Source organism: Streptomyces sp. NPDC020884 (assembly GCF_044333935.1).
In the GTDB taxonomy this organism is placed as follows: domain Bacteria; phylum Actinomycetota; class Actinomycetes; order Streptomycetales; family Streptomycetaceae; genus Streptomyces.
This window is the reverse complement of the sequence record NZ_JBIRRY010000009.1, coordinates 394,504-449,284: the sequence shown is the minus strand read 5'-3', so window position 1 is coordinate 449,284 and position 54,781 is coordinate 394,504. Positions and strand designations below refer to the sequence as shown.

Annotated in this window: 46 protein-coding genes (1 of these 46 cut by a window edge); 17 read left to right on the top strand and 29 right to left on the bottom strand. The window is 71.2% G+C overall.

Features of this window, described 5'->3' with window-relative positions; all coding sequences use genetic code 11:
* Positions 1–471 precede the first annotated feature (471 nt).
* Positions 472–1,479: a stage II sporulation protein M gene (locus ACH4UK_RS27695; protein ID WP_398360607.1), complete on the bottom strand. Its 1,008-nt coding sequence runs from the start codon at positions 1,477–1,479 to the stop codon at positions 472–474.
* A 119-nt stretch (positions 1,480–1,598) separates the two neighbouring features.
* Between ACH4UK_RS27695 and ACH4UK_RS27690 the strand changes: the two genes are divergently transcribed.
* On the top strand, positions 1,599–2,723 hold the full coding sequence (locus ACH4UK_RS27690; RefSeq protein ID WP_398360606.1) for an RDD family protein: 1,125 nt from the start codon (positions 1,599–1,601) through the stop codon (positions 2,721–2,723).
* Here ACH4UK_RS27690 and ACH4UK_RS27685 read toward each other — a convergent pair.
* The 8 genes from ACH4UK_RS27685 to ACH4UK_RS27650 form a co-directional block, all read right to left on the bottom strand.
* Entirely contained in the window at positions 2,720–3,388 is a 669-nt protein-coding gene (locus tag ACH4UK_RS27685; protein ID WP_398360604.1) for a hypothetical protein, read from the bottom strand. The genes ACH4UK_RS27690 and ACH4UK_RS27685 overlap by 4 nt on opposite strands.
* Before the next feature lie 189 nt (positions 3,389–3,577).
* Positions 3,578–5,035, bottom strand: coding sequence for an adenosylhomocysteinase (gene ahcY / locus ACH4UK_RS27680; RefSeq protein ID WP_398360602.1), 1,458 nt, complete (start codon positions 5,033–5,035; stop codon positions 3,578–3,580).
* Positions 5,036–5,316: 281 nt separating this feature from the next.
* The gene (locus tag ACH4UK_RS27675) at positions 5,317–6,303 is read right to left on the bottom strand and encodes a cation diffusion facilitator family transporter (protein WP_398360600.1); all 987 of its coding nucleotides are present in this window, start codon (positions 6,301–6,303) and stop codon (positions 5,317–5,319) included.
* Positions 6,304–6,390: 87 nt separating this feature from the next.
* Complete coding sequence (gene manA, locus ACH4UK_RS27670; protein WP_398360598.1) at positions 6,391–7,566, bottom strand: mannose-6-phosphate isomerase, class I; 1,176 nt, start codon at positions 7,564–7,566, stop codon at positions 6,391–6,393.
* A 240-nt stretch (positions 7,567–7,806) separates the two neighbouring features.
* Positions 7,807–8,943 (bottom strand): SIS domain-containing protein, encoded by a 1,137-nt coding sequence (locus tag ACH4UK_RS27665; RefSeq protein ID WP_398360597.1) that lies wholly within the window; start codon positions 8,941–8,943, stop codon positions 7,807–7,809.
* Positions 8,944–9,136: 193 nt separating this feature from the next.
* Complete coding sequence (locus ACH4UK_RS27660; RefSeq protein WP_398360595.1) at positions 9,137–9,319, bottom strand: Trm112 family protein; 183 nt, start codon at positions 9,317–9,319, stop codon at positions 9,137–9,139.
* 619 nt (positions 9,320–9,938) lie between these two features.
* Positions 9,939–11,309, bottom strand: a complete 1,371-nt coding sequence (locus tag ACH4UK_RS27655; protein WP_398360593.1) for a phosphomannomutase/phosphoglucomutase — start codon at positions 11,307–11,309, stop codon at positions 9,939–9,941.
* 95 nt (positions 11,310–11,404) lie between these two features.
* On the bottom strand, positions 11,405–11,782 hold the full coding sequence (locus ACH4UK_RS27650; RefSeq protein WP_398360592.1) for a DUF3499 domain-containing protein: 378 nt from the start codon (positions 11,780–11,782) through the stop codon (positions 11,405–11,407).
* A gap of 462 nt (positions 11,783–12,244) precedes the next feature.
* Here ACH4UK_RS27650 and ACH4UK_RS27645 point away from each other — a divergent pair, with 462 nt between their 5' ends.
* The gene (locus ACH4UK_RS27645; protein ID WP_398360590.1) at positions 12,245–12,673 is read left to right on the top strand and encodes a metallopeptidase family protein; all 429 of its coding nucleotides are present in this window, start codon (positions 12,245–12,247) and stop codon (positions 12,671–12,673) included.
* Between the two features lie 32 nt (positions 12,674–12,705).
* On the opposite strand, the gene ACH4UK_RS27640 is transcribed toward ACH4UK_RS27645, so the two are convergent.
* The 3 genes from ACH4UK_RS27640 to ACH4UK_RS27630 all read right to left on the bottom strand — a co-directional run bounded on the left by ACH4UK_RS27640 (position 12,706) and on the right by ACH4UK_RS27630 (position 19,314).
* Positions 12,706–14,244 carry a DUF5719 family protein gene (locus ACH4UK_RS27640; RefSeq protein WP_398360589.1) on the bottom strand — a complete coding sequence of 513 codons (1,539 nt, stop codon included), beginning with the start codon at positions 14,242–14,244 and terminating at the stop codon, positions 12,706–12,708.
* A complete protein-coding gene (locus ACH4UK_RS27635) occupies positions 14,241–18,197 on the bottom strand; it encodes a glycosyltransferase (RefSeq protein WP_398360587.1) in 3,957 nt (1,318 codons plus the stop codon). Before ACH4UK_RS27635 ends, ACH4UK_RS27640 begins: the two co-directional genes overlap by 4 nt.
* A gap of 853 nt (positions 18,198–19,050) precedes the next feature.
* On the bottom strand, positions 19,051–19,314 hold the full coding sequence (locus tag ACH4UK_RS27630; RefSeq protein ID WP_003968728.1) for a WhiB family transcriptional regulator: 264 nt from the start codon (positions 19,312–19,314) through the stop codon (positions 19,051–19,053).
* A 715-nt stretch (positions 19,315–20,029) separates the two neighbouring features.
* On the opposite strand from ACH4UK_RS27630, the gene ACH4UK_RS27625 reads away from it, so the two are divergent.
* Genes ACH4UK_RS27625 through ACH4UK_RS27615 form a run of 3 tightly spaced genes read left to right on the top strand, consistent with a single transcriptional unit; the run spans position 20,030 to position 22,849 of the window.
* A complete protein-coding gene (locus ACH4UK_RS27625) occupies positions 20,030–20,530 on the top strand; it encodes a cupin domain-containing protein (protein WP_398360585.1) in 501 nt (166 codons plus the stop codon).
* A gap of 13 nt (positions 20,531–20,543) precedes the next feature.
* Complete coding sequence (gene cofD, locus ACH4UK_RS27620; protein ID WP_398360583.1) at positions 20,544–21,500, top strand: 2-phospho-L-lactate transferase; 957 nt, start codon at positions 20,544–20,546, stop codon at positions 21,498–21,500.
* Complete coding sequence (locus ACH4UK_RS27615) at positions 21,497–22,849, top strand: coenzyme F420-0:L-glutamate ligase (RefSeq protein WP_398360581.1); 1,353 nt, start codon at positions 21,497–21,499, stop codon at positions 22,847–22,849. The genes cofD and ACH4UK_RS27615 overlap by 4 nt, the downstream gene beginning before the upstream one ends.
* Positions 22,850–23,024: 175 nt before the next feature.
* Here the strand turns inward: ACH4UK_RS27615 and ACH4UK_RS27610 are convergent, their stop codons facing one another.
* From ACH4UK_RS27610 to ACH4UK_RS27600, 3 genes are all read right to left on the bottom strand, one after another.
* Complete coding sequence (locus ACH4UK_RS27610) at positions 23,025–24,032, bottom strand: DNA-3-methyladenine glycosylase family protein (RefSeq protein WP_398360579.1); 1,008 nt, start codon at positions 24,030–24,032, stop codon at positions 23,025–23,027.
* A gap of 309 nt (positions 24,033–24,341) precedes the next feature.
* Positions 24,342–25,433, bottom strand: a complete 1,092-nt coding sequence (locus ACH4UK_RS27605) for a sugar phosphate nucleotidyltransferase (protein WP_398360577.1) — start codon at positions 25,431–25,433, stop codon at positions 24,342–24,344.
* A gap of 80 nt (positions 25,434–25,513) precedes the next feature.
* Positions 25,514–27,109 carry an N-acetylmuramoyl-L-alanine amidase gene (locus ACH4UK_RS27600; RefSeq protein WP_398360575.1) on the bottom strand — a complete coding sequence of 532 codons (1,596 nt, stop codon included), beginning with the start codon at positions 27,107–27,109 and terminating at the stop codon, positions 25,514–25,516.
* A 137-nt stretch (positions 27,110–27,246) separates the two neighbouring features.
* On the opposite strand from ACH4UK_RS27600, the gene ACH4UK_RS27595 reads away from it, so the two are divergent.
* From ACH4UK_RS27595 to ACH4UK_RS27580, 4 genes are all read left to right on the top strand, one after another.
* Positions 27,247–27,999: a TIGR03089 family protein gene (locus ACH4UK_RS27595; RefSeq protein WP_398360573.1), complete on the top strand. Its 753-nt coding sequence runs from the start codon at positions 27,247–27,249 to the stop codon at positions 27,997–27,999.
* A gap of 177 nt (positions 28,000–28,176) precedes the next feature.
* Positions 28,177–29,688: an LCP family protein gene (locus tag ACH4UK_RS27590; RefSeq protein ID WP_398360572.1), complete on the top strand. Its 1,512-nt coding sequence runs from the start codon at positions 28,177–28,179 to the stop codon at positions 29,686–29,688.
* 224 nt (positions 29,689–29,912) lie between these two features.
* Positions 29,913–31,685 carry an LCP family protein gene (locus ACH4UK_RS27585; protein ID WP_398360571.1) on the top strand — a complete coding sequence of 591 codons (1,773 nt, stop codon included), beginning with the start codon at positions 29,913–29,915 and terminating at the stop codon, positions 31,683–31,685.
* 37 nt (positions 31,686–31,722) lie between these two features.
* Complete coding sequence (locus ACH4UK_RS27580) at positions 31,723–33,474, top strand: LCP family protein (protein ID WP_398360655.1); 1,752 nt, start codon at positions 31,723–31,725, stop codon at positions 33,472–33,474.
* A 152-nt stretch (positions 33,475–33,626) separates the two neighbouring features.
* Here the strand turns inward: ACH4UK_RS27580 and ACH4UK_RS27575 are convergent, their stop codons facing one another.
* The gene (locus ACH4UK_RS27575; protein ID WP_398360570.1) at positions 33,627–34,655 is read right to left on the bottom strand and encodes a glycosyltransferase family 2 protein; all 1,029 of its coding nucleotides are present in this window, start codon (positions 34,653–34,655) and stop codon (positions 33,627–33,629) included.
* A 327-nt stretch (positions 34,656–34,982) separates the two neighbouring features.
* On the opposite strand from ACH4UK_RS27575, the gene ACH4UK_RS27570 reads away from it, so the two are divergent.
* On the top strand, positions 34,983–36,365 hold the full coding sequence (locus tag ACH4UK_RS27570; RefSeq protein WP_398360653.1) for an LCP family protein: 1,383 nt from the start codon (positions 34,983–34,985) through the stop codon (positions 36,363–36,365).
* A 99-nt stretch (positions 36,366–36,464) separates the two neighbouring features.
* On the opposite strand, the gene ACH4UK_RS27565 is transcribed toward ACH4UK_RS27570, so the two are convergent.
* Positions 36,465–37,013, bottom strand: coding sequence for an acyl-CoA thioesterase (locus tag ACH4UK_RS27565; RefSeq protein WP_398360569.1), 549 nt, complete (start codon positions 37,011–37,013; stop codon positions 36,465–36,467).
* 117 nt (positions 37,014–37,130) lie between these two features.
* Here ACH4UK_RS27565 and ACH4UK_RS27560 point away from each other — a divergent pair, with 117 nt between their 5' ends.
* Positions 37,131–38,435: an LCP family protein gene (locus tag ACH4UK_RS27560; RefSeq protein ID WP_398360568.1), complete on the top strand. Its 1,305-nt coding sequence runs from the start codon at positions 37,131–37,133 to the stop codon at positions 38,433–38,435.
* A gap of 85 nt (positions 38,436–38,520) precedes the next feature.
* Here ACH4UK_RS27560 and ACH4UK_RS27555 read toward each other — a convergent pair whose 3' ends face one another.
* On the bottom strand, positions 38,521–39,567 hold the full coding sequence (locus tag ACH4UK_RS27555) for a DUF5954 family protein (protein ID WP_398360567.1): 1,047 nt from the start codon (positions 39,565–39,567) through the stop codon (positions 38,521–38,523).
* A gap of 497 nt (positions 39,568–40,064) precedes the next feature.
* Between ACH4UK_RS27555 and ACH4UK_RS27550 the strand changes: the two genes are divergently transcribed.
* Together ACH4UK_RS27550 and ACH4UK_RS27545 are read left to right on the top strand one after the other, a co-directional pair.
* On the top strand, positions 40,065–41,144 hold the full coding sequence (locus tag ACH4UK_RS27550; RefSeq protein WP_398360566.1) for a hypothetical protein: 1,080 nt from the start codon (positions 40,065–40,067) through the stop codon (positions 41,142–41,144).
* Between the two features lie 61 nt (positions 41,145–41,205).
* Positions 41,206–41,823, top strand: coding sequence for a DUF1707 domain-containing protein (locus ACH4UK_RS27545; protein ID WP_398360565.1), 618 nt, complete (start codon positions 41,206–41,208; stop codon positions 41,821–41,823).
* Positions 41,824–42,196: 373 nt separating this feature from the next.
* Here the strand turns inward: ACH4UK_RS27545 and ACH4UK_RS27540 are convergent, their stop codons facing one another.
* The 3 genes from ACH4UK_RS27540 to ACH4UK_RS27530 all read right to left on the bottom strand — a co-directional run bounded on the left by ACH4UK_RS27540 (position 42,197) and on the right by ACH4UK_RS27530 (position 44,083).
* The gene (locus ACH4UK_RS27540) at positions 42,197–42,790 is read right to left on the bottom strand and encodes a hypothetical protein (protein ID WP_398360563.1); all 594 of its coding nucleotides are present in this window, start codon (positions 42,788–42,790) and stop codon (positions 42,197–42,199) included.
* Positions 42,791–42,810: 20 nt separating this feature from the next.
* Positions 42,811–43,455, bottom strand: coding sequence for a hypothetical protein (locus ACH4UK_RS27535; RefSeq protein ID WP_398360562.1), 645 nt, complete (start codon positions 43,453–43,455; stop codon positions 42,811–42,813).
* A 157-nt stretch (positions 43,456–43,612) separates the two neighbouring features.
* Positions 43,613–44,083, bottom strand: coding sequence for a hypothetical protein (locus ACH4UK_RS27530; RefSeq protein ID WP_398360560.1), 471 nt, complete (start codon positions 44,081–44,083; stop codon positions 43,613–43,615).
* Positions 44,084–44,242: 159 nt separating this feature from the next.
* On the opposite strand from ACH4UK_RS27530, the gene ACH4UK_RS27525 reads away from it, so the two are divergent.
* On the top strand, positions 44,243–44,815 hold the full coding sequence (locus tag ACH4UK_RS27525) for a dihydrofolate reductase family protein (RefSeq protein WP_398360558.1): 573 nt from the start codon (positions 44,243–44,245) through the stop codon (positions 44,813–44,815).
* Between the two features lie 49 nt (positions 44,816–44,864).
* On the opposite strand, the gene ACH4UK_RS27520 is transcribed toward ACH4UK_RS27525, so the two are convergent.
* The gene (locus ACH4UK_RS27520) at positions 44,865–45,389 is read right to left on the bottom strand and encodes an AAA family ATPase (RefSeq protein ID WP_398360556.1); all 525 of its coding nucleotides are present in this window, start codon (positions 45,387–45,389) and stop codon (positions 44,865–44,867) included.
* A gap of 4 nt (positions 45,390–45,393) precedes the next feature.
* A complete protein-coding gene (locus ACH4UK_RS27515; RefSeq protein WP_398360651.1) occupies positions 45,394–46,008 on the bottom strand; it encodes a class I SAM-dependent methyltransferase in 615 nt (204 codons plus the stop codon).
* 70 nt (positions 46,009–46,078) lie between these two features.
* On the opposite strand from ACH4UK_RS27515, the gene ACH4UK_RS27510 reads away from it, so the two are divergent.
* Positions 46,079–46,660: a 1,4-alpha-glucan branching protein gene (locus ACH4UK_RS27510; protein ID WP_398360554.1), complete on the top strand. Its 582-nt coding sequence runs from the start codon at positions 46,079–46,081 to the stop codon at positions 46,658–46,660.
* A gap of 135 nt (positions 46,661–46,795) precedes the next feature.
* Here ACH4UK_RS27510 and ACH4UK_RS27505 read toward each other — a convergent pair whose 3' ends face one another.
* Together ACH4UK_RS27505 and ACH4UK_RS27500 are read right to left on the bottom strand one after the other, a co-directional pair.
* Complete coding sequence (locus ACH4UK_RS27505) at positions 46,796–47,695, bottom strand: helix-turn-helix domain-containing protein (RefSeq protein WP_398360552.1); 900 nt, start codon at positions 47,693–47,695, stop codon at positions 46,796–46,798.
* Complete coding sequence (locus ACH4UK_RS27500) at positions 47,692–48,510, bottom strand: helix-turn-helix domain-containing protein (protein WP_398360550.1); 819 nt, start codon at positions 48,508–48,510, stop codon at positions 47,692–47,694. Before ACH4UK_RS27500 ends, ACH4UK_RS27505 begins: the two co-directional genes overlap by 4 nt.
* A gap of 291 nt (positions 48,511–48,801) precedes the next feature.
* On the opposite strand from ACH4UK_RS27500, the gene ACH4UK_RS27495 reads away from it, so the two are divergent.
* A complete protein-coding gene (locus ACH4UK_RS27495; protein WP_398360548.1) occupies positions 48,802–49,326 on the top strand; it encodes a peptidoglycan-binding protein in 525 nt (174 codons plus the stop codon).
* Between the two features lie 276 nt (positions 49,327–49,602).
* Here the strand turns inward: ACH4UK_RS27495 and ACH4UK_RS27490 are convergent, their stop codons facing one another.
* Positions 49,603–50,760: an acyl-CoA dehydrogenase gene (locus ACH4UK_RS27490; protein WP_398360650.1), complete on the bottom strand. Its 1,158-nt coding sequence runs from the start codon at positions 50,758–50,760 to the stop codon at positions 49,603–49,605.
* A 207-nt stretch (positions 50,761–50,967) separates the two neighbouring features.
* Between ACH4UK_RS27490 and ACH4UK_RS27485 the strand changes: the two genes are divergently transcribed.
* The gene (locus tag ACH4UK_RS27485; RefSeq protein WP_398360546.1) at positions 50,968–52,311 is read left to right on the top strand and encodes a UDP-glucose dehydrogenase family protein; all 1,344 of its coding nucleotides are present in this window, start codon (positions 50,968–50,970) and stop codon (positions 52,309–52,311) included.
* A 128-nt stretch (positions 52,312–52,439) separates the two neighbouring features.
* On the opposite strand, the gene ACH4UK_RS27480 is transcribed toward ACH4UK_RS27485, so the two are convergent.
* The 3 genes in view from ACH4UK_RS27480 to ACH4UK_RS27470 are tightly spaced (at most 10 nt apart) and all read right to left on the bottom strand, a layout consistent with a single transcriptional unit that may run on beyond the window.
* Positions 52,440–53,639, bottom strand: coding sequence for a dipeptidase (locus ACH4UK_RS27480; RefSeq protein WP_398360544.1), 1,200 nt, complete (start codon positions 53,637–53,639; stop codon positions 52,440–52,442).
* Positions 53,640–53,649: 10 nt separating this feature from the next.
* On the bottom strand, positions 53,650–54,198 hold the full coding sequence (purE, locus tag ACH4UK_RS27475) for a 5-(carboxyamino)imidazole ribonucleotide mutase (RefSeq protein ID WP_398360542.1): 549 nt from the start codon (positions 54,196–54,198) through the stop codon (positions 53,650–53,652).
* Positions 54,195–54,781, bottom strand: the 3' portion of a protein-coding gene (locus ACH4UK_RS27470; RefSeq protein WP_398360540.1) for a 5-(carboxyamino)imidazole ribonucleotide synthase. It continues 565 nt past the right edge of the window; only the last 587 of its 1,152 coding nucleotides appear in the window; its start codon lies off the right edge, out of view; the stop codon is at positions 54,195–54,197. The genes purE and ACH4UK_RS27470 overlap by 4 nt, the downstream gene beginning before the upstream one ends.

Genomic DNA, 54,781 nt, shown 5'->3' with positions numbered 1-54,781 from the left:
CGGGGCCCTCCGGGCGCTTCCCTTCGTTCTTGCGTTTCCGACTCTATCAGACTCTTTCGCGTCCGATTCCCGGCCGAAGCGGGTCAAGCAGTTTTTGCTTTCCAGGTTCTTCGCTTTCGCGTTTTCCCTTTCCGGCGAGTCCGACTTTACCAGACTCATTTACGTTCCGTTTCCGGTCCGTAAGTGAATTCCGGCGGCCTGTCGAATGGCCTTGCCTTTCGGCGGATCCGACTTTATCAGAAAGTCACGGGTCAAAACGAACGACCCAGTGAACTTGAGAAAGGAGAATCATGTGGCCCGGCGGAGCTAACAAGAACTCCTGCACGAGCGGAGTAGACACTACGCGCTCAACTCGAACCTGTCTAGTCCGAGGCAACCGTTTGAATCTACCTCCCCACATCTGCCGTGTCAACGGTTTTTGTGGGCGAGGAGGACACTAGCAGCTCAGCGGGGGTGGAAGCACATCGGCGGTCAGGCTGCGGTGGGAAGTTCGGCGCTGCGTTCGACCGCCGAGAGGTCACCCGTGTCGCCGGCACGCGCCGCGCGGCCGCCCAAGACGTAGACGTACGCGAGAAAGGCCAGCTCAGCGACGATGCCGATGGTGATCCGGGCCCAGGTCGGGAGGCCGGACGGGGTCACGAAGCCTTCGATGAGGCCGGAGACGAACAGGACCAGGGCCAGGCCGATGGCCATGCCCAGTGCGGCCCGGCCCTGCTGGGCGAGAGCGGTCCGGCGTGACAGGGGGCCGGGGTCGACCACGGTCCAACCGAGGCGTAGTCCCGTACCGGCGGCGACGAACACCGCGGTCAGTTCGAGCAGACCGTGGGGAAGCACCAGGCCGAGGAAGACGTCGAGCCGGCCCGCGGAGGACATCAGGCCTATGCCGACGCCGAGGTTGAGCATGTTGAGGAAGAGGATCCAGATCACCGGTATGCAGAGGAACGCCCCCAGGACCAGGCACATGGCCGCGGCCTGAGCGTTGTTCGTCCACACCTGTGCCGCGAACGACGCCGCCGGATGGCTGGAGTAGTAGGTCTCGTACTCCCCGCCCGGCCGGGTCATCGCCCGCAGGTCTTCCGGGGCGGCGATCGCGGCCTGGACTTCGGGGTGAGTGCCGATCCACCAGCCCAGCAGGGCCGCCAGCGCCGTCGAGAGCACCGCCGTGGGAACCCACCAATGGCGCGAGCGGTAGACGGCGGCGGGAAACCCCACGGTGAGGAATCGCGCCGCGTCCCGCCAGGAGGCCTTGCGCGCGCCGGTCACCGTCGACCGGGCGCGGGCCACGAGCTGGGTGAGGCGGCCGGTGAGCAGAGGGTCGGGGCTGCTCGACTGGATCAGCGAGAGGTGGGTCGCCGTGCGCTGGTAGAGGACGACGAGTTCGTCCGCTTCCGCGCCTGTGAGGCGGCGCCCGCGGCGCAGGAGATGTTCGAGGCGGTCCCACTCCGTGCGGTGGGCGGTGACGAAGACGTCGAGGTCCATGGGCGGCTGTTGCTCCAGGCAAGGGGGCGTACGGGTCCGTACTACTGCGGCGCGCTGCCGGTCAGCTTGGCAGACTGGGCCCGTCCGGGGCAGAGAAGGTCGGCGAAGGGTGGGGCCCGATGAGTGAGCTGGTGACCGGGGACGCGGTCGTTCTGGGGTTGAGGCCCGCGCGGCTGCCGAGCCGGGCTCTGGCCTCGGCCATCGATCTGGCGGTGACGTTCGCCGTTTTCATCCTGGTCTCGGTCCTGCTGGGCATCGCTTCCGTTTCCCTGGACGAGGCCGCCGTCGCGGCGATCGGGGTCGCCTCGTTCCTGTTGATCCTGATCGGCGGTCCGGTCGCGGTGGAGACGCTGAGCCATGGCCGCTCCCTGGGGAAACTCGCCTGTGGGCTGCGGGTGGTCCGGGACGACGGTGGGCCGATCCGGTTCCGGCACGCGCTCGTGCGGGGGGCCATGGGTCTCGTCGAGATCCTCATGACGTTCGGCGCCGTGGCCTCCATCGCGTCCCTGGTGTCGGCGCGGGGGCGCCGGCTCGGTGATGTGTTCGCCGGGACGCTGGTGATCCGGGAACGGGTCGCGGCGACGGGCCGGTCCGTCGCCGTGCCGCCTCCTCCGCCCTGGCTGGTCGGCAGGTTCGCACAGCTCGATCTGTCGGCGGTGCCGGACGAACTCTGGCTCGCGATGCGTCAGTACCTGACGCGGATGCAGCAGCTGGATCCCGGCGTGGGTCGTTCGATCGCGGAGCGGCTGGCCGGTGAACTGGTCGCACGGACAGGAGCGGCCGTGCCGCAGGGCGTCCCTGCGGCCGCGTTCCTGGCCGCGGTGGTTCATGAGCGGCAGGCACGGGATGCGCGGCGGGTGTTCGCCGGGCCTCGGGCCGAGGGGCACGTAGCGTCCGGGGCCTGGGCGGCCGGACCTGGCGGGACTGCTGGGACTGCCGGGGCGGGAGTTACGGGAGGGGCTGCCGGACCGGGTGGGGCGGGAGTGGCAGGAGTAGCGGGAGTGGCCACCGCGCCCGTTGTGCCGGTCGTTGCCTCCGGGCCGGGTGTAGCTGGCGGGCCGGGTGCGGCGGGTGCGGCTGCCGGGCACGGTTGGAGTCTTGGAGCTCCGACGCCTGCTGGATCCGAGGGGTACGCCGAGGCCGGTGGGGTCGGCGGAGGCGCCGGGGCGGGGGGCGGTATCGGCGGGGCTCACGAGCAGCGGCGCGGCGATGCTCCCTCGGCCGGGTTCGCTCCGCCCGGCTAGAGGGCGTCCGGCCCCGACGCGGGTGATGCGTCCTCGTCGGCCGCGGTGGTGGAGGCGCGGGGGGACGGAGGTGTTTCCAGGTGTTCGAGTTCGATGCCCGGCGCCGCGAGGACCACGTCACCGGCGATGTGGACGGTGTGCTGTTCGCCGGTGTCCAGGGCGCTGACCTGGTATTCGTCCACGATCAGGGGGCCGTTGTCAGTGGCGTGCGCTTCACTGTTCACCAGAGCCCAGGACTGGTCGGAGGTCCGGGGCGCCAGGACCGGGTCCGTGAAGGTGACCACGCGGACGCGGGTCGTGGGGGAATCGGGGGTGAGGCGCAGGAGACGGGTCAGGGCGACGAGGAACGCGGGGGATGTGCCGGCGAAGGTGTGGGCACGGACGTTGCCTTCGGTGGCGTGGCTGCCGGTCGGGTCGGTCCGGACCCAAGTGACCCCTTCCAGCGCAGCTCCTCGCACCTGCCAGCTCGCGGCGTGGAGTTCGAGGCGGATGGGCCGGCCCAGCTCGTCCAGGGCGAGGTCGACGGAGCCGAGGTGGTCTCCGGACGGGGACGTGGTCTGGGAGACGTAGCGCCAGCCGGAGGGGCCGGGGGCGCAGTGGAAGTGTTCTTCGCCGAGGGGGGTGTGATCGTGAAGGTCGTGGAGCGAATACCTGCCGCGGGGCATGGGGTCCTTCGGGTTCCTCGGGCTGTGCGCGGGCGGTAACGGGAGCAGGCCCCCGACACGGGGGTGCGGGGGCCTGCACTCGGATCTGCTGCTGAGGGTCCTGATCCACACGGGGCGTCCGGGAAGCCGGCTTCCCGGACGCCGGGTGTGGATCAGTGGCCGCAGGTGGATCAGTGGCCGACAGGCGGATCAGTAGCGGTAGTGGTCGGGCTTGTACGGGCCCGCCACCTCTACACCGATGTACGCCGCCTGCTCGGGGCGCAGCGTCGTGAGCTTGACGCCCAGGGCGTCGAGGTGGAGACGGGCGACCTTCTCGTCCAGGTGCTTGGGCAGCACGTACACGTCGGTCGGGTACTCCTCGGGCTTCGTGAACAGCTCGATCTGCGCGAGGGTCTGGTCAGCGAAGCTGTTGGACATCACGAAGGACGGGTGTCCGGTCGCGTTGCCCAGGTTGAGGAGGCGGCCCTCGGACAGGACGATGAGGACCTTGCCGTCGGGGAACTTCCAGGTGTGGACCTGGGGCTTGACCTCGTCCTTGACGATGCCGTCGATCTTCGCGAGGCCGGCCATGTCGATCTCGTTGTCGAAGTGGCCGATGTTACCGACGATCGCCTGGTGCTTCATCCGGGCCATGTCCGTGGCCATGATGATGTCCTTGTTGCCCGTCGTGGTGACGAAGATGTCCGCCTGCTCCACGACGTCGTCCAGCGTGGCCACCTGGTAGCCGTCCATCGCTGCCTGGAGCGCGCAGATCGGGTCGATCTCCGTGATGATCACCCGGGCGCCCTGGCCGCGCAGGGACTCCGCGCAGCCCTTGCCCACGTCGCCGTAGCCGAGGACGACGGCGGTCTTGCCGCCGATCAGGACGTCGGTGGCGCGGTTGATGCCGTCGATGAGGGAGTGGCGGCAGCCGTACTTGTTGTCGAACTTCGACTTGGTCACCGCGTCGTTCACGTTGATCGCGGGGAACAGGAGGGAACCTTCGCGGTGCATCTCGTACAGGCGGTGCACGCCCGTCGTCGTCTCCTCGGTGACACCGCGGATCTCGGACGCGAGCTGGGTCCACTTCTGCGGGGCCTCGCCGAGGGTGCGGTTCAGCAGGGTGAGGATGTAGGCGTACTCCTCGCTGTCCGCGGTCGACGGGTCCGGGGCGGCGCCGGCCTTCTCGAACTCGACGCCCTTGTGGACGAGGAGGGTGGCGTCGCCACCGTCGTCAAGGATCATGTTCGGGCCGCCGGTGGGGGTGTTCGGCCAGGTCAGCGCCTGCTCCGTGCACCACCAGTACTCCTCCAGCGTCTCGCCCTTCCAGGCGAAGACCGGGACGCCCGCGGGCGCTTCCGGAGTGCCGTTCGGGCCGACGGCTATGGCCGCGGCGGCGTGGTCCTGGGTGGAGAAGATGTTGCAGGAGGCCCAGCGGACCTCGGCGCCCAGGGCGACGAGGGTCTCGATGAGCACGGCCGTCTGCACGGTCATGTGCAGCGAGCCGGTGATCCGGGCGCCGGCCAGCGGCTGAGCGGCGGCGTACTCCTTGCGGATCGACATCAGGCCGGGCATCTCGTGCTCGGCGAGCGTGAGCTCCTTGCGCCCGAAAGCGGCGAGGGAGAGGTCGGCGACCTTGAAGTCCTGGTGGTGGGTGGCCGTCGTCATAACGGGCTGCTCCTCGTGATGGGTCGAGGGTGGTCTGTCTGGGCTGACTCCGCGGGGCGGCGGGCTGACACGTGCCCGGCCGTTCGCAGTGCAGTCCGTCGGAGGCCTTCTGTCCCTCGCCCGGCTCGCTCTCGCGCGCCGGTCGACCGCCATCAGCAGCGACGTCTGTCATCTGTAGACGAATCTACACCGAACGGCCCAGTGAGCCCCAGCCCGCTCCTGGCGAGGGGCGTGTGTGAGGGGTCACCGGGCCGGTCGAGGGTGGTGGGTGGTGGGGCTGCTCAGTGGCCGGCGTCGCTCGGGGCGTCGGGCGGGCCGTCGAGCGTCTTGCCCGGGTTCGTTCCGGCCGCGGCGGCGTCCGCGTTGAAGATGTCCGGCTCCAGGTAGATGACCCGGGCGATCGGGACCGCTTCACGGATGCGGTTCTCGGCGGCGTTGATGGCGTTGGCGACCTCGGTCGCGGTCTCGTCGTGCCGCACCGCGATCTTGGCGGCGACCAGCAGCTCCTCGGGGCCGAGGTGGAGGGTGCGCATGTGGATGATGCCGGTGACGGTGTCACCGTCCACCACGGACGCCTTGATCTTCTCGACGTCCTCGATGCCGGCGGACTCGCCGAGCAGGAGGGACTTCGTCTCGACGGCCAGAACGATCGCGATGACGATCAGCAGGATGCCGATGCAGAGGGTGCCGATGCCGTCCCAGACGCCGTTGCCGGTGCCGAGGGCCAGGCCGACGCCCGCGAGCGCCAGGACCAGGCCGACGAGCGCGCCGAGGTCCTCCAGCAGCACGACCGGCAGCTCGGGCGCCTTGGACCGGCGGACGAACTCGGTCCAGGAGCGGTCGCCGCGGGTCTGGTTGGACTCGACGATCGCCGTACGGAAGGAGAAGATCTCGGCGATGATCGCGAAGATCAGCACCCCGACCGGCCAGTACCAGGCCTCGATCTCGTGCGGGTGCTTGATCTTCTCGTAGCCCTCGTACACCGCGAACATGCCACCGACCGAGAAGAGGACGATGGAGACGAGGAACGCGTAGATGTAGCGCTCGCGCCCGTAGCCGAAGGGGTGCTGGGGAGTGGCTTCGCGCTTCGCCTTCTTGCCGCCGAGCAGCAGGAGTCCCTGGTTGCCCGAGTCGGCGAGCGAGTGGACGCTCTCCGCGAGCATCGACGAGGAACCACTGAAGAGGAACGCTACGAATTTGGCCACGGCGATCGAGAGGTTGGCGACGAGTGCCGCCACGATCGCCTTGGTTCCGCCTGACGCGCTCATGAGTGCGTGGTATCCCTTCGTCGGTGCGCGGCACGTGCCGCCGCGGTAAGGCGGCACATTGTTGCAGCCGTCGGGACGGTTCGTGGGTCAGGCCGCCACGGTGGCCCGGAAGAGTGTTCCCGCTCCCGCTGCCTCGGCCGTCTCGCCGGCCGGAACGTAGACGGACTCCCCCGGGCCGAGGGCGAGTTCGCCGACCTGGACCGCGCCCGCCGTGCAGAGCAGGATCTGGGGGGTCGGGGCGGTCACTTCGGTGGGGGCCGCCCCGGCCGCGAGGGTGTAGCGGGACAGGGCGAACTCGCCGGCGGGGGTCTCGTAGAGCTCCTCGCCCGACGGGGCCGCCTCCGGGCGCAGCACGCCGGGTTCGGTGGCCTCGAAGCGGACGATCCGCAGGAGTTCGGGGACGTCGATGTGCTTGGGGGTCAGGCCGCAGCGCAGGACGTTGTCCGAGTTGGCCATGATCTCGACGCCGAGGCCGTCGAGGTAGGCGTGCGGGACGCCTGCGCCGAGGAACAGGGCTTCGCCGGGCTGGAGTTGTACGTAGTTCAGCAGCATCGCGGCCAACACCCCGGGGTCGCCGGGGAAGTGGTGGGCGATCCGGGCGTACGGGGCGTGGGCGCCGCCGAGACGGGTCGCGGCGGCCGCCGCCTCCGTCACGGTCTCGGCCATCTCCGTCGTCTCGGCACCGAGGATCGCCGTGAGCACCTCGCGGAGGGCGGCCTCCTCGGGGTGGGCGCGGAGGAGGTCCACGTACGGCTTGAGGGAGTCGACTCCCAGCGCCTCCATGGCGTCCGCCGCCTCGTTGGGCCGGCGGAAGCCGCACAGTCCGTCGAAGGGAGTGAGAGCGCAGATCAGTTCGGGCTTGTGGTTCGCGTCCTTGTAGGTGCGGTGCGGGGCGTCGATCGGGACGCCCCGGGCCTCTTCGTCGGCGTAACCCTCGCGGGCCTGGTCCAGGTTCGGGTGGACCTGGAGGGAGAGGGGGGCGCCGGCGGCGAGGAGCTTCAGGAGGAAGGGGAGGCGGGGGCCGAACCGGGCGACCGCGGGTGCGCCGAGCTCCCCCTCCGGGTCGGCGTCGATGGCCTCGGTGAGGGCCAGCTCCGTCTCACCGGCCGCGGTGATACGGGTGATGCGCGAGGGAGCTCCGGGGTGGGCGCCCATCCACATCTCGGCCTGCGGTTCGCCGGTGGGCGCGATGCCGAGCAGGGCGGGAATGGCCGTGGTGGATCCCCAGGCGTAGGGGCGCACGGTGTTGGACAGCCGGTCCATGAAGTCGTCCTCGGGTGGGGCGGGGTGGGTGGGGTGGGTGTGTCACCAGGGGTATCAGGGTTACGTGAGGTCCTGGCGTCGTGGGGGTGGCTGGGGGGTGAGGGGATGGGGGTGGGACGGTGAGGTGGTGGGGCGGTGAGGTGGAGCGGTGCGGCGGTGGAGCGGTGTGGCTGTGGACGTGTGGGGATTCTCTGTGGGTGGGCTTCTTGCGGTGTTCGTGCGCTTCTGCGTGTTCTTCTGTCAGGGCTGCGGGGCCGAGGCCAGCGACAGGTAGACCGCCGCGAAGTCGGTGATCGCGAGCAGTTCGGCCACGGCTTCCAACTCGCTGCCCTCGTCCGGTTCCAGTTCGCTGACAGGCGTGTCGTGGCCGAGCGCCAGTTCCCGGGCCGCCGGGTAGGCGCTGAGGCCTCCGGTCGGGCGGTTCCGGAGCAGGACGACCCGGGCTCTCAGCGTCTCGCCCTCGTCGACCCGGTCGCGGAAGAAGTCATCGGGGTCCGCGCCCGCCGCGAAGTCCCCGGCGAGGAGCGTGCCGTGCGAGGGCAGCGCCTCGGGCAGTGCCGCGGCCAGGGCGGGGCGGCCGGCGAGCTCGGACAGTACGGCGGCGAAGCGGCGTCCCACCGGGCCTGCGGCCTCGCCCTCCGTCCACAGCAGCGGCAGGCTGTCGGCGAGCTCGGCGGCGAGCGTCTTGGCCGGGTTGCTGTACGTGGCGATGGTCGGGCCGCAGCGTTCCGCGGTGCGGTCCAGGCGGTCCGCCACCTTCTGCAGGTCCTCGGGCGGCGCGGTCACCAGGCCGACCCGGTCCAGGAGCGCCAGCAGCGGCGTGAGCAGGGCCCACAGTGTGCCGGGGCCGGCGGCGGAGGTCTCCGCGTCGTACTCACCGTGCGGGGCGGCCGCCATCGGGACGACCAGACCGTGCACCCCGTCGACCGCCTCGCGCAGCGGGGAGCTGACGGGGGCGACGGCGACGACGGTGCAGCCGCGGCGGTAGGCCTGCTCGGCGAGCAGGGCGAGGCCCGGTTCGGACCCGTCGGCTGTCGCGATGAGGAGGAGGTCCACGGATCCGGCCCAGCCGGGCAGGGTCCAGCGGAGGGCGCCTGGGGCGGGGGCGACGCCCGTGGGGTGGATGCGTGCGACGGGGGCGGCCGCGCCCGCCAGTGCGCCGATCAGGTCGGCGACGCCGGACGCGGCGGTGCCGGGGCCCGCGACGAGGACGGCGCGGGGGCGGCCCTCGGGGGCCAGGGCGCCGATGCCCGCCTCGGCGGCGTGCCGGGCGGCGGTACGGACCCGGGCTCCGGCCTCGGCGGCGCCGCGCAGCAGATCGCGGCGGTCGGCTCGGGCCAGGGCTTCCGGGGCGTCGAGCAAGGACTCGTCGAGCATGGCGGTGGGCCTCCGATCACCGGGTGGGGTGCGGGCTGCGAAAGCGGGGGTGGGGGTGGGGTGGGTTCGGTGGTGTGGCCGCTGGGCCGGGCCGGGTGCCGAACGGTCCGGCCGGCCCGGCTGCGGTCGGGCGGACCGGCTGTCGTGCGGTGCCGTGCCCGTGCCCGTACCCCTACACACGCGTCGCTCGCGGTCAGACGGGGCGGCGGGCCTCGTCGACGAGCAGGACCGGGATGCCGTCCCGGACCGGGTAGGCCAAGCCGCAGTCGTCGCCGGTGCAGACCAGCTCGGGGCTGTCGGCCGCCGAACGGTCGTCGAGCGGGGAGTGGCAGGCCGGGCAGGCCAGGATCTCCAGGAGGCCGGCTTCGAGCGCCATGGGGTGAGTCCCTTCGAGCATGCGAGTTCCGATCCGCGTGGATCAGGCGTCGTCAGCCTACCGCCGGGGTGGAGGGGGCGCGGCCTGGCCCGGGGGTGGGAAACGGGGGATGGAGGGGGGAGGGGTGGATCGGTGGATCCGTGGGACTCGCGGAGTGGGGGTGGGTGGGTGCCTGGGCGGAGGTCGTGGGGGGGCGGGGCGCCTGCGGCGGAGGACGCGGGGGTGGGGCGCCTGCGGCGGGCTTCTCCCCGCCCCGCCCCTTCCCGTAACCGGGGCTCCGCCCCGGACCCCGCTCCTCAAACGCCGGAGGGGCTGAAATGGGCGGGCTTCAGGCCGCCGGAGGTTCGGGGCTGGAATGGGCGGGCCTCAGAGCCACCGAGGTTCGAGACTGGAGAGGGCGGGCCTCAAGCGACCGCAGGAGGTTCGGAACTGGAATGGGCCGGCCTCAAGGCCACCGAAGGTTCGGGACTGGAAAGAGCGGGCCTCACAGCCACCGCAGGTTCCGGACTGGACAGGGCGGGCCTCAGAGCCACCGCAGGTTCCAGACTGGAAAGAGCGGGGGTGTCAGGCTGCCGAAGGTCCGGGAAAGCGGTGCCGGCGGCGCCTGAGGCCTCGCCTGTCACACCGTGCGGATCAGGCCCAGGACCTCGTCGCGTACCGCCGTCATCGTCTCCTCGTCCCTCGCCTCCACGTTCAGGCGCAGCAGGGGCTCCGTGTTCGAGGCGCGGAGGTTGAACCACCAGTCGGCGGCCGTGACCGTGAGGCCGTCCAGGTCGTCGAAGGTGATGCCTTCGCGGGTGCCGTAGACCGCCCTGACCTGGGTGAGGCTCGCGGACTGGTCGGTGACGGTGGAGTTGATCTCGCCGGAGCCGGTGTACCGGTCGTACTCCGCGACCAGCTCGGAGAGCGGCTTCTGCTGGCCGCCGAGTGCGGCGAGTACGTGGAGGGCCGCGAGCATGCCCGTATCGGCGTTCCAGAAGTCGCGGAAGTAGTAGTGCGCCGAGTGTTCGCCGCCGAAGATCGCGCCGTGCTCCGCCATCTCCGTCTTGATGAAGGAGTGGCCGACCCGGGTGCGGACCGGGGTGCCGCCGTTCTCGCGGACCACCTCCGGGACGGACCAGGAGGTGATCAGGTTGTGGATGACGATGCCCTCGCCGCCGTTGCGGGCCAGCTCGCGGGCGGCTACCAGGGCCGTGATCGCGGACGGGGAGACGCCCGCGCCCCGCTCGTCGACGACGAAGCAGCGGTCCGCGTCGCCGTCGAAGGCGAGGCCGAGATCGGCGCCCTCGGCGAGGACGCGGGCCTGCAGGTCGACGATGTTCTTGGGGTCGAGGGGGTTGGCCTCGTGGTTGGGGAAGGTGCCGTCCAGCTCGAAGTACATGGGGACGAGGTCGAGCGGGAGGTCCTCGAAGACCGTGGGGACCGTGTGGCCTCCCATGCCGTTGCCCGCGTCGACCACGACCTTGAGGGGCCTGATCGCCCCGAGGTCGACCAGGCCGAGGAGGTGGGCCGCGTAGTCGGTGAGGGTGTCGCGGTCGGCGATCGTGCCGGGGGTGGCGGCCGCCGGCGGCTGCGGAGCGCCCTCCGACCACTGCTCGACCAGCGTGCGGATCTCGGCCAGGCCGGTGTCCTGACCGACCGGGGCAGCCCCCGCCCGGCACATCTTGATGCCGTTGTACTGCGCCGGGTTGTGCGAGGCCGTGAACATCGCCCCGGGGAGGTCCAGTGCCCCCGACGCGTAGTACAGCTGGTCCGTCGAGCAGAGGCCGATCAGCGTGACGTCCGCGCCCCGGGCCGCCGCGCCCCGGGCGAAGGCTCCGGACAGGCTCGGTGACGTGGGGCGCATGTCGTGGCCGACCACGATCGCGTCGGCGGCCGTGACCTGGACGAACGCGGCTCCGAAGAGTTCGGCCAGCGACTCGTCCCACTGGTCGGGCACCACTCCGCGCACGTCGTACGCCTTCACGAGCTGCGACAGATCAGCAACCACGGCCGGTCCTCCTGGGGTCTTTGCGGACCGCCCAAACTACCCGGCCGGTCAGTGCCTCAGGATTCGGCCTCGGGAAGCGGCCGCAGGAAGCTGCCTCAGGAGTCGGGTGAGCGCAGTACCCGTAGATGACCCCGGCGGGCCACTTCCACCGGGTCGGCGGCATAGGGTCCCCGGCCCCCGCCTCCCGGGCCCCGGTCCTGCGGGCGTGCCGCCTCGCGGACCGCGTTGGCCAGTGCCTCGAGGTCGTCACCGCTGGGGTGCGCGGGTGCGGAGCCGTCGGTGAGCCGCACCACTTCCCAGCCTCGTGGCGCGGTAAGCCGCTCACTGTGTTCGGCGCAGAGGTCGTAACAGTGGGGCTCGGCGTAGGTGGCGAGCGGGCCGAGGACCGCAGTCGAATCGGCATAGACGTACGTCAGTGTCGCGACGGCAGGGCGGCCGCACGCGGTGCGCGAACAGCGACGTACAGGGCTCACGATGTTGGACGGTACCGCACTCTTGAGCGGGCTGCGACGACACTCCCTCGGCTCACCCCACCGTGTCGCCCTGTGACCTGCGGCACGGCGGCGTTCCGGGCTGCTGCTCTGACCTGCGCCTGGGCGGGAGGCGGTTGTCGCACCGTGGTCGCGCCGGTCGCGGGCGGGGGTGGATCGCGGCGGCGGGTGGGCCGGCGATGATCGGATTACGGGCCTGAAAGGGGCTCAACCTTGGCCTAAATGTTCAACTGCGGACATCCGGAAGCGGGTGCGTGCGCTGTGTCCCTTGTCTGGCCGGTCAGTCGGTCCGTTGGTTGGTTGGTTGCGCGATGCGCCCGTCGCGCCCGTCGCGCCCGTCGGTCCCGTCGGTCCCGTCGGTTCCGTCTTCTTCCCGTTCCCACCCGGCCGGCCGCGTCGTCTCCCCGATCGGCCCGGTCCCCGGAGCGTTACGCTGCGTCGGTGATGGACAGCTCCGTACCTCCCCACCCGTTCGAACCGCGGCCCCGGCGCCGTGACCGCCATGGCCGCGGTATGCGCGGGCCGGTCGCACCGCCGCAGGTGCCGTTGTCGGCCAGCCGGGGGGAGAGCTTCCGTGATCTGGTCCAGGACTCGGTGGAGCGGCTGGAACGGCGCTGGCCCCAGCTGGCCGAGGTCGACTTCGTCGTCCTCGATGTGCCGGGCACCCCGGAGGAGATCGTTCCGCTCGGCAGCGCCGTGTCCGCGGAGAAGGGGCGGCCCGCGCAGATCGTCGTCTACCGGCGGCCCGTCGAGATCCGCACCAAGAGCCGCGACGAGCGCGCCCTGCTCGTGCACGAGGTCGTCGTCGAGCAGGTCGCCGAGCTTCTGGGGCTGGCCCCCGAGTCGGTCGACCCCCGGTACGGGCAGGACTAGGGCCCTCCGGGGGCGGACCGCGGGGCGCGTTCTCAGTCGTCCAGGACCGAGAGGTCCTGGCGGGCCGACGGGACCTCCACCGTGCCCCCGTCGTCGGGCAGGGTCTGCACGGTGAACATCTGGACGCCGCCCGACGTGAACGCCAGGGAGCGCGACGCGTGGACCGGGCCGCCCGAGGTCGTCTCGACGGTCAGCGCGTAGGCGCCCTTGAGCCCGGCCGGGGCCTTCGGGGTGACGGCGAGGGTCGTGCCGGCCTTGACCGTGTACGTCTCCACGGACGGTTCGCCGCCGCCGCTGCCCGCCGACGCGGTGACCTTCACCTTGGCCGTGGCGCCCGGCGCGGTCAGCGACAGCGTCGAGCCCTTGGCCCGGTTGTCCGGGACGCTCGCCCGTGCGCCGACCGGTCCGGTGGCCGGGATGTAGGCGACCTCCTGCTGGTCGCCCTTGCCGCGGACCACGCGCAGCGCCGCCACGATCGGCGTCGCCCGGTTCTTCTGCACGGGGGTCAGGCGCAGGGAGCCCGGCTCGTCGCGGGTGACGTTCTTGAGGTCGACGGCCGCCGTCATCGAGGACTTGATGTGCAGCGTGGCGTTTCCGGCCGGGGAGAACGTCGCGTTCTTCCCCATCAGCTGGACCTTCACGTCCGCGTCGTCCTCGCCGGGCGCGAACGCCACCAGCTGTACGGAGGTGGCGTCGGCCGGGATGCCGGGCAGCACGAGCGTGCCGGAGGGGTCGTCGGACGCGGTGATCCAGTCGCTGCCCGCGCTGTCGTCGGCGCTCATAACAACCGCCCCGATCCGTCCCGAGCGGGTGGTGACGTGGGCGGTCAGCTGGTCGACGGCCTCGGAGGTGAGCGTGGACAGCAGAAGGGCGACGCTGGAGCGGGCCGGCACGGTGATGCCGTCGCCGACGTCGGACTTGAGCGCGCCCTCGGGGCCGTACAGCTCGATGTCGGCGACGGCGGCGGAGTCCTCGGGGTTGGTGAGGTGGAGGTAGTCCTGGTGGGACTTCGCGGTGCTCGCGCCCGGGAACCAGAAGTCCGTGTCGGGGGTGGTGCAGGTGACCCCGAGAAGCCCCCTGGCGCCGCCCGTGGTGACCTTGGTGGTCTGCTGGGCGGTCCAGCCGGGGGCCAGCCGGCCGGTGGCCGTGCCGATCAGGGCCGGGGCGTCGGCGCCGTCCGCCTCGGCGGCGACCGGCTTGCCGGGCTCCTTCACGGCCAGGACCGGCTTGTCGGCCTTCGCCTTCGCCTTCTTCGCGGCTTCCTCGGCCTTCTTGACCTTCTTCGGGTCGGTCTCGTCCTCGTCGTCCACGACCGGCAGGGCCGGCTTCAGCTCGGCGGCGGCCTTGTCGTCGCCGCCCTTCCCGGCCGGGGTGAACGAGGTGTACTGCGTCTCCGCGAGGTCGGAGTTGCTGGGCGCCGGGCAGACCAGGCCGGAGCGCTCGACGGGCAGGCGCGCCGCGGCCTTCGCCCCGGTGTCCGCCGGGGCGCCGGGCGCGGTGACCGTGGCGATTCCGGTGATGGCGGCCAGGACGGCGGCGCCCGCGATCAGGGACAGGTGGGTGGACTTCACTCGGACTCGCCTCGCGATGCGTTACCGGTCGGCCACGGGGCCTGGCCCGGGGCCGGGGGGTCGGCGTGGTCGCCGCTCTCGTTGGGGTGCTGATCGGGCGCGGGCTGCTGGGCGGGGTCGGTGTACGCGGCGGGGTCGGTGTACTGGTGCTGCTGGTACTGGCCGCCGACGTACTGGCCGTACTCGTCGTACGCGCCCTGGTCGTTGTAGGCGGCCTGCCCGCCGTACGTGCCCTGGTCGTTGTACTGCTGCGTGTAGGGGTCCTGCGCGCCGTATGCGCCGCTCTGGTCGCCGTATCCCTGGTAGTCGGCGCCCTGTTGTTGTTGCTGCTGTTGCTGTTGCTGTGTGTAGGGGTCCGCCTGGTACGTCGCGTAGTAGTCGGCGTCCGGCTGCTGCTGCCCGTCCCACTGCGCGTACGCGCCGTACTGCGGCTGCGGGACGGCCGCGTAACCGCCGGTGGCCTCCTGCGGGTCGTGCGCCGGAGGGGTCGCGGCGTACGGGTCGGCGGACTGTTGCGCCGGGATGTACTCCCCGGGGTCCACGGCCCGCGACGGGTCGTGGCCGTGGTCGTCGGGGTGGCCGGGCTCCCGGGCCGGGCCGGCGTCCGGCCCGCCGTCCGTGCCGTGGCCGTCGTCCGTGCCGTGGCCGTCGTCCGCCCCCTCTGCCGCGGCCGCCGACTCGGCCTGGGCCGCGGCGCGCAGCCTGCGGGCGCGGCGGCCCTCGCCGTCGACCGGCTCCGTGGCGACGGCGGGCGCCTCCTCGGGCAGGTCGTCGTCGATCTCCCGGCGGCGGCCCGGCAGCGCCATGACCACCAGGACCATCAGGAGCCCGGCCTGCGCCCAGATCCACGCGGTGTGCGTGATCGGGGCGTCGTGGGTGAGGTCGAGGCGGCCGCCGTCGGCGGGGAGCTCGAAGCCCTGGGCCCAGCCGTCGACGGTCTTACGGGTCAGCGGCTTGCCGTTCAGGGTCGCAGTCCAGCCCGGATCGGCGGCGTCGGCGATCCGCAGCACGCGGCCCGCCTCGCCGGACGGGATCTCGGAGTGGGCCTCGACGGCCGCCGAGCCGACCGGAAGGTGCTCGCCCTCGCCGGACGCGGGGGTGATCATGACGCGGGCGACCTGGCGGTCCACCCGCCACAGGGCGCTGCCGTCGAGCTGGCTGAGGCGGCTGAGGCCGGGGGTCGCGTCGAGGACGCGGCTCATCTGGCGCGGCGCTCCGTCCCGGACGAGGACGTAACGGATCGCGAAGCCGCTGAGCTGTCCGCCCTGGTCGGCGCCGGAGCCGGCCACGAGGTTGGCGACGACCTTGTCGAGGTGGCTGTTGCTGCCGCCCGCCTCGGTCAGTTCGCCGTCGCCCAGGCGGGCGCCCGAGCCGCGGACCAGGCTGTACGCCACGGAGGCGGGCGAGGTGCCGCCCAGGACGAGCGTGCGGGGCTGGTCACGGGTGCTGCTCTCCTCCGCCACGAAGGCGGGCACCTGGACGGGGTCGCGTCGCTCCAGCGGGCCGTCCGCCCCGCCGATCATCCAGCTGAACGCGGCCAGCGCCGGGGCCAGTCCGGCGGCCAGCGCGATCAGCACGGCGACCGGCTGGCGCCAGCCGAAGCTCTGCTCGGCGACCCGGATGCGGGCCCCGTCCGCGCCCACCAGGGCGGCGGCGATCAGGGCGGTGCCGTAGACGAGGGTGGCCGGTCCGGCCCAGGTGGATCCGTTGGCGATGGCGGCGAAGAGGAAGCCGACGAGCGCGACCGCCCAGGCGGTGCGGACGGCGAACTGCCGCTCCCCGCGCAGCAGGGCGGCCAGCGCGGCCAGCACGATGCCGAGGAGCAGGATGCCGCCCGCCGCGCCGGGGCCGCCGGGGCTGATGCCGAGCAGGTCGAGGCCCGAGGCCTCTCCCGTACCGATGTCCAGGCCCGCTTCCGCCAGCAGGGCGGACGGGCTCGTCAGCAGGGTCAGCGACCAGGGGGCGAGGACCAGCACCGGGGTGCCTACGGCGGCGACGAAGCGGATTCCGTACGCCGTGATGTCGCCGCGTCGCAGCACGAGCACGCCGAGGCCGAGGGCCACGGCCAGCGGCCAGACGATCGGGGTGAACGCCATCGTGACGGTCAGCAGCAGCGTGTACGCCCAGGTGGCGCGCCAGCTGCCGCGCTCCCCCGCCGCGCTGTCCACGCGCAGCCCGTGGGCGGCGACGCCCGCGCGGGCGATCAGCGGGAGCAGGACGAGGAGGACGGCGGTGCCGAGGCGGCCGGTGGCCAGGGCGCCGGTCGCGGCGGGCAGGAAGGCGTACGCGACGCTCGCCCAGGCCCGCAGCAGCCGGGAGGGCAGCAGCGGGCGGGAGGCGAAGTAGGCGGTGAGCCCGGCCAGCGGGATCGAGCAGACCAGCAGCACGCTGATGGCGAGCCCGGTCGAGCCGAGGAACAGGGCCGACAGGGCGGCGAGCAGGGCGAGGTAGGGCGGGGCGGTCTGGGTGCCGCCGGTGCCGACGGTGTGCCAGGCGTCCGCGTACCGCTCCCAGAGCGCGCCGGCCTCGGCGGGGGCGGGCAGCAGCGCGCCGCCCGCCAGTGCGCCGCCGCTGAGCAGGTTGCGGCAGGCGACGAGGGAGACGACGAGCAGCAGGGCGAAGAGCACGGGGCCCGGCTTGCGGCCGATGCGCTTGAGGCGGGCGAACTGGTCGACTTCGAGGAAGTCGGCGTCGTCGCCGCCGGGTCCGGATTCGACGGCTCCGTGCCGTGAACCGCCCGCGTCGGCGTCCGTACGGCCGCCGAAGTTGCCCACGACCTGGTCGACGGTGGCCCGGAGGGTCGCGCCGGGCGGCGGGAACAGTGCGCGCAGCTCGGCGGCGTCGACGACGCCCTTTCCGCGGTTGCGGCGGGCGGCGAGGATGCGGCCGGGGCGCAGGAGGGTGCCGAGCAGGCCGGTGACCTCGTCGAGGGCCTGGCCCGGCACCTTGCCGACCAGGTAGGCGAGGGTACGGAGCAGGGTGCCGACGACGAGCCGGAGCAGGACCCAGGGCAGGGCCTTGCCGCGGGCGTTGACGAGCATCGTGTAGGCCGCGCCCGCCTTGTCGACACGGTGCGGGCTGGCGACCGAGCGGCCGGCGCAGTCGATGGGGCGGCGCTCGCGGGCGGAGGCCTCGGCGTGCCGCAGGACGGCGTCCGGGGCGATCAGGACCCGGTGCCCGGCGAGGTGGGCGCGCCAGCACAGGTCGACGTCGTCGCGCATCAGGGGGAGCCTGCGGTCGAAGCCGCCGAGCTCCTCGTAGACGTCGCGGCGGATGAGCATGCCGGCGGAGGAGACGGACAGGACGGTGCGGACCTGGTCGTGCTGGCCCTGGTCCTGCTCACGGCGGTCCAGACCCGTCCAGCGGCGTCCGCTGTTGGCGATGGAGACGCCGACTTCCAGCAACTGCTTGCGGTCGTACCAGCCGCGCAGTTTGGGTCCGACGATCGTGGCGTGCCGGTCGGTGTCCACGACGCGCAGCATCTCGGCGAGCGCGTCCGGCTCGGGGGCGCAGTCGTCGTGCAGCAGCCAGAGCCACTGGACCGGTTCGCCGTGCGGCAGCTCGGGAAGGTCGTAGTTCTCGTCGACCCAGGTCCGGCCCTCCGGGTCCCAGCCGCTGGGGCGCTTGAGGTACGGCAGGTCGTCCGGGGTCAGGACACCGGCCGTGCGGGCCGCCTCGTCGACGGCCGTGCCGAAGCTCGTACGGCGTGCGAGGTGCAGGACGCGTTCGCCGCCGAGCGCCTCGGTGACCAGCCGGGCCGAGTCGTCGGCGCTGCCGGTGTCGGCCGCGACGACGTTCTGTACGGGGCGTTCCTGCCCGAGCAGCCCGGCCAGCACGTCGGGCAGCCAGCGGGCGCCGTCGTGGGAGACGAGCACGGCGGTGACGACGTGCCGGGGGAACTCTGGGGCGGCGGCGGCCGCGTTCGGCGCCGCCGAGTGGCTGTGCACGGACATCGAGGTACGGGCCCTCCGGCCGGGTCCGGGGGCGTCCCCGGGGGCTGCATCGGTGTACACGCGCGCCCCGGCGGGGCGTTGGCGCGTCTCGGACGGGGCCCCACACTAACGGTACGGACAGGTGGCGGGGGTCCGAGCGGGTCAAGCGACCGGGTGTGGACCTGCCGACGGCCCGGTTGCCGCCCTCTTGGGGAGGGGCGGCAACCGGGCCGTCGGGGCGGTGGGGCGGGAGGGTGCAGGTGGGGGGCCGGGCGCGGGTGCGGGCCGGTCAGCCGGTCGGTCAGCGGGTCGGGAGTGGATTCGCGGTGGATCGCGGTGGATCGCGGTGGGCTCGCAGGTCTAGCGGGTCGGGATGCGCTCGGGACCCGGCCGGGGATGCGCCCGGAGCCTGGCCCGGAAGAGCGCGGGGCTCGGCCGGGAGCGCCAGGGACCGGGGGGCGGTAACTCCACCGGCTTGGTGGGGGTGGGGGTGGCGATGGGGGTGGGGGGATGGTCGGGGGTGCGTCGGCCGTACGGCTGCGGCCTGGTCAGGGATGCGCCCGCCGTACCGCTGCGGCCTGGTCAGGGATGCGCCGAGGTTCGGTCGGGGATGGTTCGGGATGCGGCCGGGGGGCTGCCCCGGCTGGCGCGGGGCTCGGTCGGGAAGCGGCGCGCGGGGCCTGGCCGCGGTGGGACCGGGAGGCACCCGAGGCACCCGAGGCACCCGGGCCTGGTCAGGAATCGGAACGGGGCCGGGATGCCCCCGGCCTGGTGGGGGATGGTTCGGGATGCGCCCGGTCCGGACCGGGATGCGGTGACCGGCGGCCGGTGGCACCGGTGGGGCCGGTGGTGGGGCCGTCGGGCGGGGCGGACGTCAGATGGCGGCCTTCTTGAGGCGTCGCCGCTCCCGCTCGGAGAGCCCGCCCCAGATGCCGAAGCGTTCGTCGTTGGAAAGGGCGTACTCAAGGCATTCCGAACGCACCTCACAGGCGAGGCAGACCTTCTTGGCCTCGCGGGTGGATCCGCCCTTTTCGGGAAAGAAGGACTCGGGATCGGTCTGGGCGCACAGTGCGCGCTCCTGCCAGCCGAGTTCCTCGTCCGCGTCCTCGACCAGCAGTTGCTGGAACAGCTCGGTCATGTGCGCCCCTCGTCTGTCTCTTACGTCCCGTGATGCAGCCGTTTGCGGCTGAACGACACGAGTGAAATTACAAGTGTGTAGCTCCAGGCCAGTCAAGCGAGGATCTGCTATTGGCCCAGGGATTCACTCTGCGGAACCAAGCGTATGCAGAAAGTGTTCAAATCAGCAAAAACCTGACATATGCCACAGGCCCCACAGCTCGCCCCCTCTCCCGGGATAGACGAGTGAAGATCCCCTCATGTTGCGATTCGATCACCGAAGCGATCAAGATCACAGTCAGGTCACGGAGCGTCAGCCGCGTTTGAGGGAGCGGATGATGCGCCACATGTCCCTGCTCATGGGTGCATAAACCTTTCTCCGAATCCGGCGACCGGAAGGAGTGAAACATTGCCCCCATATCGGGCATTGGGTTGACAGCGGACGGCCGAGCCGGTCTCCTTGCTTTCATGCCAGCGACCGCAGCCCTGCACGTCACCCACGTCCGTGGGTTCCGTAGCGCTGTCCAGGCCCGCTGTTGCTGTTCCAGCTGTCACAGCTGTTGATGCCCTAGCGCTCCAGCTCTGATCCAGCCTCTCCGGTCTCCGGTCCGGTCGAGCGTCCTTCTTCATCTTCTTCTCGCTCCTCCCCCGCACTTCCCGCAGCTCCTCCCGAGCTGCTGACGCTTATCGCGACTCCCCCGCACGTGCACCCCCCATGCCGAGGAACCACCGCAGCCATGAACAGCGACAGCGACCTTCAGATCGCCGGCGACATCCTTGAGGTCCAGCACCTCCTGCAGCCCGCCCGCGAGCACCCCTCCACCGTCTCCGAGTTCGTCGGCCTCGCGCGCTCCATCGCGGCCGACCGCACGCAGTGGGCCGGACTCGTCCAGTACGACTCCTCCTCCCGCTGGTACCACCGGCTCCACACCGGCCCGGGTTATGAGGTGTGGCTGCTCAGCTGGGTGCCCGGACAGGGCAGCGGGCGGCACGACCACGGCCTCTCCGCGGGCGTGCTGACGGTGCTGGAAGGCGAGTTGACCGAGCACACCGAGAACGGGACGCGGGCGCTCGGCGCGGGCGGGCAGCGGGCCTTCGCCCCGGGCTACGTCCACGAAGTGGTCAACGACTCGCTCGAACCGGCCGTCAGTCTGCACATCTACTACCCGGGCCTGACCGAGATGCCGATGCACGCCACGCAAAACGCCCCGACGACGGTGGACGTCGTACCCGCCTGACAAACTGCTGTGCATGCGCATTGTTGTTCTGGCCGGTGGTATCGGCGGTGCCCGCTTTCTGCGCGGCCTCAAGCAGGCCGCGCCCGACGCGGACATCACGGTGATCGGCAACACGGGTGATGACATCCATCTGTTCGGGCTGAAGGTCTGTCCCGACCTCGACACCGTGATGTACACCCTCGGCGGTGGCATCAACGAGGAGCAGGGCTGGGGGCGGACCGACGAGACCTTCCAGGTCAAGGAGGAGCTCGCGGCGTACGGAGTTGGCCCCGGGTGGTTCGGGCTCGGCGACCGCGACTTCGCGACCCATATCGTCCGTACGCAGATGCTGGGCGCGGGGTATCCGCTGAGCGCGGTCACCGAGGCGCTCTGCGCCCGTTGGCAGCCGGGCGTGCGGCTGCTCCCCATGTCCGACGACCGGGTCGAGACGCATGTCGCCGTCGAGATGGACGGCGAGAGCAAGGCCATCCACTTCCAGGAGTACTGGGTGAAGCTGCGTGCCTCCGTCGAGGCGCAGGCGGTCGTGCCGGTCGGGGCCGAACAGGCCAAGCCGGCCCCCGGGGTGCTGGACGCCATCGGATCCGCCGACGTCATCGTCTTCCCGCCGTCGAACCCGGTGGTCTCCATCGGCACGATCCTCGCCGTCCCCGGGATCCGCGAGGCCATCGCCGAGGCCGGGATGCCGGTCGTCGGCCTCTCCCCCATCGTCGGCGACGCGCCCGTGCGGGGCATGGCGGACAAGGTGCTCGCGGCGGTGGGCGTCGAGTCGACGGCGGCCGCCGTGGCCCAGCACTACGGTTCGGGGCTGCTGGACGGGTGGCTGGTGGACACGGTGGACGCCGGCACGGTCGGCGAGGTCGAGGCGGCGGGGATCCGCTGCCGGGCGGTGCCGCTGATGATGACGGACGTGGACACGACCGCCGAGATGGCCCGGCAGGCGCTGGACCTGGCCGAGGAGGTCCGGGCGTGAGCGGTTCCGGTGCTTCCGCTGGGGTGCCTTCCGTGCCTTCCACGCCTTCCTTTCGTGTCTGGGCCGTGGGCGGGATTCCCGAAGTGCGGGCCGGTGACGATCTCGCCAAGCTGATCGCCGGGGCCGAGCCGGGGCTGGTCGACGGGGACGTTCTGCTCGTCACCTCGAAGATCGTCTCCAAGGCGGAGGGCCGGATCGTCGAGGCCGCGGACCGGGAGGCGGCGATCGACTCCGAGACCGTGCGGGTCGTGGCACGACGGGGGGCGCTGCGGATCGTGGAGAACCGGCAGGGCCTGGTCATGGCCGCCGCCGGGGTCGACGCCTCCAACACCCCGGCCGGGACCGTTCTGCTGCTGCCCGAGGACCCCGACGCCTCCGCCCGGTCCATCCGGGACGGGCTGCGGGACACCCTCGGTGTCGAGGTCGGCGTCGTCGTCACGGACACCTTCGGGCGGCCCTGGCGCAACGGACTGACCGACGTCGCGATCGGGGCGGCCGGAGTGCGGGTGCTGGACGATCTGCGCGGCGGGACGGACGCGTACGGCAATCCGCTCAGCGCCACGGTCGTGGCCACGGCGGACGAGCTGGCCTCGGCCGGTGACCTGGTCAAGGGCAAGGCGGAGGGGCTGCCGGTCGCCGTGGTGCGGGGGCTGCCGCATGTCGTGTCCCCGGCTCCCCCCGGAGAGGACGAACCCGGTGCGCGTGCGCTCGTACGGAGTGCGGCCGACGACATGTTCCGGCTCGGTACGTCGGAGGCGGTCCGTGAAGCGGTGACGCTGCGGCGTACGGTGCGCGAGTTCACCGACGAGCCGGTGGATCCGGGCGCGGTGCGGCGGGCGGTGGCCGCCGCCGTCACGGCTCCGGCCCCCCATCACACGACGCCGTGGCGGTTCGTGCTGCTGGAGTCGGCCGGGGCGCGGACCCGGTTGCTCGACGCGATGCGGGACGCGTGGGTCGAGGACCTGCGGCGCGACGGCAAGAGCGAAGCGTCGATCGCCCAGCGGGTCCGGCGCGGTGATGTGCTGCGCAACGCGCCGTATCTGGTGGTGCCGTGCCTGGTGATGGACGGCTCCCACACGTACGGGGATGAGCGCCGCGACACCGCGGAGCGCGAGATGTTCGTGGTCGCGGCGGGGGCGGGTGTGCAGAACTTCCTGGTGGCGCTGGCCGGTGAGCGGCTGGGGTCGGCGTGGGTGTCCTCGACGATGTTCTGCCGGCCGGTGGTGCGGGAGGTGCTCTCGCTGCCGGAGTCCTGGGATCCGTTGGGGGCGGTGGCTGTGGGGCATGCGGTGGGGGTGCCTCGGGAGCGGGCTGTTCGGGATGCGGAGGCGTTTCTCACCGTGCGGTGAGGTGGGGGGGCTGAGGGGTGGGGGCTGGGGGGGGCTGGGGGGGGTGCCGCTGCGCGGGGCCTTTTCCCCTACCCGCCCCTTCCCGAAACCGGGGCTCCGCCCCGGACCCCTTGTCCTCAAACGCCGGACGGGCTGGATTTAGGACCCCTTGTCCTCATGAGGAAGGTTCAAGGGGCTACAGGTTCGTGATGTTGCCCGGTGTCATCCTCGGGGCTCGGCGTTTCGGGGTGTGGCCCGACAGCAGGATCAGGCGGGTTGCGCGGTGGCGTTGGCCCTCGTAAGGGGTCAGCAGGGCCAGCATCTCCTCGTTGTCCGCGTCCCGGTTGTCCGCGAGGGCGTGGCCCACGATGCCCGGCAGGTGCAGGTCGCCCACCGTGACCGCGTCCGCCGCGCCGTTCGAGCGCTGAAGGGTCTCGGCCGAGGTCCAGGGGCCGACGCCGGGGATCAGTTCCAGGCGGGACCGGGCCTCGGGGAGGTTCATCGTCGCCGCCTCCTCCAGCCTGCGGGCCACGCGTACCGCGCGCAGGATCGTCGACGACCGCTTGGCGTCGACGTTCGCCCGGTGCCATTCCCAGGACGGGATCATCGACCAGCCGCGCGCGTCCGGCATCACGTGCAGGCCCAGGTCCGCCGTGGGCCCCGGGGCCGGGGTGCCGAAGCGGCGGACCAGATGGCGCCAGGCGCGGTACGCCTCGTCCGTGGTGACCTTCTGCTCCAGGATCGACGGGATCAGCGACTCGACGACGAGGCCCGTGCGCAGCAGCCGCAGGCCTGGGCGGCGGTGCCGGGTCAGGGCCAGCAGGCGGTGGCGCGGAACGAACGCGTCCGGGTCGTCGTCCGCACCCAGGAGCGCCGGGAGCCCGGCCAGCAGCCAGTCCGCGCCGGGGCCCCAGGCCGCCGCCGCGATCCGGTCGCCGCGCGCCGCGACCCGCAGGGTGCCGGGGCCCTCGGGCGTGCGGGTGGCCCGCCAGAACGTACCGTCCGCGGTCATCCTGAACGTCGGGTCCGCCGGGCCCCGGCGCAGGGGGCCGAGCACCAGCCGGAGGTCCAGCGGACCCGGTGGGGTCCACTCCCGGGTCAGCGGCGGGCCGTCGTGCGAGGGCGTAGCCGCCTTGCCGGGCGGCGCGGCGGCCTGGTGCGGCAGCGCCGCTCGCGCGGTGCGGGGAGCGAATCGTCCTGCCACGGGTGGGCCTCGGGTGTTCGTGGGCGGGGCGGAGGCCTGGCGGGGGCCTCCGGCGTACCGACGGGTGCGGACCGGTGCTGACCCGTGCGGATCAGGACCAGTGCTGATCCGTGCGGATCGGGCGCTGATCAGGACCGGTGCTGGTCCGTGCGGATCGGTGCTGATCCGTGCCGATTGGTGCTGATCCGCGCTGATGGGCACGGGGCACGGAGTCGGTACGGACTCCTGCGGTCCCTCTTGAGGGTACGGGGTACCGGTGCGGCGCTACTGGTCCCGCGGTCCCTCTTGAGAACGGGTACCGGTGCGGTGCTACTGGTCCGAGGAGAAGCGGACCGAGGCGTCCGGCAGGACCGCGCCGCACCAGATCCTGACGCCGTCGCGCAGTTCGTTGTCCGCGCCCACCTGGGCCCCGTCGCCGATCACCGCGCCCGCCAGCACCGTACGGTCGCCGATGCTGGCCCCGGCCCCGACCAGCGAGTCCGTGATGACCGCGCCGGCCGCGACGACCGCGCCGGCCAGGATCGTCGAACCGTCTATGCGCGCGCCCGCGCCGATCACCGCGTCGGCGCCGACCACCGTGCCGCCGGTGAGCTTGGCGTCGGCGGCCACCGTCGCCGTCTCCAGGACCAGGCGGTCGCCGCAGCGGCCGGGGACCGCCGGGGACGGGGCGCGGCCGAGGACGAGGTCGGCGGAGCCGCGTACGAAGGCCTGCGGGGTGCCGAGGTCCAACCAGTACGTGGAGTCGACCATGCCCTGGAGGTGGGCGCCGGAGGCGAGCAGTCCGGGGAAGGTCTCGCGCTCGACGGAGACCGGGCGGCCCGCCGGGATGGAGTCGATCACCGAGCGCCGGAAGATGTACGCCCCGGCGTTGATCTGGTCGGTGACGATCTCTTCCGGCGTCTGCGGCTTCTCCAGGAACGCCGTGACCCGGCCCGTCGCGTCGGTCGGCACGAGGCCGAAGGCGCGCGGGTCCTCGACCCGGGTCAGATGGAGGGAGACATCCGCCCCGGAGACGGTGTGCGAGGTGACCAGGGCCCGGATGTCGAGCCCGGTCAGGATGTCGCCGTTGAAGATCAGGACCGGCTCGTCCGGTCCCGAGGACAGCTTCGGCGCGACGTTGCGGATGGCTCCGCCGGTGCCGAGCGGCTCCTGCTCGGTGACGTACTCGATGTGCAGACCGAGCGAGGAGCCGTCGCCGAAGTACGGCTCGAAGACCTCGGCCAGGTAGGACGTGGCGAGCACGATGTGCTCCACCCCGGCCGCCCTGGCCCGCGCCAGCTGGTGGGTGAGGAAGGGGACCCCCGCCGCCGGAACCATCGGCTTCGGGGTGTGCACCGTGAGCGGGCGCAGCCGGGTGCCTTTGCCACCGACCAGGAGAATCGCTTCTTTTGCCTCTGTCACAGCACCGTCTCTGCTTTCCTGCTGGGGCCTGGCCCGGTTGTGGCTGGCCAGTCTAAGCAGACCGGTCGGATACGCCCCGGTCAGCGGCCCTGCAGTTTGGCGGAGCTGGTCCGGGCCGTGCCGAGCTTCTTGTAGAGACGCGCTCCAGGACATTCGGTTGCGAACCCATCCCGATGGCCCGAGATGACGTTCATTTTGACCTTCTTGCCCTTCTTGTACTTGTTGCTTCCGCCGGAGACGAGCGTGACCTTGCCCTTGGGGTTGGCCCCGAACAGTCCGAGCTTCCAGGCCGTGAGTTTGGAGACGGCGGTCACCGCGGCGGCGGGCGGGTTGGTGGAGGAGTAGGTGCCGAGCACGGCGACCCCCATGGTGTTGGTGTTGAACCCCAGCGTGTGGGCGCCCAGCACGGCCTTCGCCACGCCGCCGGCCCGGCCCTCGTAGATGTTTCCGCACTTGTCGACGGCGAAGTTGTAGCCGAAGTCACGCCAGCCGCTGCTCTGGACGTGGTAGCGGTAGATGCTGCGGAGCACCGAAGGCGCCTGCTTGCAGGTGTAGTTGTTCCCGGTCGCACTGTGGTGCACGAAGGCCGCCTTGACGGACTTGGTGTAACCGAAGTTGCGCTCGCGGAGCTTCTCGTCCGCGCCCCAGCCCTTGCGGGTGATGATCTTCGGCCGGGGACCGATGTACGGCTTCGCCCCGGCCGCGACGATCGCCGCCTCCTCCTCCGTCTCCGCCTTGGTCAGCGCGGGGATGACGGCCGCGCCGAGCGGCGCGAGGTCCGCGTTGACGGCCGAGGTGGCGGCGGATTCGGCGGTGAGCGCCTCCGGTACGGCAGCCGTCGTCGTCGGCGGCGCCGGGTTGCCGGCGAACGTCGCGGGGGTCGCGGACCGGCCGACCGGGGCGGCGCGGGCGGGTTCGGGGGCCGTCTCCGCCGCGGGCTCGGGCGCGGGGCCCTCGCCGGGGTCGACGAGTTCGAGGCGCAGCCCCCCGGGGAGCGGTACGGGCGCGGCCCGGTGCTGCGGATCTGCCGCCTCCGGGCGTACGCGCACCTCCACGCCGTCCGAGTCGCCGACCCAGAGCGGGGCCGTCGCCCCGCGCACCGCGCCGGACGCCCGCTCGGCGCTGCCGAGATCGGCGGCGTGCTCGGCGTTGTGGGTCTCGACGTCCTGCCAGTCCGACCAGCTCGTGCCGCCGGTCGCCCGGGTGCGGACCTGGACCGTGCCGTGGAGTTCGGCCTCCGCGTCGTCCCAGACCACGCCCACCAGGGAGAACGGGCGGGCGGCCCGCTGGGACAGCCCCTGGCCTGCCGCCGCGCCCGCGACCCGGTCGGACGGCGCGGCGAGGGGTTCCAGGGCCAGGGACTGCGTCGAGCCCGCCGGCTCGGCGGCGCGGGTCTGCCCCGTGCGCGACCGGGCGGCGCCGGGGGCTGTCGCCGCGTCGGGAGCGGCTTCGTCGGGAGCGGTGCCGGGGGCGGTTGCTTCGTCGGGGGCGGCTTCGTCGGGTGTCGCTTCGGCCCGCACCGACGGCGGGCCGGCCCCCGGCGACTCGGGGGACAGGGAAGGCGGCCGGGCCGAGGCGGAGTGCGGGGCCGGGGCGGACAGGGCGGGGGCGGCGAGCGGCAGGGTGAGGGCCGCCGCGCAGGTGACGCCGACTGAGGTGACCAATAGTGCACGCATACGCACGATCCTTTCCATACCGGCATGACTCCGGCTACCCGGACTTCGGCCCCGAGATGACGTACCGTCTGCCGAACCGGTGTACGTGACACCCGTTCAGCCCGCCCCGCACAGCGTCCCCGCGTACGCTTGCGCGGATGAACTCCAGCGACCGCACCCCCGCCGACCTGCTGCGATCCGCCCTGGCCGCGGACCCCGCCCGCCCCCTGGTCACCTTCTACGACGACGCCACCGGAGAACGCGTCGAACTGTCGGTGGCCACCTTCGCCAATTGGGTGGCCAAGACCGCCAATCTGTTGCAGGGGGACCTCGCCGCGGAGCCCGGCGACCGGCTCGCCCTGCTGCTTCCCGCGCACTGGCAGTCCGCGGTCTGGCTGCTCGCCTGTTCCTCCGTCGGGGTCGTCGCCGATGTGCAGGGCGACCCGGCCGCCGCCGATCTCGTGGTGAGCGGCCCGGACACTCTGGAGCGTGCGCGGGCCTGCCGCGGCGAGCGGGTCGCCCTGGCGCTGCGTCCGCTCGGCGGCCGGTTCCCGCAGACGCCCGACGGGTTCTCGGACTACGCGGTGGAGGTGCCGAGCCAGGGCGACCGCTTCGCGCCCTTCGCGCCGGTGGACGCCGACGCGCCCGCGCTGGCCGTCGGCGGGACCGGGCTGACGGGTGCGCAGCTCGTCTCCCGGGCCCGCGAGGACGCCGACGCCCTCGGCCTCGTACCGGGGTCCCGGCTGCTCACCGGGCGTACGTACGACACCTGGGAAGGGCTGAGCGCCGGGCTCTTCGCGCCACTGGCGGCCGGCGCGTCCGTGGTGCTGTGCCGGCACCTCGGGCAGCTCGACGCGGACGGCCTCGCCCGGCGGACCGAGAGCGAGAGGGTCACCAACACCGCGGTATGACAAGCGCCCTGAGGTGCACTCGTCCGGCCCACAGCGGGCCGAGTCCTCGGTACTCAGCACCGGAGCGGGTAGATGATCGGGCGGTACAGACCACTCTCCTGGCCGTGCACAACCAAGCGCGAGTTTCAGCCGTCTACTCCTGCGACCGGCGGCCCCTCGCGCCGCCGAACGTGAAGGATGGACGCAGACGTGACCGACAGTGCTGGCCCGCCGTCCGACCCGGACCACCCGGCCGGGGACAAGCCGCAGGGCAGGTCGCAGGAAGAGTCCGGCCCCGAAGGCCCCGCCCTCGATGGCCCCGGCCCCGAGGGTCCCGATTCCGAGGGTCCCGATCCGAAGGGTCCCGAGACGGAGAGCCCCGAGACGGAGAGCCCCGATTCCGAGGGTCCTGATCCCAAGGGCCCCGATTCCGAGAACGAGAGCCCGGCAGCCGGGGAGGCAGGGGAGGCCCAGGAGTCTCCGGAGGACGCCGAGTCCGCCGCGCCCGGGAAGGGCGAAGGCGGCAGCGGCGTGCAGACCTGGGCCGACCGGCCCAAGGGCGGCACCGTCGCAGCGCGCAAGCGCCATTGGCTGCGCTGGACCGCGCTCGCCGCCTCGTTCCTCGTGCTGGTCGCCGCAGGGGCGGGCTGGTGGCTCTACAAGAAGCTCGACGGGAACATCACCACCGACACGAGCGCCGCCGCCGAGCTCAAGGCGTACGAGAAGGAACGGCCGACGCCGGTCGTCATGGACGCCCAGAACATCCTGCTCATCGGGTCCGACAGCCGGGCCGGGGACAACCGCAAGTACGGCCGGGACGACGGCGGCAGTCAGCGCTCGGACACCACGATCCTGCTGCACCTCGCGGCGGACCGGAAGAGCGCGACGGCCGTGTCCCTCCCCCGCGACCTGATGGTCGAGATCCCCAGCTGCCGCACCGCCGACGACAAGAAGACGCGGGAGCAGTTCACCCAGTTCAACGCGGCGTTCGAGCTCGGCGGCACCGCCTGCACGATCCGCACCGTGGAGCGGATGACCGGCATCCGCGTCGATCACCACATGGTCGTCGACTTCAACGGCTTCAAGGACATGGTCGACGCCGTCGACGGGGTCGAGATCTGCCTCAAGGAGCCGATCGACGACAAGGACGCACACCTGGAGCTCCCGGCCGGACGGCAGACGCTCAACGGCGAGGAGGCCCTCGGCTACGTACGGGCGCGCAAGACCCTCGGCAACGGCAGCGACACCGAACGCATGGAGCGCCAGCAGCAGTTCCTGGGCGCCCTGGTCAACAAGATGCAGAGCAACGGCGTCCTGCTCAACCCGACCCGGCTCTACCCGGTGCTGGACGCGGCGACCAAGTCGCTGACCACGGACCCGGGGCTGGACTCGCTGCGCGACCTGTACGACCTGGTGCGCGGGATGCGCAACGTGCCGACCGAGCAGGTGCAGTTCCTGACCGTGCCCCGGCAGCCGTACCGTCAGGACCCGAACCGGGACGAGCTGGTCGAACCGGACGCGGGTGATCTGTTCAGGCAACTCCGCGAGGACCGGCCCGTCGCCGTGGTCCCGGCCGACGAACTCGAGGAAGCGCGGCAGGACCGGGAAAGGGAGCAGGACGGGAAACCGGACGGCACCGGATCCGAAAGTCCGACGCCCACACCCACCTATTCGGGTTCGAGTGCGGCGGACGACCTGTGCAAGCAGTAAAGCAATTGCCAAGACACAGAACACAATCGACGCGTAATGGGAAGAATGCCCAGTTGTAAGGGGCGTGCAATGTGTCACGCGCGTCGCTCGACGCGGAATCGGCCGGATAGTGTGACGCGATCCGGTGCTTCCGGCCGTCAGGTCGTGCACTGCTGGAGCGAAGGAACGAGCGCCTTGTCGGGGGAGGGCGCCTCGCGTGGCACCGACGGAGGATTCAGGCAACCGTGGACGCGCACAGTCGTGGACGGGCGGACGATATCGACCCCGCCGACCAGTGGGTACTCAACCCGCAGACCGGTAATTACGAACTGCGACTGGACCACTCCGCTGGGGAGTCGGCCGGTGCGGCGCGTACGGCCACGGCCGAGGGGGCGGGCCGCCGCGGCGGCACCCGGACCGGCTCGTCCCGTGAGGGTTCCGGGCGCCGGGGGGCGCGGGAGGGCGGTGCCGAGGAGCCACGCCGCGAGGTGCCCGGCCAGCGCAGCCGCCGGAGCTCCCAGGGCGGCGGGCGCGGCGCGGAACCGCCCGCTTCCGGCCGCCGGAAGCGCAAGCCCAAGAAGTCACGCAAGAAGAAGGCGCTGCTGTGGACGGGCGGCGTGATGGCGTTCGTCGTGGTGGGCGCCTCGCTCGGCGTCTACGTCCTCTACCAGAAGCTCAACGGCAACATCGACACCATCGACGTGGGCGACGCCGGCAACAAGAACGTCCTCAGCGACGGCCCGATGAACATCCTGATCATCGGCACCGACAAGCGCACCGGCAAGGGCAACGAGGGGTACGGCGACAAGGGCAGCGCGGGCCACGCCGACACCACCATCCTGTTCCACGTCTCCGAGGACCGGACCAACGCGACGGCGATGAGCATCCCGCGCGACCTGATGACCGAGATCCCCGAGTGCGAGACGAAGAAGTCGGACGGCACCTCCACCGTCATCCCCGGCACCCCGAACGAACGCTTCAACACCAGCCTCGGCCAGAACGACCGTAATCCCGGCTGCACCATGAAGACGGTCGAGAACATCACCGGCGTCAAGCCCGACCACTTCATGATGGTCGACTTCAACGCGGTCAAGGAGCTGACCACCGCGGTCGGCGGTGTCGAGGTCTGCATGGCCAAGCCGGTCGACGACCCGAAGTCCCATCTGAAGCTCCCCCAGGGCACATCGGAGGTGCAGGGCGAACAGGCCCTGGCCCTCCTGCGCACCCGGCACAGCTTCGGCAACGAGAGCGACCTCGACCGGATCAAGGTGCAGCAGCAGTTCCTCGCCTCGATGATCCGCGAGATGAAGTCGAGCGACACCCTGACCAACCCGAAGAAGCTGTACACGCTGGCCGACGCGGCGACCAACGCGCTGACCGTCGACACGGGCATCGGCGACGCGAAGAAGCTGATGACGCTGGCCCAGGAGATCGGCAAGGTCGACACGAAGAACATCAGCTTCCTCACGATGCCGGTCATCGACAACCCGGCCGAGCCGAAGCCCATCACCGTGGTCGTGGACCCGGTGAAGGGTGAGCAGCTCTTCGCGATGATGCGCTCCGACACCTCGCTGACCGAGGTGAAGCAGAAGGAGAAGGCCGCCAAGGGCAAGCAGGCGGCCCTGCTCAAGGGCCCGAAGGCCGAGGCCGCCGACGTACGCGTGGACGTCCTCAACGGCGGTGAGATCCCCGGCGCGGCGGGTTCGACCGTCACCTGGCTCCAGAACGAGCAGGGGGTGCTGAAGTCCACCAACAAGGCCAACGCACCCGAGAAGATCAAGAAGACGACGCTGGAGTACGCGCCGAACCAGGCCGATCAGGCTCGGGCGCTCGCCGCGATGATGGGGCTGCCCGCGACGGCCATGAAGCAGGGCACCGCCGACGCCGAAGGACTCGAGGCGATGGTGCTCACGCTGGGCGGGGACTTCAAGGGCGCGGGCCAGCTCATCACCGGACCGGCGAAGGTGCCGACGGACATCGAGAAGGCAAGCGCCGACAAGGCGGTATGCGCCAAGTGACACCGGGTCACCGCGCCACAGCGGAAATGTGAACAGCATGGGGGGTCCGGTGGGACGGAGCAGCACGCCTGGGGAGGGGACGCGATCACGCGTCCGCCGCGCCGATCGGCCGGGGCGGGACGGGAGCCCGTACGAGGGGGGCGGTGACGGGCCGGGGGGCGGTGACGGGGACAACGCCGGTGGCCGTTCCGGGGCCCGTGCCGCGCGCTCGAAGGAGTCCGGCGGCGAGGGCGGCCGGCGGGCGGCGAAGGGCCGACACGGCAGCGAGGGCGGTCCCCGCGGGCGCAGCAGCCGCCGGGCGCCCAAGAGCGGCAAGCGGCGCGTACTGCGCTGGAGTGCCTCCGTGCTCGCCCTGCTCATACTCGCCGTCGGCGGCGCCGGCTATCTCTACTACGAGTACCTCAACAGCAACATCAAGAAAGAGGATCTGACCCTCGGCGACAAGCAGATGGCCGATCACAAGGCCAACGCCGCCGGGCAGACCCCGCTCAACATCCTGCTCATCGGTTCCGACGCCCGGGACTCCAAGGCGAACCAGAAGCTGGGCGGCGCGAAGGAGACCTTCGGCGCACCGCCGCTGGCCGATGTGCAGATGCTGCTCCACATCTCGGCGGACCGCAGCAACCTCTCCGTGATCAGCATGCCGCGCGACACCATGCTGAAGATGCCCAAGTGCACGGCCCCGGACGGCGAGGTCTTCCCGGCCAGCACCGCGGACGTACAGACCAACGAGAGCCTGGGCCGCGGTGGTCCCGGGTGCACGGTGGCCACCTGGTACGAGCTGACCGGCATCAGGATCGACCACTTCATGATGATCGACTTCGCCGGTGTGGTCTCGATGGCCGACGCGATCGGCGGCGTGCCCGTCTGTGTCGACGCCAACATCAACTCCCGCGGCCGGGACGGCAAGGGCTCCGGCCTGAAGCTGGAGAAGGGCACCACCTACGTCCAGGGCGAGCAGGCCCTCCAGTGGCTGCGCACCCGCTACGGCTTCGAGGACAACACCGACCTCGGGCGGGCCAAGGCCCAGCACCAGTACATGAACTCGATGGTGCGTCAGCTGCGCAAGGGCACCAAGCTCAGCGATCCGGCGAAGCTGATGAACCTCGCGGAGGCGGCCACCAAGGCGCTGACGGTCGACAAGGGCCTCGACACGGTCAAGAAGCTCTACGACCTGGCCGAGGAGTTCAAGAAGGTCCCCACGAAGCGCATCACGATGTCGACGATGCCCAACGTGTACGGCACCGGTGCGAACAACGGCCGGGTCTACCCGAAGGCGGGCGACGCCGAGCAGCTGTTCCGGATGGTCCGCGACGATGTGCCGCTGGACGGCAAGGCCTCCAAGCGGAAGAAGCAGCAGGTCACCAAGGACCCGTCGGCGCCGGTCGGCGAGATCGCGGTCACCGTGCGGAACGGAACCGCCACCGACGCGCTCGGGCCGGCCTCGGGGCGCGCCGGTGACGTGGCGGACGAGCTGAAGAACGCGGGCTTCGCGAAGACCGCCGTCGACCCGGACAACGTGACCGGGACGGCCCGGACGGCGGTCCTGTATCCGAGCGCGGACCTGGAGGGCGACGCACAGGCGGTCGCCAAGGCGCTCGGGGTTCCGCTGTCGCAGGTGAAGAAGTCCACCGATGTGTCGGGGGTCTCGCTCGCCGTGGGCGCCGACTGGCGCGAGGACGGGACCTACCCCGTGTCCAAGGGCACGGAGAAGACCCCGGAGTCGGCGGGCGCCCTCAACGGCGAGGAGGACGCCTGCATGAAGGTCAACCCGAACTACACCTGGTGATCTGAGACCGCGCGCACGACGAAGGGCCCCACCGCCGAGCGGTGGGGCCCTTCGCGTACGTACGTCCGGCACGCTTCGGGTCCGTACGTCCAACGCGCTTGAGGTCCGTACGTCCGACGCGCTGGGCGTCGGTAGGTCCCGCGCGCTTCGGGTCAGACGGTCTCGGTGCTGCCGGTCATCGCCGGGCGGCGGCTCGCGATGACCCGCTTCGCCAGGGACCGGGGGCTGGTGAGGAAGCCGAAGCCCCAGCACATGTGCATGGTCGCCAGGGCCACCGGGATCTGTGCGCGGGCCTTCAGCGAGAGGCCCCTGCCCGCGGGCAGCGAACCGGCGACGATCGCGGCCACGTAACCGCCCGGGACGACCAGCGCCCAGGGGGTGACGGCCGCGCCCAGGACCAGGCCCGCCGCGATGGCGCAGACGGCGATCGGCGGGGCCAGGTAGCGGAGGTTGATCGAGCCGGAGTGGTAGCGGGCGACGACGTGACGCCAGCGGCCGTAGTCCTTGTACTGCTTGGCGAGCGCCTTCACGGTGGGGCGCGGGCGGTACTGGACCTTCAGCTCGGGCGAGAACCAGATCAGCCCGCCGGCCTCGCGGATGCGGAAGTTCAGCTCCCAGTCCTGGGCGCGGATGAACTCGACGTTGTAGCCCCCCGCCCGCTCCAGCGCCTCGCGGCGGAAGACGCCCAGGTAGACGGTCTCGGCCGGGCCGGCCTGGCCGCCGGTGTGGAAGGCCGCGTTGCCGACGCCGATCTTCGAGGTCATCGCGGCGGCGACGGCGTCCTCCCAGGCGTTCTCGCCCTCGGCGTGCATGATGCCGCCGACGTTCTGCGCACCGGTCTCCTCCAGGAGGCGCACCGCGGTCGCGATGTAGTTCGGCGAGAGCATGCCGTGGCCGTCGACCCGTACGACGACGGGGTGGCGGGAGGCCTTGATCGCCGCGTTGAGGGCGGCGGGGGTGCGGCCGGTGGGGTTGGGCACGGTGTGGACCCGGGGGTCCTCGGCGACCAGTTCGGCGGCGATCTCGTCCGTCCGGTCGGCGGAGGGGCCGAGCGCGATCACGACCTCCATCTCACCGGCGTACTCCTGCTCCAGGATGTGCCGGACCGAGTTCCTGAGATGGCGTTCCTCGTTGAGCACCGGCATGATCACGGAGACGGCGGGGTACTGCGCGGCAGACATGTGGTCCTCGGGTGGTCCTCGGGGGCGCCGGGGGTTCGCACCCCAGGAGGCGGCGTTATTCGGCCGCCACGTTACCGCGAATGGGGGACACCGGTGCGCGCCGCCGGGTCGTGGGCCGGGGCGGAGATCGTATGGGCCTACCGTGCGATTGGTCCCCTTGCACCGCAGAGGTGTCTCCCTTGCACCCCGGAGGTGTCTCCCCCCGTGCCCACGCCGCAACGCCCGCAACGCCCGCCCCGTCCCCGCCCCACTCCCCCGCGACGCTCTCCGCCCCGGGGCACCCGGCCGGTCCGCCCCCGCAAGCAGGACGAGCGGCCGCGCTGGGGCATGCGGGTGGCCACCGGCCTGTCCGTGCTGGTTCTGGGGGCCGGCGGGATCGGTCACGCCGTGGTGAGCAGTCTGGAGGGCGGGATCGGCCGGGTCGATCCGTTCAAGGACATGAAGAACCGCCCCCAGGGTGGCCACGGCACGAATCTGCTGCTCGTCGGCACCGACGGCCGGGACACGATCACCAAGGCCGAGAAGAAGAAGTACAAGCTCGGCGGCGCACCCTGCCACTGCACCGACACGATCATGCTGGTCCATCTGTCGGCCGACCGGCAGCGGGCGAGCGTGGTCAGCCTCCCCCGGGACAGCTACGCCGAAATGCCCGCCCACACCGACCGCACCACGGGCAAGCACCACGAGAGCCACCCGGTGAAGCTGAACGCCGCGTACGCGGAGGGCGGGCCGACGCTGACCGTGCGGACGGTCGAGAACATGACCGGCGTCAAGGTCGACCACTATCTGGAGGTCGACTTCACCAGCTTCATGAAGACGGTGGACGCGGTGGGCGGGGTGAAGATCTGCACGGCGCGGCCGATGAAGGACTCGTACACCGGTCTGAACCTGCCCGCCGGCACCCATGAGCTGGACGGCGGCCAGGCGCTCCAGTACGTGCGCTCGCGCCATGTGGACGTGGCCGCCGACCTGGGCCGGATGGAGCGCCAGCAGAAGTTCATGGCGGCGCTGATCAAGCAGGCGACGAGCAGCGGGGTGCTGCTGAACCCGGTGAAGTTCCAGCAGGTCTCCGCCTCGGCGCTCGGCTCGGTCCGGGCCGACAAGGGCTTCGGTACGGAGCAGATGCTGGCGCTCGGCAAGGCGATGAAGGGGTTCGGCCCGGCCTCGTCGGAGTTCGCCTCCGTGCCCGTCGGCAACCCCAGCTTCGCGGTCAAGGGCATCGGCTCGACGGTGCAGTGGGACGCGAAAAAGTCGAAGAAGCTGTTCCAGGCACTGCGCGAGGACAAGCCGCTGGCGCCGGCGAAGCCGAAGCCCGCGGCCGGTCCGAAGCAGCCGCCGGCCACGCTCGTGGACGTGGCGCCGAAGGAGGTCCGGGTGCAGGTCTACAACGGGACCCCGAAGGACGGCCTCGGCCGGACCGTGGACGCGGCGCTGCGCGCCACCGGGTTCACCACGGCCGAGGCCCCGCTCAACGGAGAGGTACGCAACCTCAAGCGGACGCTCGTGGAGTACGACCCGCGCTGGGACCGGTCGGCGAAGTCCCTGGCCACCGCCCTGCCCGGGAGCGAGCTGAAGGCGGTGAAGGGGCAGGGCGCGCTGATGAAGGTGACGGTCGGCTCGGACTTCGCGAAGGTGCAGCGGGTGAAGGCGGAGAGCCGGCAGACGGGCGAGTTCTCCACGGTGACGGGCGACGAGGTGGTGTGCCCGTGACCCGGTGACCGTACGGACGTGCCGTGCCCCGGCGACCGTACGGGACTACGGGGCCGGCTTACGGGTGCTCAGTCGTCACCGGGGCCGGCTTACGGGTGCTCAGTCGTCGATGCCGTCGGCGGCGCGCTTCTCGCGCAGCTCCTTGATCGCGCGGCGGCGGGCGAGCCGGTGGGTGCGCCGGATCTGCGCCTCCTGGTAGCGCCGGTTGTCGCGCTCGGTCTCGGGGACCACCGGCGGTACGCGGCGCGGCTTGCCGTCCCCGTCCACGGCGGCGAAGACCAGATAGGCGCTGCCGACCTGCTGGGCGGGGGTCGACTCGTTCCAGCGCTCGGCCATCACCCGGACGCCGACCTCCATCGACGAGCGGCCGGTCCAGTTCACCTGGGCGCGTACGTGAACGAGGTCACCGACCCTGACCGGCTCCAGGAAGACCATCTCGTCCATCGAGGCGGTCACGGCGGGCCCGCCGGAGTGCCGGCCGGCCACCGCACCCGCGGCGTCGTCGACCAGTTTCATGATCACGCCACCGTGCACCGTGCCGAGGAGGTTCGTGTCGCTGCCGGTCATGATGTGGCTGAGGGTGGTCCGGGACGCCGCGGTCGGCTTGCCCGGAATCTCGCCCTCCGAGCGGGTGGCCTGATCTGTCATACAGTCCACCTTATGCGGGGTCATGGATCCCGCAGAATGCATCAGGTTCGCAACAGCCCTGGTGCGATTTCCCTTACACCCTGTAATAGCCGTGGGCCGGGACGGCACACTGGTCGGATGAACGATTGGCCCGATCGACGGACCGGCGACCGCAGCGAGCGCTACGGGCGGGGCAGTGCCAGCCCTCAGCCCGAGAGCGCGCGGGCGATGCCGCACATCCAGCGCCGCCCGGCCCCGCCGCAGAGGCCGCAGGTGCCGCCGCAGAGCCAGGGGTACGACGACCAGTTCCAGGACGGCGGCTACGGCAACCGCCCCGACCCCGGGTACGACAGCGGCTACAACACGGGCCAGGTCTACGGCTCGGGCGGCGGCGGCTCCGACGGCCGGGGCGGCGGTGGCCGGGGCGGCGGCGGTGACGGGGGTTACGTCCAGGGCCGCCCGGCCCCGGACTGGCGCCGCCGGATCAAGATCGGCGCACTGACCCTGGTGGTCGTGGTGCTCGCGGTCTCGATCTCCACGTACTTCTGGGCGGACTCGAAGCTGAAGCGCGAGGTCGACCTCGCGAAGGTCATCGAGCGCCCGAAGTCCGGCGACGGCACGAACTACCTGATCGTCGGGTCCGACAGCCGTGAGGGCATGTCGGCCGAGGAGAAGAAGCGGCTGCGCACCGGTTCCGCCGAGGGCAAGCGGACCGACTCGATGATGATCCTGCACGACGGCTCCAACGGCCCGACGCTGATCTCGCTGCCGCGCGACTCCAACGTCGAGATCCCCTCCTTCAAGGGGTCCGAGTCCGGGAAGATGTTCCAGGGCACCGGCCGGCAGGTGAAGCTGAACGCCGCCTATGCCGAGGACGGCCCCGAGCTGCTGGTGCGGACCGTGGAGTTCAACACCGGTCTGCACATCGACCACTACGTCGAGATCGGCTTCGGCGGGTTCGCGAAGATCGTGGACGCGATCGGCGGGGTCGAGCTGGACATCCCCAAGGCCTTCAAGGACAAGAAGTCGGGGGCCGACTTCCAGGCCGGCAAGCAGACGCTGAACGGCGAGCAGTCCCTGGCCTTCGTCCGGACCCGCTACGCGTTCGCGGGCAGCGACCTGGACCGTACGAAGAACCAGCAGAAGTTCCTCGCGGCGCTGGCGAGCCAGACGGCGACCCCGTCCACGATCATCAACCCGTTCAAGCTGTACCCGACGATGGGCGCGGGCCTGGACACGCTGATCGTCGACAAGGACATGTCGCTCTGGGCGCTGGGCAACATGTTCTTCGCGATGAAGGGCGTCACGGGCGGCGAGGGCACGTCGATGAACATCCCGATCTCGGGCAGCACCGGCTCCAACCTGGTCTGGGACAAGGCCAAGGTGAAGCAGCTGGTGCAGCAGCTGAACAACGACGAGAAGGTCACGGTCACCGGCGACTGAGGCTTGGGCGCGGCTGGTTGAGGCGATCCGGGCCCGGGGGCCCGCCGGGCGGTACGTCGCCCGGCGGGCCCCCGCCGCTCTTCGCCTAGGCGCCGTAGGTGACGACGCCGTGCTCGTCCATGGTCGGGTGGATCTTGGAGGGGCCGTAGTCGTCCACGTCGGACGGGCGCGGCCGCTCCGGCCCGTCCGGCCCGATGCGCATCACCCGCTCGACCCGGACGACCTCGAACCGGCGCCCCCGCACGATGAGTTCGTTGGCCCGCCGGCGTGCGGTGAACTTCGCCGCGGCCCGCGCATGGACGGCCGCCTCCTTCTCGTCCACCTTCATCCACGCGGGCAGCTCCGGCATGTCCGGGAGATCCGGCAGCTGGGGCACGGGCCGGGTGAGGTGGTGGACGAGGGCGCGCCGGGCGCCCTGCGGGGTCGAGTACTGCCCGGTCACCATCGACCAGGACAACTCCTTCCGCTCCACCACCCGGAACGTCGTCGGGAGGAGCACGACCCCCGGGTGGGTGGTCAACGCCCGCCGGGAGTCCGCCCGTACGTCCTCGGGGAAGCGGTCCGCGGTGTAGGAGAGCTGTAGCAGCCCGACCCGGTCGATCCCCTCGGTCAGCCCGACGGCGGCCGCGTGGTCGACCACGAAGCCCTTGGTACGGGAGGGCTCGACCGCGTCCAGGTCCCAGCCGTCGTCGTCCGGGTCGGTGGCCCGGGGCGGCTCCAGGCGCCCGCCGCCGATCCGGGTGAACTCGTCGGCCCGCACGACGCGGTAGCGGACCCCGTCCGCCGTCACCTCGTTGACCGTCTCGGTCTCCAGCCGGGCCACGGCCGCCAGCAGCGACCGCCGCACGGCCCGGTCCTCGGTGGCGTCCTTGGCCTTGAACCAGAGGTGCGAGTTCAGCTCGTCCCGGGCCATCTGGGCGAATCCGGTGTCCAGTTCGCCCAGCAGCCGCCAACGCGGCCGGTCCCCGCGCCGCTGCTCGGCGAGCCCGAACAGCGGTCCCCGGACGACGATGTTGGGGTACTTGCGGACCGAGGCGAACGCGTCCACCTCGGTGACCTCGGAGACCGGATCGTCGCGGCGGGTGACGTTGATCGTGAGGTGATGGGGCGACTTCTCCGGGTGACCGTCCATGCACCCAGTGTGCCGAAGGGGGCCCTCGGTGTCAGGGTTTCCGCCACAAAGGGCCTCTGCCTCGCCGATCGCGCCACCGACGCCGACGAGCGCGCTCCGCCGCCCATCAGCCATGGCGCGCAGCGCGGGGACGGCGGGCCGGGACGAGGGGCGGATCCCCGGAAATCCACCCGAAATCGCTGTTCGCACCGGGTCGTGGGGCGTCACGACCCGGTGCGTCCGCACCGGGTCGTGGCCGACCGCGACCCGGTGGACCGCGACATCAAGTACCTAAAGAACCAAGGAAAATTACCCCACCCCACCCCGCCTGATCCCGGCGGTCAGCTGCGGGGAAGGCCAGTCACCCACAGGGGTGAAATTCACCAACTGAGCTGGATTTCGGACGGGTTGGCAGGCATATGCTCACGCTGACCAGCACCCCAGACATGAGACGGCCCCCGCCGGGACGGCAATCCCGAGCGAGGACCTAGCCACCAAGGAAGAAAAGGACCTTCCCGATGGATACCCCGTACGATATCGCCCTCAACCGCGCCCTGGCGGCAGTTCCCGGGCCTCTCCCACCCTCCGGCGTGATCCACGTCGCGATCCCGCACACCAGCCGCTTCGCGATCGTCGGCAACCACCTCGCCCAGCACGCCGAGTTGTCGCTCACCGCGATCGGGATCGGCGTACACATCCAGTCGCTGCCCGCCGGGTCCAAGGTCGGCATCAAGGCCCTCACGGCCCGCTTCACCGAGGGCGAGACGACGATCGCCTCGGCCCTGCGCGAGCTGGAGACCCACGGCTACCTGCGCCGGACGCGCGTGCGGCTGGGGAGCGGCCGGATGGTCACCCGCACGGTGTTCTGCAACCAGCCGGGGGCGGTGCTGCGGGGCGGGACGGTGGCGGTGGTGGCCGCGCCGGTGGCGGTGGTGATGCCGGTGGTGCCGGTGATGCCGGTGGTGGCCGTGCCGATGCCGGTGGCGGTGGCGGCCGCGCCGGTGCCGATGCCGGTGGTGGCCGCGCCGGTTCCGGTGGCGGCCGCGCCGGTTCCGGTGGCGGCCGCGCCGGTCCCGGCGGTGACGCCTGTGGTGCCCGCGCCCTCACCCGTACCCGAACCCACCCCCGTACCGGAAGAGGCACACCCCCCGGTCCGCCTGCCTTCACGCATCGCGCCCAAGCCGCCGCGCCCGCCGCTCCCCCAGCCCCGCGAGCTCACCCCGGAACTGCACCGGACCGCCTCCGCACTCCTCGCCGACCTGCGGCGTCACGCGCCGGAGCTGGTGCTCTGCGAGGAGGAGATCGGGGAGCTGATCCCCGGCGTCGCCGCCTGGCTGGAGCGCGACTTGCACCCCGACGCGATCCGCCACGCTCTGACGACCGAACTCCCGCAGCCGCCCAAGTACCCGGCGAAGATCGTCAAGCACCGCCTCACCGTGCTCCTGCCACCGCCGCTACCCGGCGCTCAGGACCTCGCACCACCCCGCCGAATGTCCGCCACCCCCTTCCAGACCTGCGAGGGCTGCGAGCGGGCCTTCCGTTCCCCCCACCCCGGCCACTGCCGTGACTGCCGGGCCCAGTACGGGGAGGCGGCCTAGCCCGTGTTCGAGATGCGCAGCCCCAGTCCGCCCGGCCCGCCGGCTGCATATTCTTGTGGCCATGACTGCCCAGCCGCCGGAGCCCTCTCCGCGCCCTGCTCGATCAGGAGAGCTCCGCGCCTCTCACGACGACCGGGAAGCAGTGGTGGAGCAACTGCGCGATGCGGCAGCCGAGGGGCGCATCGATTTCGATGAGCTGGATTCGCGCCTGGAGCAGGCGCTGAGGTCCAAGACGCACGCCGACTTGGCCGTCCTGACCGCCGACCTGCCCAGGCCGAAAGCCCTGGAGAGCCAGCCGCCGCTGGTGCTCAAGGGCGGCGTGTACGGCGCGACTCGAGGCCCCGGGCGCTGGGAGGTTCCCGGGCACGTGATCGCTCACGGAGGCGTGGGGGGCGTCAAGGTCGACTTCACCCGGGTTGAGTGCCGCCTCACGGAGGTCGCAGTGGAGGCGTACGGGGAGACATCTGGTGTCACGATCGTCATCCCCGACGGCTGGGCTGCGGACACCAGCGGCATGGATCCCGGCGTCGGAGGCCTGAAGGACAAGACCACTCCCGACCGGCTCCCAGGAACTCCGCTGATCCGGCTCACCGGGTCCGGCGGCGCGGGAGGAGTAGCCATCCGCCATCCCAACAGCCGAGAACTGCGCAAGCTGCACACCAACCCGACGCGGGGTTAGGAAGCGTGCCGAGGTGTTGATCAAGATCTGAAACGATCTTGGAATGGCGCGTGGTGATCTGCCGGACGAACAGTGGGTGCGGCTGGAGCGGACACAAAGTCGAATGCCGGATCAGGCTCCTCAAACAGGCCGGAGGAGTCGCGACGCGCTACGAAATGCTGGCCGTCCGCTACGAAGCTGCCGTCCAACTCACGTGCATACGCCAGGCGTTGTCACCACATTTCAAACTCGGCCTAGTCCGAGGACGGAGTAGGTGTAGCAGGCTCACGCTCAAGGCAGTCGTACCGCCGCTCGGCGAGCCTGGTGGCCACTTCCCGCATCACGGTCGGGTTGTTGCGGCTACCGCCCCATCCACTTGCCGGGCGGACGCCGGTCAGGCAGCACAGTCGTACTGCTTGGTCAGGTTTTCCACGGCCTCAAGGATCACCGTGCGCGAATCCTTCATCAGGGATGCGTAGTCCCAGTCCCGCCCGACGAGAGTGACCGGTGAGATCTTCAGCGTGACAGTGATGTACCGCGCGTCGGGCCTCTTCATCTCCTTCGCGCAGCCGTCCGGCAGTTGGACCTCGCTCTGCCGCCGGCCCACCCAGCCCGTAAGTCCGCCCTTGACGGGCGTGGCGCCCTTCGGGCGGTCATTCAGCGTATCGGTGGACCTCGTGTCCAGGGTGTACTGGAGCCGCATGCTGCTCTTGTCGTCGGCGTTCTTCCGATTGACGAAGCAGATGGTGGAGAAGATCGGATCCGCCGACTTGTTCGCGGATCCCGAGCTGTTCGGGATGAACTCCTCGACCTGGACGGCTCCTCCCTTGCCATCCTGGAGCAACCCCGCGGTCTGCTCCGTAAGCATTCCGAGACACAGATTCCGCTCCCGCAGCTTCTTGAGCTCCGTCGGCCAGAGGTGAACCGTCGCGACGACCGCTGCCGCGACGACGAGCACGGCGGGCAGGACCAGGTGCTTCTTGTTCATGGCTACGTCTCTCCCGACGGTCAGGCCGCGCAGTCGTACCGCTTGGCGAGCCTGGCGGCCACTTCCCGCATCACGGTCGCGTTGTTGCGCAGCGCGGTGTCCGCGTCGACGGGCCGCGTCCTCTCCAGCCTGGCCAGCTTCTCCTCGTCCTGCGAGGGCACGTCGAGCCACACCCTGATGTACGGGGCGGTCGAGCCCATGCGGGCGGGGCAACCGGCAGGCAACGTGACCTCGGCCAAGTCCGGGCGCGCCCAGCCGGTGAACCCGGGACCGAGAGGGGCGGAGCCCTTCTTGTTGTACGGATCGCTCCGGGTATCCGCAATGACCAGTTTGTAAACCTTGCGAGGGTTGTCGTTGTCGTCGTACGGGTTGGCGCGCAGCACGCGGCATCCTCTGAACACCGCATAGTCAGTGGTCCTGCCCTTGCTCTCCCACTCGTCTGTGCTGATCTCCCCACCCTGGCCGTCGTCGATCAGCCCCGCCGTCTCCCGACTGAGCGCACCGTGACACAGGCTCTGCGGCAGCGGCGGCTTCTCCCCGCCGTCGGGCCAGACACTCGCCGTCACCACCGCCACCCCGGCGACACCGAGCGTGATGGCCAACGGCAGCCACTTCCTGTCCATCGCGGCGGCCTTCAGCGCGCCTCGTTCCTCTTCGAACGACATGATCCACACCCCGTGTACTGACTAAGCGTCGCTTCGAGCGCGGCCACGATACCTGTGTGATCAAACGATTCTCCAGCAGGGACCTCCGTCTCCCGAGGAGGCGGAGGAACCTACGGCGAGGAGAGCGGCCGTGCCGGGTGCGCTTCCAGGATGCCGGTCACGGCACGGCCCCCTTCGGTTCGAGTCCCGTGAAGTCCTCGTGGAGGGCGTCGAGATGGCGGCCGGTCGGTTCGCCGGACGAGTCCAGCTCCGCAAGCCGCCAGCCGGGCAGCTGCTCCTCGACCTCCGCGGGGAGCGACCCGTCCGCCGGGTCCGCCAGGGCGTACAGCACCCCGAAGGCGGTCTCCCGGGCGACCTCGCGGGCCAGCGCGCCGAGGTCCTCGGGGGTCAGCCCGGCCGCGAGAGCCCGTTCGACGGCGTCGGCCGCCGCCCCGTCGGCGCGGTAGGCGTCCACCCACTGCCGGGAGGCCGTGCCCCAGGCGTCGACGTCCTGCCACACCGTCCGCAGGAGCCGGTAGCGGGCGAGCTGCGGCAGTCCTTCCTCGGCCTCGGACTCGGCCCAGTCCCGGGCCTCGTCCTCCGCCCCCAGAGCGCTGAAGAGGGCGGTCAGCCTGTCGAGTTCGGTCATGGAGAGGGAGGCTACCGGCCGTGGGCGGAGCGTGGTCCGGGGCGGGGGGCGGTGCGGGACCGATGAGTTTTCGCGGGGCGCGCGGTCAGTACGTACGGAAGAGTGAGAAGCGACGCCGAGCACCGACCGGGGTCTGCCACGACACAGCCAGGAGACCTGATGCGCACCCTGATCAGCACCGCCTTCGTTTCGCTCGACGGCGTCATGGAGGCCCCGGGCGGCGAGCCCGGCTACCGGAACTCGGGGTGGACGTTCAAGGACGTGGAGTTCCTGCCGGAGGCGTACGAGCTCAAGGGCCGGGAGCAGGAGGAGTCGGCGGCCCTGCTGCTGGGCCGGCTCAGCTACGAGGCGTTCAGCCCGGTGTGGCCGGGCATGGAGGAGTTCACCGGGTACAAGGCGATGCCGAAGTACGTCGTCTCCACCAAGCTGACCGACGGCGATCTGGTGTCCGACTGGGGCGAGACCACGATCCTGCGGTCGCTCGACGAGGTCGCCGCCCTGAAGGAGACCGAGGGCGGCCCGATCATCGTCCACGGCAGCACCGAGCTGAACCGGAACCTCGCGGACGCCGACCTGATCGACCGGTACCACCTGCTCGTCTTCCCGCTCCTGCTCGGCGCGGGCAAGCGGCTGTTCAGCACGACGGACAAGGACACCCAGAAGTTGAAGCTGGTCGAGTACGAAGCGTTCGCGAACGGCATCCAGAAGAACGTCTTCGACGTCGTCCGCTGACGCGCCCCGCCCCTGCCTCTGCCCCCGCCCCCCGCCCCCGCCCGACCGGTCAGTCGGTGTGGACCCCTTGCACGACGGTCCTCGCCACCCTCCCGGGCAGAACGCCCGTGGTGTCGATCTCCCGGGCCTCCCGGCGGAGCCAGGGCAGCGCACGCTCGTAGGCGGACAGATGGTCCAGCCGCCACTGCCGGGCGCCGGCGCTTTCCGGTGCGGTGTCGGTCTCGATGCGTCCGACGAGGGTGTCCCGGTCGGTGTGCAGGAGGACGTGGTGCACGGGGATACCGGCCCGCGTGAGGCCGTCGTGGATCTCCTGCCAGTACGCCTCGACCAGGACCGTCTGCGTGACCACCAGCGTTCCGCCCACGTGGTCGAGGACCTGCCGCGCGGTCTCCACCACCAGGCCCCGCCAGGGCGGGAAGTCCTGGAAGTCCTTCTCCGGGGCTCCCAGCACGTGACAGAGCATCTCTCCGACCTTCTCGGTGTCGAACAGCCGGGAGTCCGGGAGGAGTGAGGTCACCTCCTTCGCGGTGGTGGTCTTGCCCGCGCCGAAGGTGCCGTTCAGCCAGATGATCATCGGTTCACCCTAGGGGCACGCGCAGGGCCCCCGGCAGAACGCGGCGGGCGTCACGAACGATCTCGGCGTAGCTCATGGTCGCCGGTCGGGTGGGTGCGGTCATGGAGTCCGGCCGTGGTGCTCTGCGCCCCCTGTTCTTCATCCATGCCATGGCGAGATTCAGCGGAACGGCGGCGGCGCCGAGAAGGTGATCGACGGGAGACTGCGCGTGGGCCAGACCTACGACGACCAGAGTCCCGTCCGGTGCCAGGTGCCGGCGAAGACGGGTGAGCGTTTCGGCGAACGGCAGGTGGTGGAGGGTGGCGACGCAGGTGATGACGTCGTAGGGACCGGGCGGCGTCTCCGTCAGCGCGTCTCCTGCCGTGAACGTCACGGGGACTGCCGGGCCCGTGAGCTCGCGGGCTCGGGCGACGATGGCGCGGTCGGCGTCCAGACCCAGCACTGTTCCGGCACGCGCGGCCAGGAGCCGGGCCACGTCTCCGCTGCCCGACCCGATGTCCAGAGCCCGGTCGAAACGCCGGGGGACCTGCCGCATGATCCACCGGTGGTAGTGGGCGTTATGGTCCCACGGGTGGACGCTGTGGAATCGGTCGATCGCCTCGATGACGCGGGTCGTCATGGTCGCCACGGCACGAAGTCCATCATCTCGGGAACGTGACTGCCAGACGTCACCAGGACAGGGAGCTCGCATGGCATTCATCCACCGCACCACCATGACGCCCAGCAAGCTGGAACTCATCACCGGCTGGCTGCCGCAGCAGAGTTGGTACGTGAGCGCCGGAGCAACGCCGGACCTGGTCAAGGCCGGCGGGTTCCGTCTGGACGATCCGGAAGGGGCGGTCGGGATCGAGTTCATGGTCGTGGTGGACACCGCCGCAGCGCGGGAGCCGGTGGCGTATCTGGTGCCGCTGGGCTACCGGGGCACGGCGCTGGAGGACGCCCCCGGCGAGGCGCTGATCGGCACCTCCGAGCACGGGGTGCTCGGCACCCGGTGGGTCTACGACGGCGCCCACGACCCGGTGGTGCTGGCGCAGTTGAGCGCCCTTCTGCGCGGCGAGGCGACCCCGCAGCACCAGAGCCTGAGCGACACCCTCGACCCGACCGTCACCGTGCACGGGGTCGGCGTCGGCCAGGGGGTCGATGTCCGGCTCCAACGCGTCCTGCGGGCGACGGAAGCCGGTGAGGGGGCGTCGGCGCGTCTCGTCTCCGGGTGGACCTGGCCGGACGGCACGGCCGCACGGGGAGTGTTCGCGGCCGTCCCGCCGCAGTAGGAGGGCGTACGGAACGGCCCCCGGCAGATCACCGGGGGCCGTTCTGTGCGCTGCGCGCGAGGGGCCGTTACGGCAGGTTGCGCGCCGGTGCCGACTGGACGACGCACCGTGAGGCCGATCCGGGGCACTGCGCTGTCACTCTCCCACCGTGAAGCAGTGCCTCTCCCTCCCCCGTATCAAGCACGCTTGCACGCGCCGCAGGCCGGCGTCCGCAACGGCTGCCATCGTGGTCGAGAGCGAGCCCACCTCGTCGAACCCGTCTTGCACCTGCGCCTGCTGGGGATCCGCTCCCGGCGCGCTGATCTCCACACGGTCTCCTGCCTCGCCCCTGTCGATCCGAACCCATACCGTCCTGCAGAGCTCGGAGCGCCGTACACGGACTACTGTGCCGCCGATCGTGCGCTCGGCCAGGGTGCTCGGCGGTACAGCCGCTGTCGCGCAACGGGACTCCTCCGGGTGCTTGCCCGTGCAGGAATCCGCCTGACAACCGGGCATCGGTCCGGCGAAGCTCGGGCTGGCATCCGCCGCGCCCGCCAACTCGTCGAGGCCGCCGAAATCCACGGTGGTCAGGAGCAGCACTCCGGCGGCCAGCAGACCGAGGGCACCGATCATGACGCTGACGGAACGTGCGCGCCGGTGGCGTCGGAGGACGACGGTGCCATCCGCCTCGGCCGCCGGCGCCGCCCCGGCCTGTGCCCGTGTCTCTGTCGGTGACGCATGTGCTGTCCCTGCCGACGAATGCTGTCCACCGACGCTGGGAGGCTGCCCCGACGTGCCCGTGTTCCCTGCCCGCCGACTCCAACTCGCCTCCGCCAACTCCCAGAGCACGAGCGTCTGCTCAGGACTCACGCCCGCCAGCGCGCACAGCTGCTCGACCGCTTCCCTGGGCGGCAGCGCCTTGCCGTTGAGGTAGCGCTCCCAGGACGACTTGCTGTACGTCGTCTTCGCAGCGAGACGGATCAGACTCAGCCCCGTGCCATCCCTCAGGGCACTGAGCGCAGCTGCCAGCCGGGAGCACCTCTGGAGCGCGGTCACCGACGCAGCACCTTCCACGTGTCCGGTCCCACCATCCCATCCACGACGATCCGCTTCCGGTCCTGCATCCGCTTCACGGCGCGCACCGTGTTGCTCCCGAAGGCACCGTCGACACCACCAGGTGAAATGCCGTGGTGATGCAGCAGGCACTGTGCCTCCACCACAGACCATCGGGTCGAGTCGTGCTGAATCATCTCCGTGCGGGTGCGTGTGTAGCCCGCGTAGAGCAGGCCGTCCTTCGCATCGCGCTTCACGGCGCACGGGTAGTTCTTGCCCGCCACGAAGACGAACTCGCCCAGTTCCGGGTGCGACGCTCCGGTGTAGGGCTTGGCCCCGGCCGTGACCGGGGGTTCCGTGACATCGTCTTCCCAAGGGGCTATGACCATCAGGACCGCCAGCGTCATCAGCGAGGTGACGACGCTCGTCAGAACCATGGCGACCCAGGGAACGGGCTGCCTCCCGTGTGCGCTCCCGGCCGGACCGGGCGCCGAGTCCCCTAACGCTTCCGGTGCCTTGGCAGTCGATCCCGTGACGGCCGTTCCCGTCTCCCCGATGCCTGATTCCGCCGCCAGGTCACGCAGTGCCAACAGCCGGGCCGGCTCCACGCCGCAGACCACCGCGAGCGCCCGGACGGCATGGGCCGGCGCGAGCGCACGCCCGTTGAGGTAGCGGTCCCACGACGCTCTGCTGACTCCTGTCCTGCCCGCCAGCCCGGTCATGCTGAGGCCGCTACGGTCCTTGTGTCTGCGCAGTTGCACAACGAACTCCACCGCCCCCGCTTCGAGCGCCTCGGGCAGTCCTTTCCATCGCGCCATGTGTCCCCCCGGTCCACTGAATGGTGCAAACAGCATCCCACCGGATCGCCTGTCAGCGGCATGGCCCGTACGCGTATCCCGCACGTGCCGCACTTTCAGCGACGTCTCTGCAGGTCAGCACGGAGAGCGTCCCGAGAGTGCCTCACCTGCCCGGCACTTGTGGCCCCCGGGAGCCCGCCGCCGACACGATGTGGAGTGTCGATGAGCGGCACGGCAGAAGCCACCGCACCGGCCGTACGGACACCCATCTCGCATAGCGGAGTCCGTGCGCACTCCAAGGGAAGGCACCTCATGAACTCTCGTACGACACGAGCGAAACTGGCCGCCGGAGTCGTGGCCGCACTCGCCACGGGAATACTCGCCGTGGGTACGCCGCCGGCCGCGGCGACCCCCTCCGACGGGTACGTCAGTGGAGCCGACGGCTTCGGCGGCGACTGGGGCAACGAGGGGAAGCTGTCCACGACCTCGTACGACGACTCCAACGCCACGTGCCTCTGGCAGAAGATCCTCTGGGCGGAAGGCAAGCTCGCCTACGAAGGTATCGACGGCCTGTTCGGAATGGGCACGGACAAGGCCACAAAGTCCCTGCAGGGAGACTGGGAGCTTTCCCAGGACGGGGAGGTCGGCAACGACACTTTCGGCCGAGCGGACAACCAGTTGGAGCTTGACAGCTGGCACGTCGACACCGGATACAAGCTCAAGTACAACGGTAAGGTCCACGACTTCGTCCTGTACCGAAACCCGGCCGGCAACTACCGCTTCTACGCGAACGGCACGTACCGGCTCGCCGGCTACCACTACAACACCTGCAGCTGACGGATCACCAGCGGCGGGGCGGGCGCTGACGCCCGGCGCGGACAACCTCACCGAAGGACAGGCGGAGGTCGCCTGACAGAACCCATGCGAACGGCCCCCGGCAAAGCGCCGGGGGCCGTTTGTGCTGGTGCAGGTGAGAGGCGGTTTCCTGTCCGGCGTCAGCACAGGATTTCTCCAGCACGACGCCCGTGACCGGCCGAAACGGGCCCGACCGGAACGGAAGCCGATCACAGCCCGTGACCCCTCGAAAATGGCCGCTGAGCTGGGAAAACTCCGTTACGGCAGGTTGCGCGCCATGACGATGCGCTGGACCTGGTTGGTGCCCTCGTAGATCTGGGTGATCTTGGCGTCGCGCATCATGCGCTCCACCGGGTAGTCCCGCGTGTAGCCGTAGCCGCCGAGCAGCTGGACGGCGTCCGTGGTGACCTCCATGGCAACGTCGGAGGCGAAGCACTTGGCGGCGGCGCCGAAGAACGTGAGGTCGCCGTCGACGCGCTGGGACTTGGCGGCGGCCGAGTAGGTGAGCTGGCGGGCCGCCTCCAGCTTCATCGCCATGTCCGCGAGCATGAACTGGATGCCCTGGAAGTCCGCGATCGGCTTGCCGAACTGCTTGCGCTCCTGGACGTACCCCTTGGCGTAGTCCAGCGCGCCCTGGGCGATGCCGAGGGCCTGGGCCGCGATGGTGATGCGGGTGTGGTCCAGGGTCTTCATCGCGGTGGCGAAGCCGGTGCCCTCCTCGCCGATCATCCGGTCGGCGGGGATACGGACGTTGTCGAGGTAGACCTCGCGGGTCGGGGAGCCCTTGATGCCGAGCTTCCGCTCCGGGGCGCCGAAGGAGACACCCTCGTCGGACTTCTCGACGACGAACGCGGAGATGCCCTTGGAGCGCTTGGTCGGGTCGGTGACGGCCATGACCGTGTAGAACTCGGAGACGCCCGCGTTGGTGATCCAGCGCTTCACCCCGTTGAGGACCCAGAAGTCGCCGTCGCGCACGGCCTTCGTCTTCATTCCCGCCGCGTCCGAGCCGGCGTCCGGCTCGGAGAGGGCGTACGAGAACATCGCGTCGCCCTTGGCGAGCGGGCCCAGGTACTTGGCCTTCAGCTCCTCGGAGCCGGAGAGGATCACCGGGAGCGAGCCGAGCTTGTTGACGGCCGGGATCAGGGAGGAGGAGGCGCAGACGCGGGCCACCTCCTCGATCACGATGACCGTGGCGAGCGCGTCGGCGCCGGCGCCGCCGTACTCCTCCGGGACGTGGACGGCGTGCAGGTCCGAGGCGACCAGGGCGTCCAGTGCCTCCTGCGGGAAGCGGCCCTCCTCGTCGACCGCGGCGGCGAAGGGGGCGATCTTCGTCTCGGCGAGCGCGCGGATGGTCTCGCGGAGCATGTCGTGCTCCTCGGCCGGACGGTACAGGTCGAAATCGGTCGAACCCGCCAAGACGCTCACTCCCCAGATGCTAACTACCGTTAAGTAACTCAATTTTAGTGCGCCCACCGCCCGACGGCATACGTGTCGCGTACGTGAGCTTGCCGACAGGGGTGGGACATAGCGGATGCACCCGGCATATGGCGCGGTGAATTCCGGCCTCCCGGTCCCCGACTATGCTCGGTCCGCACGTCCGTCCGTATCTCCCAGGAGCACTCCATGGCCCTCAGGATCACTGTGATCGGCACCGGCTATCTCGGCGCCACCCATGCCGCGGCCATGGCCGAGCTGGGCTTCGAGGTCCTGGGGCTCGATGTCGTGCCGGAGAAGATCGAGCTGCTCTCCACCGGGCGTGTGCCGATGTACGAGCCGGGGCTGGAGGAGATCCTCCAGAAGCACGTCGCGGGTATCGAGGGCTCCACCGGGCGGCTGCGCTTCACCACCTCCTGGGAGGAGGTCGGGGAGTTCGGCGACGTCCACTTCGTCTGTGTGAACACTCCGCAGAAGCACGGCGAGTACGCCTGCGACATGAGTTACGTCGACAGCGCCTTCGAGTCGCTGGCCCCGCACCTGACCCGGCCCGTCCTGGTCGTGGGCAAGTCGACCGTCCCGGTGGGCTCCGCCGCCCGCCTCGCGGACCGGCTCGCCGAGCTGGCTCCGGCGGGAGCCGGCGCCGAGCTGGCCTGGAACCCGGAGTTCCTCCGCGAGGGCTTCGCCGTGAACGACACCCTGCATCCCGACCGGATCGTGGTGGGCGTGCGCAGCGAGGTGGCCGAGAAGCTGCTGCGCGAGGTGTACGCCGTGCCGGTCGCGGAGGGCTCGCCGTTCGTGGTGACCGACTTCCCGACCGCCGAGCTGGTGAAGACCTCCGCGAACTCCTTCCTCGCCACCAAGATCTCCTTCATCAACGCGATGGCCGAGGTCTGCGAGGCCGCCGACGGGGACGTCGTGAAGCTCGCGGAGGCCATCGGGCACGACGAGCGCATCGGGAAGAAGTTCCTGCGGGCCGGGATCGGGTTCGGCGGCGGCTGCCTGCCCAAGGACATCCGCGCCTTCATGGCGCGCGCCGGCGAGCTGGGCGCGGACCAGGCGCTGACCTTCCTCCGCGAGGTCGACTCCATCAACATGCGCCGTCGCGGCCACATGGTGGAGCTGGCCCGGGAGGCGGTGGGCGGTGACTCGTTCCTCGGCAGGCGGGTGGCGGTGCTGGGCGCCGCGTTCAAGCCCGACTCCGACGACGTACGCGACTCCCCCGCGCTCAACGTCGCCGGGCAGATCCACCTCCAGGGCGGCCAGGTGACCGTGTTCGACCCGAAGGGGATGGACAACGCCCGGCGGCTCTTCCCGACCCTCGGCTACGCGGACTCCGCGCTGGAGGCGGTGCGCGGCGCGGACGTCGTGCTGCACCTGACGGAGTGGCGCGAGTTCCGCGAGCTGGACCCGGCGGAGCTGGGCGAGGTGGCCGCCCGCCGGATCATCCTGGACGGCCGGAACGCCCTGGACAGCTCGGTCTGGCGCGAGGCCGGCTGGACCTACCGGGCGATGGGCCGCCCGAAGGCCTGACGGGCCGAAGCCGCGAAAGCCCGGTGGCCTGGTGACCGGGAAGCCTGATGGCCCGGCGGCCCGCAAGCCCGGTGGCTCGAAAACCCGCCACCCCCGGCCCCTCCTCGCGGAGGGGCCGGGGCGGCCGGTCAGCCGAGTGGGCCGTCCAGCTCCGTGATCGTCGCGTGGGACGGGCCGCGACCGCTCTGCTCGTCGCGCGCGACGGCTTCCGCGTCGCGCAGCACCCGTACGGAGTTCTGCCAGGTCAGCTTGGCGAGGTCGCCCTCCGACCAGTTGCGCCGCAGAAGCTCGGCGATCAGGTTCGGGTAGCCGGAGACGTCTTCCAGGCCGCGCGGGGTGAACGCGGTGCCGTCGTAGTCGCCGCCGATGCCGATGTGGTCGACGCCCGCGACCTCGCGCATGTGGTCGAGGTGGTCCGCGATGGTCGCCGCGGTGGCCTCGGGGCGCGGGTGGGCCGCCTCGAAGTCCTCGTGGATGCGCATCGCGACCGGGGTGGTGTCGAGGTGGTGCAGGCCGTGCTCGCGCATGTTGCGGTCGGCGGCCAGGGTCCAGGCGACGGCCTCGGGCAGCACGAACTTCGGGACGAACGTCGCCATCGCCACGCCGCCGTTGGCCGGGAGGGCCGCGAGCACGTCGTCGGGGATGTTGCGCGGGTGGTCGCAGACGGCGCGGGCCGAGGAGTGCGAGAAGATCACCGGCGCGGTGCTGGTGGCGAGCGCGTCGCGCATGACGCCGTCGGCGACGTGGCTGAGGTCGACCAGCATGCCGATGCGGTTCATCTCGCGGACGACCTCGTGGCCGAAGGCGGAGAGACCGCCGAGGCGCGGCAGGTCCGTCGCGCTGTCGGCCCAGTCGATGTTGTCGTTGTGGGTGAGCGTCATGTAGCGGACGCCCAGGTCGTGCAGGGCGCGCAGGGTGCCCAGCGAGTTGTTGATGGAGTGGCCGCCCTCGGCGCCCATCAGGGAGGCGATGCGGCCCTCGGCGCGGCCCTTCTCCAGGTCGTCGGCGGTGAGCGCCCGGCGCAGATGCGTCGGGTAGCGGGCGATGAGCTCGCCGACGACGTCGATCTGTTCCAGGGTGGCGCTGACGGCCGCGTCGCCGGTCAGGTCGGTGCGGACGTACACCGACCAGAACTGGCCGCCGACCCCGCCGGCCCGCAGCCGGTTCAGGTCGGTGTGGAGCAGGCCGCGCTGGTCGGCGGCGATGTCCCGGGCGTCGAGGTCGTAGCCGACCTGTTCACGCAGGGCCCAGGGGAGGTCGTTGTGGCCGTCCACGACGGGGTGGACGGCGAGGAGCTCGCGGGCCCGCTGCAGGTAGGCGTCGTTCATGTGCCGCCCCCTACTTTCCGAAGCCGAAGGAGTCCGCGCCCTGGACCTTGGCGCGCAGGCGTTTGCCCTTCTCGGTGGCCTGGTCGTTCAGCTCCTGCTGGAACTCCCGCATCCGGTCCTGCAGCGCGCTGTCGTGCGCGGCTAGGATCCGGGCGGCGAGCAGGCCCGCGTTGCGCGCGCCGCCGACCGAGACGGTGGCGACGGGGACGCCGGCGGGCATCTGGACGATGGAGAGCAGGCTGTCCATGCCGTCCAGGTACTTCAGGGGCACCGGGACGCCGATGACCGGCAGCGGGGTGACGGAGGCCAGCATGCCGGGCAGATGGGCCGCGCCGCCCGCGCCCGCGATGACCGCCTTCAGGCCGCGGCCCGCGGCGTGCTCGCCGTACGCGATCATCTCGTGCGGCATGCGGTGGGCGGAGACGACGTCGACCTCGTAGGGGATCTCGAACTCGTCGAGCGCCTTGGCGGCGGCCTCCATGACGGGCCAGTCGGAGTCCGAGCCCATGACGATGCCTACGAGAGGGGCGGCGGGGGACCCGGTGCCGGGAGAAGTCATTCGGTGATCGTTCCTCGCAGGTAGTCGGCCGCGTGCCGGGCGCGCTCCCGCACGTCCGCCAGATCGTCGCCGTAGGTGTTGACGTGTCCGACCTTGCGGCCGGGTTTCACGTCCTTGCCGTACATGTGGATCTTGAGCTGCGGGTCGCGGGCCATGCAGTGCAGGTACGCCTGGTACATGTCCGGGAAGTCGCCGCCCAGGACGTTGCACATGACCGTCCAGGGGGCGCGCGGGCGCGGGTCGCCGAGGGGGAGGTCGAGGACCGCCCGCACGTGGTTGGCGAACTGGGAGGTGATCGCGCCGTCCTGGGTCCAGTGGCCCGAGTTGTGGGGGCGCATCGCCAGCTCGTTGACCAGGATGCCGGGCTTCCCGTCGGGTCCGCGCGTCTCGAACAGCTCGACCGCGAGGTGGCCGACGACGCCGAGCTCGGCGGCGATGCGGAGCGCGAGCTGCTGGGCCTCGCCGGCCAGCTGCTCGTCCAACTCCGGGGCCGGGGCGATCACCGTGTCGCAGACGCCGTCGACCTGGAGGGACTCGACGACCGGGTAGGCGACGGCCTGGCCGTGCGGGGAGCGGACGATGT

Bases quoted from the DNA above. Each gene is read 5' to 3' on its own strand.
- ACH4UK_RS27660 (WP_398360595.1), bottom strand. From the start codon at position 9,319: ATGGCGCTCGAAGCCGGCCTCCTGGAGATCCTGGCCTGCCCGGCCTGC.
- ACH4UK_RS27685 (WP_398360604.1), bottom strand. From the start codon at position 3,388: ATGCCCCGCGGCAGGTATTCGCTCCACGACCTTCACGATCACACCCCC.
- ACH4UK_RS27560 (WP_398360568.1), top strand. From the start codon at position 37,131: ATGAACGATTGGCCCGATCGACGGACCGGCGACCGCAGCGAGCGCTAC.
- ACH4UK_RS27495 (WP_398360548.1), top strand. From the start codon at position 48,802: ATGAACTCTCGTACGACACGAGCGAAACTGGCCGCCGGAGTCGTGGCC.
- ACH4UK_RS27595 (WP_398360573.1), top strand. From the start codon at position 27,247: ATGAACTCCAGCGACCGCACCCCCGCCGACCTGCTGCGATCCGCCCTG.
- cofD (WP_398360583.1), top strand. From the start codon at position 20,544: ATGCGCATTGTTGTTCTGGCCGGTGGTATCGGCGGTGCCCGCTTTCTG.
- ACH4UK_RS27525 (WP_398360558.1), top strand. From the start codon at position 44,243: ATGCGCACCCTGATCAGCACCGCCTTCGTTTCGCTCGACGGCGTCATG.
- ACH4UK_RS27535 (WP_398360562.1), bottom strand. From the start codon at position 43,455: ATGTCGTTCGAAGAGGAACGAGGCGCGCTGAAGGCCGCCGCGATGGAC.
- ACH4UK_RS27550 (WP_398360566.1), top strand. From the start codon at position 40,065: ATGGATACCCCGTACGATATCGCCCTCAACCGCGCCCTGGCGGCAGTT.
- ACH4UK_RS27530 (WP_398360560.1), bottom strand. From the start codon at position 44,083: ATGACCGAACTCGACAGGCTGACCGCCCTCTTCAGCGCTCTGGGGGCG.
- ACH4UK_RS27515 (WP_398360651.1), bottom strand. From the start codon at position 46,008: ATGACGACCCGCGTCATCGAGGCGATCGACCGATTCCACAGCGTCCAC.
- ACH4UK_RS27695 (WP_398360607.1), bottom strand. From the start codon at position 1,479: ATGGACCTCGACGTCTTCGTCACCGCCCACCGCACGGAGTGGGACCGC.
- ACH4UK_RS27555 (WP_398360567.1), bottom strand. From the start codon at position 39,567: ATGGACGGTCACCCGGAGAAGTCGCCCCATCACCTCACGATCAACGTC.
- ACH4UK_RS27485 (WP_398360546.1), top strand. From the start codon at position 50,968: ATGGCCCTCAGGATCACTGTGATCGGCACCGGCTATCTCGGCGCCACC.
- ACH4UK_RS27635 (WP_398360587.1), bottom strand. From the start codon at position 18,197: ATGTCCGTGCACAGCCACTCGGCGGCGCCGAACGCGGCCGCCGCCGCC.
- ACH4UK_RS27540 (WP_398360563.1), bottom strand. From the start codon at position 42,790: ATGAACAAGAAGCACCTGGTCCTGCCCGCCGTGCTCGTCGTCGCGGCA.
- ACH4UK_RS27600 (WP_398360575.1), bottom strand. From the start codon at position 27,109: ATGCGTGCACTATTGGTCACCTCAGTCGGCGTCACCTGCGCGGCGGCC.
- ACH4UK_RS27500 (WP_398360550.1), bottom strand. From the start codon at position 48,510: ATGGCGCGATGGAAAGGACTGCCCGAGGCGCTCGAAGCGGGGGCGGTG.
- ACH4UK_RS27590 (WP_398360572.1), top strand. From the start codon at position 28,177: ATGGACGCAGACGTGACCGACAGTGCTGGCCCGCCGTCCGACCCGGAC.
- ACH4UK_RS27625 (WP_398360585.1), top strand. From the start codon at position 20,030: ATGAACAGCGACAGCGACCTTCAGATCGCCGGCGACATCCTTGAGGTC.
- ACH4UK_RS27675 (WP_398360600.1), bottom strand. From the start codon at position 6,303: ATGAGCGCGTCAGGCGGAACCAAGGCGATCGTGGCGGCACTCGTCGCC.
- ACH4UK_RS27645 (WP_398360590.1), top strand. From the start codon at position 12,245: ATGGACAGCTCCGTACCTCCCCACCCGTTCGAACCGCGGCCCCGGCGC.
- ACH4UK_RS27575 (WP_398360570.1), bottom strand. From the start codon at position 34,655: ATGTCTGCCGCGCAGTACCCCGCCGTCTCCGTGATCATGCCGGTGCTC.
- manA (WP_398360598.1), bottom strand. From the start codon at position 7,566: ATGGACCGGCTGTCCAACACCGTGCGCCCCTACGCCTGGGGATCCACC.
- ACH4UK_RS27565 (WP_398360569.1), bottom strand. From the start codon at position 37,013: ATGACAGATCAGGCCACCCGCTCGGAGGGCGAGATTCCGGGCAAGCCG.
- ACH4UK_RS27520 (WP_398360556.1), bottom strand. From the start codon at position 45,389: ATGATCATCTGGCTGAACGGCACCTTCGGCGCGGGCAAGACCACCACC.
- ahcY (WP_398360602.1), bottom strand. From the start codon at position 5,035: ATGACGACGGCCACCCACCACCAGGACTTCAAGGTCGCCGACCTCTCC.
- ACH4UK_RS27545 (WP_398360565.1), top strand. From the start codon at position 41,206: ATGACTGCCCAGCCGCCGGAGCCCTCTCCGCGCCCTGCTCGATCAGGA.
- purE (WP_398360542.1), bottom strand. From the start codon at position 54,198: ATGACTTCTCCCGGCACCGGGTCCCCCGCCGCCCCTCTCGTAGGCATC.
- ACH4UK_RS27630 (WP_003968728.1), bottom strand. From the start codon at position 19,314: ATGACCGAGCTGTTCCAGCAACTGCTGGTCGAGGACGCGGACGAGGAA.
- ACH4UK_RS27665 (WP_398360597.1), bottom strand. From the start codon at position 8,943: ATGCTCGACGAGTCCTTGCTCGACGCCCCGGAAGCCCTGGCCCGAGCC.
- ACH4UK_RS27510 (WP_398360554.1), top strand. From the start codon at position 46,079: ATGGCATTCATCCACCGCACCACCATGACGCCCAGCAAGCTGGAACTC.
- ACH4UK_RS27480 (WP_398360544.1), bottom strand. From the start codon at position 53,639: ATGAACGACGCCTACCTGCAGCGGGCCCGCGAGCTCCTCGCCGTCCAC.
- ACH4UK_RS27570 (WP_398360653.1), top strand. From the start codon at position 34,983: ATGCGGGTGGCCACCGGCCTGTCCGTGCTGGTTCTGGGGGCCGGCGGG.
- ACH4UK_RS27580 (WP_398360655.1), top strand. From the start codon at position 31,723: ATGGGGGGTCCGGTGGGACGGAGCAGCACGCCTGGGGAGGGGACGCGA.
- ACH4UK_RS27690 (WP_398360606.1), top strand. From the start codon at position 1,599: ATGAGTGAGCTGGTGACCGGGGACGCGGTCGTTCTGGGGTTGAGGCCC.